This is a genomic window from Neobacillus sp. SRL179, from assembly GCF_984799095.1.
In genome coordinates this window covers 2,368,206-2,425,876 of sequence record NZ_OZ481792.1, presented here as the reverse complement: position 1 = coordinate 2,425,876, position 57,671 = coordinate 2,368,206, and the positions used below count along the sequence as shown (strand labels likewise).

The following is a 57,671-nucleotide window of genomic DNA, read 5'->3' as shown; positions in this document are numbered from 1 at the left end:
TAATATAATTTGCTGTTTCCACCGGTGCATCCTTATAAATCATATGTCCGACATTTTTGACTCTAACGGTTTCCATAGAAGGATTAATAGATTGTAATACTTGGAGTTCATGATCGCGGATCGTGTCGCCATGTTCCGCAGCTAACAGAAGTGTCGGTACGGTCAGCATTTTTACATGCACCTGAAAGGGCTCTTTCAATAATGATTCATATGATTGGACAATGGCTTGGAGGCTGTTATTACGGTACTCCTCTGCTCGTTCAGCCACCTGTTCCTCTGTAAAGGCAGGGAAGTAACTCCGGAATAACTCCATCTCTCCTTGGTCAACAGCCTCTTTTTGTTTGATAAACATCGAGAGTGGATTCGGATAAATCCTTCTCTGTCCAGGTCCATTAATAGGCGGATCAATTAATACCATGCCAGAAATAAGCGCTTGGTAACGGCTGCCAAAGGAAGCCGCAATTCTTGCTCCCATTGAATGCCCTACTAATATGGGAGGCTGCGGATTATCAATTATGGCATTGATTACATTTAATAAATCCTCAGAATAATCCTCTAAGGTGTAACCCTCTTTGGGAGCATCGGACAGTCCCCTTCCTCTCGGATCCATAGATAAGACATAGGCATCATCTGGCATTCTATTTAAGACGTTTATGAATGATAGACTATAACTACTTATTCCAGGTAAGAAAATAATAGGAATTCCATCTTTTTTTCCCTTTGTGATAAGATGTATCTTTGCATTTAAGCCCTCAACATACAGATCATCAAAGGAAGTACGGTTAGTCATTAAACCAGCTCCTTCCAATGAAAGCCTTTTTCGAAACATCTATTTTTTTATGCTTATTTGAGATTTTGCTGTTTTTGCGGAATTGTAAAAATCAAAGGTGAATAGAATCGTCTATTAACTCACTATCAATAAATTGTTTTCATAGACTTGTTTGCAGATATGGATCACAAATCTTTGCATGTGTAGTCCTAAAGTGGCAGCGGATAATTTTGAGGTAATGTACCATGTTGTAATAGGATGGTTTTCTATCAATTTTTTAGAAGAGCACTTGATAATTTTAAGTATTCACAAATGTAGAAGGAAGTTATACTTTAGTAGAGGCTGCTTTTATTTTTGTTATATTTTGGATCACTTCACTTGTCATTAGAACATCCGCATATTTTTGACGGAGGTCAAAAAGACTTTGCTCATGTGATGCTTGGGAACGATCCCCTACAGCATCTTCAACAACAATTGGCCTATATCCTAATTGCAAGGCATCCACAGCGGTTGCCCGAATACAGCCACATGTCGTACAGCCTGCAATAATGACGGTATCAATATTATTAGCGTTGAGACGAGCAATCAGATCGGTACCGAAGAAGGCTGATGCATACTTCTTTACAATAAGGCCATCTCCAGTACGAAAGTCTAAACGAGGATCTACCTGCACTGCATCAGTACTAGATCTTAACGTTTTTAATCCTTCCATTTTATGAAACCAAATACCGGAATCAGCGAGTGAATCATCATCATAAGAAATAGTCGTAAAGAATACCGGGAATTTCAATTCATGCATGTAATTTAATAGTTTATTTGTTTGTTCAATTTGGTCCGTTAAATCGGACCCCATCGGCATGGATGGATTGGTAAATCCCTTAATCATATCCACTACGATTAAACCGGGTTTTTGACCAAAACCTAATAATTTTCCAAATCCTCTTTCTTTAAAAAACGTTTCATCTTCGTTATGTTGTACCACCAGGCTCCCCCTCTTATATCAATCCAGGATTGAATGAATTAAATTTGGAAAAAAATTAAATGTAACTACCATTCATGAAATTTTTATCACTTTACTTGCAAACTATTATTTTCTTCCCTCCACCTTAGATGTACTCGTAACCATATTTCCTGATAATAGTTTTCCAGCATTAGGGACATAGGGATCTAGCTCTAATGTTTTAAGTATTTTGTAGACAGTAGCTACGGATGCCGAAAGTACCGGCTTTCCAATGGTATCTTCCACGATTTGGATCGCCGCTAATGAAGGCATTTGGACACAAGCTGATAAGACAACCGCGTCTGCTTCGCTGGTATCGAGATTTTTCACAATTTCCACCAAACGCAATGGATCTTGGCGGCCAACCTCAAGATTGTCTGGAATTTCCAAACTAATAGAATCGGTAACTTGGATATCACTCGCTTCGATATATTCAATTACTTGATTAGTCAACGGTTTCATATAAGGAGTGATAATGGCGACTTTTTTGGCTCCTAGTGCTTTAATCCCCTCCACTAGGGCCCCCGCACTACTGACAATCGGAGTAGGCGCACCATTTTCTTTTGTTTTATTAAAAAGGCGCTGCTCTGAGTCGTTATGGTACCCAGGACCTTGGCACATAATTGCGACCAGGCAGGCGTAGGCAAGTACATCACATCTCGCGTCTGACAGTTCAACCACGCAGCGATCACTCGCAATATCCATGGATTTTAATTCTTCCTTGGTTACTTTCTGCATCCGCATGCGACTTGAATGAAAGGTAAATGAAAGGTTGGGCTCCACTTGTTGTTTTCTTTGAAGCATGGCAGGAATTTCTGTCTCCATTGTTGTATTTGAACTAGGAACAACAAGGCCAATCCGATAGTTTTTCTTCACTAATTCTACCTCCTTGATCATTACGTAAAGAGTTGTCTAGTTTAGTATTTTAGTACTATTAAATCATTAAATCTCTGCACTAACAGCCCTTCTTGAAAATCTCTTTCAGAGTTGCTAAATGTAAGATTTTCTTACCAAACTTACCAAACTTACCACTCTTTTACTTTAAACTATATTTTTATTAATGTCAATATTCAGATTATTATAAATTAAAAAAACTTAACCTAATTTAATAAAAAAACTCCTGTACAATTTAAGCACGATAATGTGCTTAAAAATGTACAGGAGTAGGTTTTGGGTGTGACCATGTGAAGCGTCTTATTAAATCAGTTGTTCTGATCTGTCGCTAGTAGAGAAAGCAATTTTCTTCTAATCTCATTCCAAGAATCATTTAAATTTAGAGTCCTTATCTCAACCATCATTCGATCATCCCAATGAAAAGTTTCATCAACGGCATCCCCATTAAACGGGTATATTAATATTCCCCGTAAATTTAATTCTTTGGGCTGATGCATGAGATAGGTAAATAACTGATAAAGGTTATGACTATGAAAGGAAGATTTCCCAAAGTTTTCTTGAAAAAGGTTTTTATAAAACTTTGCATCCATGATTATTTTTTGTCGACCATTTTTATGAGTTAAAGACACATCTGTTTTCATGGTAGGCAGATGTGTTTGATTGCCTTCCAGCTGCCAATGCATAATTTCTGAAGAAACTCGATAATCTCTTTGCTCGATTCGGTAAAAATGAAACAAGAATTTTTCAAAAATATAGTTGAGAGAACTCTCATCAATTTCTGCCGAAAACAAGCTCCACTTCCCATGTTTATGGGAAAGTAAAGTGAATTCATACAATAACCGTGAGATATGAATCATCCGTTTATAATGTAAATTATGTCTTCCAAAATATATTTTTAAAAATACGTCCTTCGTAAGCGGTGGTGAATCCACTTCTGGCATAAGCTCCAAATACGAATAGCTGAGTTTCCTTGTCTCCTCTTTAACAAAACGATTAAAACAAATGGTTTTTAACGTACTCTTCATTACTTGGTTCAACAAAATATTGGGTGAATATTGATCCTTCTCACAGACAACTAAAGGCTGCCGCCCCATTATAAACGGCATTGAATCAGTCATCATCAACCGCCCGCCTAACCGACTGGTCGAATCTGTGAAAGTAACATAATCTTTTACAATCCCACGGCGCCTAATCGATTCGACTTCCCTCAAAAACTGTTTGACGATAAAGTCATAGGTAATTAAATCTTCATCGATATCATTAAGACTATTAACCATTTCAGGCATTTCGTTCAAATAACTGAGCAAACAATACAAATTCCGAATGGGAACTTTAAACAAATTGTCCATTCTACATTCCCTCAATCAGTGATTCTACCACTTCAGGTCGGTCAAAAAAGTATTCCTCAAGTAAAGGTCGTATTTCAAATGTCACGATCCCATCAAACCAAACATTTTCATCCATTTCTTCAGGTTTCATAGTGAAGAAGGAGTGGCCAATTTCATAACCTTTTCCTAATTGATAATCACTCGCTATTTCTTTATTCCATTTTTCAACAGCGAGCAAAATCCGATTGATCATTTGGTCGGAAACACCTGATACAGAAATCGTTCTACGCCATTTTTCATTGAACGCTGGTTTAAGTGTAACAAACGCAAAACGGCGGCGGAGTGCTACTTCCAATTGGGCTAATGAACGATCTGCTGTGTTCATTGTACCGATTAAATACACGTTGCTTGGTACGGTGAAAGGTTCTTTCGAATAACCCATGGTCACAAATTCATCACGCTTGTCCCGCTCAATCAGCATAAATAACTCACCAAATATTTTGGATAAATTGCCGCGATTGATTTCATCAATTATGAAGTAATAGTTTTTTTCTGGATTGTTTAAAGCCCGCTGACAAAAATCATAAAAGATGCCAAATTGCAGAGAAAATCCATGCTCATCCGGTCTAAAGCCCATAACAAAATCTTCATAAGCATAATTTTGATGGAATTGAACCATTTCTACACGATCTGGATCCTTTACTCCCATAAGAGAATAAGCAAGTCGCCTCGAAACAAACGTCTTCCCTACTCCTGGAGGACCTTGAAAAATGAGGTTTTTCTTGTATTTTAGCAAATTCATAATGGTATCGTACTCATGTTCATCAATAAATACTTCTTTTAAGAAATCATCCTTCGAGTATTTTTCCAATTCGATAGACTGTTCTGTTAATAATATATCTAGGGCTTCCTTTAAATTAGGTTTTAGTATCCATTTAAAATGATTGGCATCTTCGTATTCACCTTCAAAAATCACATTCCAAAAACCTTCTAATCCGTCATCTCTACTTGGTATAACAGTTTCCGTCGCTCTGATAACTCGTTTTGCAAGTTGTACGACAGGTGCATTAAAGGAAGATGGGTGTTTTCCCAGGGCTGCAGCAAGCTTAGTAGCCGTTGCCTCTCCACCTAACTCATACATTTTGTTTAAGTAAATCATATCACTCTCTTTAAAAACTTCTTTATTATGGAGGAGCTCAATCCATGTTTCAGTAGTGATTTCAGGCTGTATCTGTTCTTCGCTTATGTCTTCTAAATCACCTGCATTTTCCTGTCCTTTAAATGCTCCCAACACTTCCACCATTTTTTGATGAAATTCATCGTAGGAAAAGGACTCGATACTTGAACTGTTGGTTAAAGCCTCTTGTCCCCTTTTTGGATGCTGATCCCCATATAGTAATCCGTAGCGAATTCCTGCTTCATCAATGGACACATAAAATTGAGGTGCGCTTCGATGGCTGTTATATCCTTTTTCATAAACAGCGAGCCAGCACTCTGACCCTCCAAAGCTTTGGTTCCAATTAAAGCCGTTTAACACTTTATCCTCAACAAAATCCATGTCCTTAAACTCATCCATTTCCCGGATAGCTAGATGAATTTTTCGCTGTTCTTCCTGTACCTTTTGCTTTTTATCAGCATAATACAGTTGAAAAAGAATGGTAAAGTTATTCCATGCCTGTAAAATATTTTTATCATATCGAACTTTTACTTGATCCTTAATCTTTTCCATTTCACTAAGACTAACAGAACCAGATTCAATGATTTTCTCTAAAACCATAAACTTAATTAAATTGATTTTTTCGCTATTCCGATATTGTTCCCGAAGTTTGGTTAATTGATCTGAATCCAATTCCGCAATAGCTTTTAGCATAAGTTCTGGCTGACTCATAAATTCGCCGAGTTCAACAGCCATATGATATAAGTACTCAACCGCACTCTCTACCATGATTTGTGGATACTGTGTACTGCAAAAGAAGAAATCCTGCATATCCAGCATCGTTAAATCTGGATTGCTAACTTTAAGATGGTGAAGAGCAATATCACACATTTTGAAAAAGGTTTGATAATTATGGCCGACTGTACCGAGTTTCAATTCAATTCCAAATGATTTTTTCAAATCTGTAAAAACCTCTTGTTTATAAAGAGGATATTTGTTGTAATCAAAAGCTGCCAATAAATAACCGAACAATGGTGCGCCCAGGGATATATTCGCAAGATAGGCCTTGCCCTTTTCCCGGAAAAGCTCAATCCGCTCTTCTAAGGTTTTTGTAGAATAATATAATTGGTTCAAAAGTTCCGCTACTTCGGCAGGCTGTGCTTCTGCATACTTAACCAAATCCCCAGTATTACTCCAATGGACAAAACTTCCAGCAGATGGATTTTCCTTCTGTATCTTTTTTAAGATATCTACAACTGTTAGCTCATTAATCTCCTGTCCCCGTAAAAAATCATTTAACCGAGAAAGAATTTCCTTTTTGTAAGACTCCTCATAGGTTTTAGTTTCTTTAAACAGTATGTATTTTTCAAATGAAATGTCTATATATGTACCTTTTAACATGTGCTTTTGTAATAAGTCGTCTAGCATGTAATTCACCTCTACCTATAATATATCCCTCTATGCTACTGATATCATGGTGCTGGCGAACATCTCTCCCTTTTATTTAAACTCAGATAATTGTTTTTATTGATAATATGAAAAACGGTGATAATAGCCCCTAAAAAAACAATTAAAAATACCTCAAAACAACCCAATATTGTCTTGAAACAACAAACTACTTTTAATAGAGATTAAATATGAAAAGGGATGGGGAAAATAACAATTCGTTGACAATAATCATTGATGAAAAATCATATACTACAAGTAATTTATTTTATTAATTTTCCTATTATTAAGAAGTTAATGTATGGTCGTAATAGGAGTACTTATTCTTAATAAATACTCCTCCAACCTTTTTCACTGATATTCATAACCCTTCACTTATTAAGTTCGTTTTTTGATTTCTCTCATAACTTCAAACCATTTTTTTCTAACAACATCTATGTGCCTTTTCAACCGCTTACTTGCTATCGGTAAAGATTCATATACGGTTAAATGTGCAAATTCAACTGTTATAATATATTCCAATAACTTAACTTCCTCAATTGACCAATTGTTTACTTGCTCAAATTTTATCTGTTTGAATGTATCTCTATAGTGTTTCGGAACATGATTGTACCAATAACTGAGGCATTTATTTGCAGATATTCCGATACTCCTACTGACATCTGCCAATATCGCATTTAATGTATGCCCTTCTCTAGTACCTTCTAAAATAGAGGTAATCAGTATCTGCTCTTTATTTTCGTCCCAATCATTCGAAACTATTTTCTTTTCTAATTGAGGAACTTTCTTTTTTAATGATTCTTTCTGGGTAGTTTCAACATTTTTACTATTAGTTAGAGTATCCTCTTTAGTATTGAGATCCTCACTTTCACCAGGATTCCCCATTAATAAATAGTGTTCAATTGCCCTTTCAATAAGAATTGATTTAGTAATATTATTCATTTCAGAATATTTATTAATTTCATTGGACAATTGATTACTTAAATATACTTTTAAGTCTTTTTTTCCAGGACTGTCTTTTTTTTCAACTTTCCTTTCACTTACAATCTCTTTTAATATAGAATAGTCCTCATCACTAAAATATAAAAGTGAATTAGATTCTTTTATTTCAGCTATTTTAAAAGGACTCTGATCATTATTAAGGTTATTTGACTTTGGTTTCTTTGAATCCTGGGAAGTGATTTTTTTCTTCTGTTTAGACTCTATTAAAACCTTACTACTTTTTAATCCATCTCTCGTTTTCCATTTATTACTGTTTATATCAAATAAATAGCCTAATACCTCTATTTTTCGAGTTAACTCATCTACAAACTGAAGCCTTTTCTTTTTACTTTGTCTATACCTTTTTGATAAATCAAATAATGTAATCCCATTATTTAATTCCATAATTGCTTCTTCAACTAATTTATTTTCTTCTATATCAGTCCATAAACAAAAGAACTTGTCAAATCGATAATTAGCATCCTGAAGTTTCTGATATATATTGTCAATATCAGTTTTAAATGCTTTAGCTATAGAGGCGATTCCAACATTGTTGTTTAATCTCTCAGCAATAAGTTTTACATACATCCCACTTTTATAAGTTGAAGTATTTGGGGACATAACATGTGATTCATTCTCAATTCTTACTGATTCAACAACTGATGTACATATTTTACTTTTACAGTCTAGCTTAGTGGTATTATTTTGCTGAAGTTCAGCTAATAAAACATCTTCTATTTCTTTTATTTTTTTATTGAACTTGTAAACAGTCTCTGTTCGTTGTGATAAAAGAAATAAGCCACGATCTGTAAACAATAAATCCTCAGATAAATATCTCAAATAAGGTAAAGCACGGAATATTTCTAATTTTTCGCCTAAATATTGCTTAGGTAAGATAAAATGAGTATTTTCTTTTAAATCTTTATAATATTTATTAAAAACAAAATTAACATCAATATTTAGTATTTGGGCAACTTGCTTCATTGTAAAAAGATTTCTACCATTTGTAATAAGGACAATTGGCTCGCCAGTGTTTAAATAATAAATTAACTTCTTATTATCAATGGTAGAAATTCCATACGGAGGTATAGTAAACTCTTCAAAAAACCAAATTTCTTTTAACTTTGCCCTTTTAAATTCTGCCTCAATGTTGCTTACAGTTGTATGTTCATTTTTAGCAATTAAATCAATGTCTGTTTTAAGACTATTCAATTGATAAAGATAAGATTGAATTTTCGGGGAAAACTTAGGAGAAGTACTTTCTCCTATATACGTCCATCGCTGCCTAAATTTATGATTTTCTAGCTCCTTAATTATTACAACCTCAGGTATTAAATATCTAAGTGAAATTGTTTTTAAGTTAATTTGTTCACTGAAAATTGATGAAACAATATCTAACAAAATAGAAAAAGATAGCCCTTTACTTTCTTTTAGCCATTTATTTTGATAATTGTCGAACATATATCCATACTTTAATAATTGGCCATTAAGCAACTCATTACTAATCTCTAATTCACCAAGTATATCTTCTATTGCTTCATTATTATTAAGCCTATTAGCAACTTTATCAATATCAATGTTATCCGATTTTATTTCCTCCTTGTTATTAATAAAATTGTTTACAATATCTAAAATATCCATAATTATTCATTCCTCTGTATAGAAACTGAAGTTTTTGGCTATGTTCGTTTTATCTCCAAAATTTAAGATAATGTTCTAGAGCTTTCTCTATAAGGTTGGATTTTGTAATATTATTTTTCTCAGTATAATTTTCTAACTCATTTAATATTTCGTTACTCAAATATATTTTCAAAACCTTTTTCCCATTTATAAGTTCATTTTCTTTCTTCTTCTCTTCTAATATTTCTTTTAGAATCATAATTTCTTCATTCGAAAAATCCAATTCTTTATCTGAATCATTTTGTTCCTTAATTACATCTGGATATTCATATTTTGTAGGATGTACCACTTCTTCTACTATTGCCTCTTTTTCAAAAAGATTGAAACCTAGGAAACTTAATTGTTCTTCCAAATCATTTTTTGTTACATTATAATTGTTAGCAATTACATCAATTGTTAGCTTTTTATCATTTATTTCAGCAGCTATCTTTTTTAGAATAAGATTTCTATCTTCGTTTATCCATGTTTTAAAAAATCCATCATATTTGTATCCTGCAGACTTTAGCATGATCCTCAACTCTTGTGATTTTATGCCCAATTGTTCCTCTACAGTTTTTAAGGATCCACCTTGTCTAAGAATTTTTAAAATATCATCAATTGAAAATGTAGATTGCTTTTCGACTGTTTCACCATGTTCTTCAATGTTAGCTTTTTCTCTTACTTTATTCGTTACCTCAACTTTTACATTATTAACAACATGTGATGACCCATCTTTTAATAACCACATCTTACTTTTTTGGTCAAAATTATATCCACGAGATTCAATTTTCCTTCTTAACCTATCAGCAAAATGCAATCTCTCTTTCTGGTTTTTTTTATATTTAAAAGCAAAGTCATATAATGTTATACCATTGTTTAATTCTGAAATTGCCTCATGAATTAATCTTTCCTCACTACTAATTGTCCATATATTGAAAAAAGAGTCAAACCTATAGCCAGCATCCCTTAAGAGTTTATTTATATAAGTTAATTGGACCCCATATTCCTTTGCAATACTTCCCAGCCCTTGATTCATATTTAGTTTTTTAACAATTAGCTCAGGATTTATTTCTCCAACATTATATATGTGTTTCTTTTCATTTGTAAGCGATCTATCTTCTGGGACTACATTGTTATTAGGAGTATAATTTAAGTCAAAATCTTGTTTTTCAAAGGATAGTATTTTTTCTAATTCTTTAACTTTTTTATGCGCTAGAAGGGTTGTATCAGTATATGATGCAATTAAATTTAGACCACGTTCTGTAAATAAATTCAATTTACAAAGATATCTAAAATGCGGTAAAGCTTTAAATAACTCCAGATTTTCTCCGTAATTTATAAAATGGACATTTTTTCTAAAGTCCTGATAAAATTTATTGTAAACTGTAGTAGCATCAATTTTTAAGATTTCTTTAATTTGTTCTAGTGTGAAGAGCATTTTTCCTTTATCAAGTAGAATTATTGGTGCACCTGTATTAATATCAAAAATACTTTTCATGTTTCCAACGGTCGTAAACCCATAGGGGGGGACATTAAAATTCTCTAAAATCCAAAATTCTCTAAAATTTGCATTCTTAAGTCTTTGCTCAATCTCTAAAACTGAAATCCCTTCACTATCTGCCACTTGGTTTATATCTTTCTGAAGTGTATTTAATTGATATAGAATAAATTTTATTTTATCTGGAAGATTTACCTGTTGCACATTTGGAACCAATGTCCATCGATTCCTAAATTTTCTTTTCACTAATTCGTTAATGATTGTTTTTTCAGGTATTAAATATTGATGGGAAATTGCTTTTATATCTTGTTGCTCTATAAACATAGTAGAAACAATTTCTAATAATATACTATAAGGCACGCCCTTATCTTCTTTGACCCATTCTTTTTGGTACCTATCAAACATATAACCAGAGGATAGGATTTTTTCTTTAAGGAATTCATCACTTAAATTCAATTCACTTGTAATTTTTTCTAGAGGTTCATTATTATTAAGTCTGCTCACAATTTTATCAGTATCAAATGTCTCTGCATTTAACTCTTGTTTGTTCTTGATAAAACTATTAACGATATCTAATATATCCATATTTAATCCCCCATCTTAAACAAATAGAAAAAAGGAGAATTTCCTCTCCTTCTCTTCTATTTAAAAAATCATATCGGCTATACCTTTGAGATTTCTTTCTTTTTCAGATGTATCAGTTTCCATATTCATAATTAACTCAAATATATTATTTAACATATATTTAGGCTGCTCTAGTAACTTCTGTTCTAATATTTCAATACCACCTGCAGCATATTCCTCAAATATTTTAAGTTTCTCGTCAAATGATTCATCATCATCCTGAAGTATATTGACGTCTTGAGTTTCAGCAAGTGCAACCATATTAATCATCGGTTCGTCAGTATCCAAACTAAAATTATCCCAAAGTAATCCTTCTGCGGATCCTGAGAAAGGTTTTCTCTTTTTTTCCATAAATCCAAGAGTACCTGCAATCATAAAAACCTCTTTATAGGAATTAAAAATTCCAAATTCATCTTTATCTGTTAATTTGCGATAAATACTGTCCTGTTCCTTTGGACGTTTTATTCTTCTTCTGATCATTTACCTTACCTCCTGAACAGCCGTAAATTCATACGGTTTATCTTTATTTGTTCTTGGATCATTGTACATTAACTTATATTCTTTCCCTATGAGACTATGCATTTGTGCTTCGACCTCGCCTCGCCACTGAGAAGTAGAAACAATAACGATTAACTGATCGGCAAGTTTGTATATATTCTTACCCACTCTCTCTCTATGATCGGAGTCTAAGGCACCGAACGGAGAGTCCATAACAATGGGGTAAATTCCACCTTCATCAAAATCACTTTTTGTTTCCTTCTTATATTGTTCTCTAGCTATATCAACAATTGCTCCAATAAATGATAAACTAGTAATTTGTCGTTCTCCTTGAGACATTCCAACTAAATTTCCTTTACTGTTAACCACTTGGAGTTCATAGTTATTGGAAAGTTCTATACTATAATCTTTTCGAAGAAATTGACTATAAACTTTATTAATTTTCTCTTGTAGTTCTGTTCTAACCAAGCCTTCTCTAATGGTTAGTATTTGTTTCATTACTTCTTCAAGCGACTCACAAACCTCCACCCTTTTTTGTGTGAGTTTTGCTTTATCTGCTTGATTTTCCATTTTGGATTGCTCTTGTTTCTTATCTTTTAATAGTTTTTCGATATTTTTTTGTTCATTCTCTAAATGTCCTATTTTTCTATCAATATCACTTTTTTGTTGAATTAGCTTTTGACGTTTATTTTCTAAATCACTGATTTCTTCTGAATCTTTCTCAGATAGTTTAAGACCTATTTCTTCAATTTCTTCATTTAGTTTTTTCTGAAGTTGACTTTTACTTACTTCATTATTTTTCAGCTGTTTAAGTTCTTTAAATATAGTTTCCTTCTTCTCACGGATGACACCTAAATCCATTAATGACTCCATTATTTTTTGTTCAACAGGTGTAGAGTTTATAATTTTTTTAATTGATTGCAAATGGTTATAATGGCTTGAATCCTCCCGAATATGAGTGCCACAAATACATGTACCATGGTCAATTATGTTATCAATAAACTTATTTGATATGCCTGTAATGACATCATCACTCTTTTTTTCCTTTAGTATTAATTCAGCTCGTTGGAGGGCAGGAAAGCTAAAAGCTAAATATCCTCGTTTTGTTACGATATCTGTAATTTGTTTTTGGACCTCATTAATTTCCTGTTTAATTACTTTTATTTCTGCATTTTTGGCATCCCTTAATTCTTGAAGTTGCTTTGCTCCTTCAATGGTTTTTAATCGTTCCTCTAATTCTTTAATTTGTTTTTCCGTAATACTAAAATTTTTCTTTTGTAAATCTATATCGGTAACAATCTCACTTTCCTTAGTTTCCAAGTCTTCAATCTCTTCAATTAAATTATTTGTTTTTGAATCGCCAAACTTCTTCATTTCACTTCTAAATTTTTTCCGTGCGCTAGAAGTATGGACGATTCCTCTTTCTAATATCTCTAGTCCCATTATTGATTTGATAGCACTTTTTATATCTTCCGTTCCACTATCCTTAGAAAGGTTGTCAATTCTTTCACCATCAAAAAAGAAATAAGTACGTAAATCAGATGGTAAGGTTCTTTCCACTTCCATTTGTGGGTTATTAACGATCTGAGAAAGTCCGTCTTCCCTATATTCTAATCTTAGTTCCGGGTCATAATAATAGACACCATTTCTGCCTATTTGTGCTTTAATAGTCCTTGTTACAGTATAAGATTTATTATTATGGTTATATTTTAATGAAACAAATGCATCAACGTAATCACCATCTCTAGCAATGCTCAGTGCATGTTCATTTATTATTTTATCTTCATTTGGTAAATTTAATATTCCATATAGGCACCAGCTAAATGCGTTTAACAGAGCTGTTTTACCAGAACCATTCTCACCGTGAATAACTGTGATATTTCTTGTAGGAGAAGTAGAAAAATCAATCTTTTGAGTATTAAAATATTGTCTAAAATTCTTTAAGGTAATTGACTCAATTATCATTATTCCTTAATCCTTTCCTTAATAATGTTGACGATTTCACTTACGATTGTCGTCCCCTGTAGTGTTTTTTTGTGAAGAATGTCCTTTTCTGCTTGTAAAATTTCTTTCAGTATTAATGTATTTATATCTGGTAATTCACTTAAAATAGAATGGATTTTTTCTTTTTCCTTTTCCATTTGTAATCCTCCTTAAAAACTTAATAGATTATAATTCCTTTTCAACTCATTTAGCATCTCGTGAGCAATTGGTCCATTTACAGCTAAATCCGCAAATTCTACTACTCTGACCATTTCCCTTTTAACTAAATTTCTTTCCGTATTAAATAACTCAGGCTCAAGTAATTTGATTTCCTCTAAATTTCTTGGTACGACTATAAAATCATAAATGTATGAGTATCTTTTACCAGGATATTTTCTTAATACTCTACCTCTTCTTTGAATAAATTCTCTGGGATTAGTGCTGCTGGCTAGGATAAATGCTCGTTCCGTTGCTGGAACATCTACACCTTCATCTAGACACTTTATTGCAACCAAAGCTTGTAAATCACCCGATTGAAACCTATCTAATAACATTTTTCTTTGTTCCTTGTCTTCTCTCGAAGTAAAGGTATGAACCCTCATATCCAGCTCATTTCCTAATATCTTTACTACTGCATCAATTTGTTTCTCATCATCAACGCTACTATCACCACAGTAAATAATATTATAATTTGTATCGTTCTTTTCTTTTAAAAGTTCATAAAGCTTGTTTAGCTTATTTCGCGCGGAACTAAGTACTCGAGCTCTTTCAATTAGTAATGATTCAAGGAGATGTTCCTTTTCTTCGTTTTTTTGATTATATAACTTACTTATCTTTCTTGTAATTTCAAAGTATTTATCACTCTCATCTTCGTCCAGGGTAACCATAATTGGATAATAAAAGTATTCTGTTAAAAATTTTCCAATCGCCTTGTCAAGACCAAACTCAAATACTACTTTATTTCCAAAATAATATAATAGTTCATTGCTGCCATCTTCATCATACCAGCGGTTAGGGGTAGCACTTAATGCCAGTCGATAAGGAATGGATTCAATTAAACATTTCCTTTGGTTTTTAGCTCCTAAGTGGTGGGCTTCATCAGCTACAAAAACGGTATCGTAGCTCAATTTATTAAGTAAATTTTGCATAGTACTTGTAGAAAACGTTGCATTAGTCATAATTACGCAAAAATGATTAATTGCTTTTGCATTAAAAGCAGAAATATTATTATTTAATTCTTCTTCCCACAAGCTTCTTGAGTGATAGGCAATAATAGGTGACATATTAAACAGTTTTAAATCCTTTACCCATTGATCAACCAAATGGGTATAGGGGCAAACAATAACCACTGCAAGTCTATTTATTACCTCGAACAATTTCGATACAGCAGTTATTGAAGTAATGGTTTTACCAGTTCCTGTTGCCATTTCAAGCAACCCTTGGCAGTTATTTTTGAACCAGTTTGTGATAGCTTGTTTTTGATAGTCTCTAATTTCCAATGTATCAGGTATCTTAGGGATATTAAATTCTAATGGTTCTTCTTCATTTATTTTTTTATTTGCTTCTGGATCTAACAAACTATAAGTTGGCTTTTTATATGTTAATATCTTTTCTTTGACTGATTCTGGAAAGTCATAAACATGAACTGGGTCTGTCTTGTTTTCCCATAGTGACTGGAAATTTTCAACTTTCTTTTGCACTCTAATTTTGTCGTTACCACTCCATGAACAAAATACATCAATGGATTCGAAATTTGTGTGCAAGCCACCTTCAGTTTCGTTTGAAGAACCTGAGAATGCAATCTGGTTCCGTTCGCTATCTTCCATAATTCCGACTTTTTCATGAAAAATACCTATTGTAGGGTTATTTTTTAAAATAGCTATTTTGATATCTAATTGATTATTTGCTATTAACCAGGCCATATAATTTAAGCGGTCTAGAAATATTGGATCGGTAATATCGTTAATTTCCCTGAGTAAAGTTCTTTCGATAACATTTTCTCTAGCTTCATATCCTTTTATGATTGCCTCTACATCATCATGATTGAGTTTAGGTGACGCGATTAGCTGCATTCTCCCATTACAATTCATCAATTCCATTATCCCTTTTGCAGCTAGCGATAAAGAGTGACTTGAAAAGTAACCAACTGCACGCTTATATGAAACCGCTTGAGAAAGAACAGGGATGTAAAAATCATTTATAACATTTCCGTTTTCATTATCAGAACGGTATTGGTAGGAAATATCTAAATCTTTAAAGCTCACTACCTTACCCCCATTTTACAAATATATTACATTTATTTTAACATAAATCTATAAAATTCTTCTATTTTCGAAGTAATTTCCAATAAGTTTACTTTAATAACAAAAAATGCTCGTAAATATGCTTTAAATTCCCAGCAATGTTACAAGCAAAAAAAATAAATTATTCAATTATATGTGAGTTTATCCACTCTATCCAACTTGTAATGGTTTTAGCTCTTCTATTTAAAGTAGAATCGGATGTAATCTTTAAATTCTCTTCAATCATTATTTCTAGTACTCGTTCTTTATGTATAGATCCTACTTCTGTTGATTCTAAAAAGACCTTTTTAAATATGTTGCATCAGTAGTTTCATTACAAGTCTTTTCGCCTTGTGCTGTTAGGGTAATGATAATTCCTTCCTTAGTGCTCTTTTTTGGGACTTTAGTAAATACCAAAAGAGTTGTTACCTCTGCTTTATTCATATCCCTTCTTTTCAATTCAAATAATACATCAATATTTTTTCAAAGTTATCGGCCTGTGGAAACGAGACTTCTTGATTTTTTTCAATAGTTCCAGTTTCATAAGCCAAATATATAATATCTGATTTTATATACTTAAATCCTATTTTATTTTCCTAAATTCATAGTTCTCCCCACTACATTATCAAAGTATAATTTTCTAATTGTATAATTTGTAATTTGAAAAATGAAAGCAGAACACAGGATTAACATGGATTTAAAAAATTGAATTTCAAATAAATAAAGCAGCCAGTTCCCCACCTAATTAAACTGGCTACTTTATTATTTCACTGTCTATTTAATTGGTGTGCTTTTATATCATAACCTATCTAATCAATTGGAAAGTAAGAATCCCTTGTTCTCTTTGAACCAGAAACTTTTTCCTCTATTTTTATTATGAATTCATCCACAGTTTTAATATTTAAGTCTAAAAAGCTCCTGTAACTTTGCCAATCAGACTTTTCCATTGCATTTTTCACCATATCAAAGAACATTTCGTCAAGAGAAATCAACCAAACCCCAAGATTCTTAAAAGATAACGATGGGTTTTCATCTTCAATAATTAAGAGAGATTCCTTATTTAAATCAGGGATAAAATTGTTCTTTAAGTTTTTCTGCCAAAACACATTTATATCATTACCCAATAATTTTTGTCTAAGTTCTCTTCTCCTATTGTCGTCACCATTACTGTTAATCTTTTCTAATATGTAATGTACACCAAAAACAACATAATAATGCCATAGTTTTAAATAATATTTTTTACCTAGTAATTTGAAGGTACTACTATCACCTTTTTCTTCAACAGTATAAATATTTAGCTTGTTGTTATAAAGTTGTTTATAGGCATCAACAAATTGGTATACTCCATATGAAAACAAGATATCTTCTATGAAATGATTAATTCCACTTTTCAGCTTTACTTTAGTAGCTTTTATATCAAGATATTGATTATTAAACCTTTCCACTTCAGTTTTATCACATTTAAAAATTACATTATAAAAATTTTCATTTTCAAAAATCATTTGCTTCTTGTTTTTAGAATAACTTGGTTTTCCAAGAAGTGCTAAGTATAGTTGACCTGCAAACTCGTTACTTATTCTTCTATAAGAATTTGAACCGGCGTGATATAGTGACACATTATTATTCCTCTTAATCGCTTCAAAAAGACCATCTTTATGCTCATAAAGAACTTTTGTGCTTAATTGAACAAATGCGGTATGTATTGCATTTTGCTCGTTTTTATTTGAGTATGTATCACGATAACTAATCGGATTTTGCAAATTAGTCGCTTTGGTTATATCACTTTTTAATTTGTGATTGGTAGTTTTTACTAATTTAACAGCTACAAAACAATTTAAATTTTCAAATTCCCCTGCATCTCTCAGTGCATCACATGCGTCGTATATTGCCCATGAAGATTGACATCCATTTACAATCTGCGGTGAAACAATCTTTATACTTAGTAGATCATTTGTTTCCGAATCTATTTCTTGAATGAAATCACTACCTGTTATGGTTAATCCGTTATTCATTGCTATTAATTGCTCTGGTGATTGTGATATTGTTTTTTCAATTTCCTTTCCTATTTGAGATTTGGCAGTACCAGTTAACCTAAATCGAAGGTTTTCAGCAAAAATACTATCCTGGTATTTTTTAACTATTTCATAAATTTCTTTTATATTTACATATAAAGTTGCTACTGAGAATGATTCTGCTGTTTTTAGACATGAACCCAATCTAGAAGTTGATAATTGTATTAATTGTGGTTGTTCAAATTCTACTGCACCATTATTATAAATATATCTATTACGTAACTTTTCAAAATCATATACTTCAACACCACTTGATAAAGCATATCGATTCGCTTGCTCGCTTAGCTTTCCAAAAATCACCAATATTGGTCTAACTACTTTTTCTGCTTCATTATTATATTTTTCTGCAAAATCTTTCCTTTTATCATTACCCTCATTAGGAATTGTTTTTAATCTGTTAATAGCATTTAAAACTTCATCTACTTTATCAGCATCGTATGTTTTGGTATCTGGATTATCAGAGTATTTACATTGTATGACAAACTTTACTTCATGATCATCATCACATATGCCAATATCTATTTTATGGTCACCAGAACCTCCGATTAAATATTCATCAACTAGTTTTCCTTCCTCTTCAAGTAAGATTTTTGATCCGAACCAAATCTCAAATTGCCTTCCCTTATCAGTAATTCCTCGGTCGAAGCCAATTGTTTTCATTTCATCTTTGACTTTTGAAATAAACTCTAATCTATCCATATATTCTCCTTTTGTTTTGTACGCATTATTCTTTTTAGATTTTTCAGAAATAATTTAAGTAATGAATGTTTAAATACTACAACTATTCAATATATACAAAGTATTAACCGATTTTGGGTAAATAAAACAGTTACATTAATCTATAGGACATAGACTGTCCAAATATCAACTTTTAAACATTATTGGTTCGCAAAGAAAAATACCAACGGAAGTATGAAAAGCCCTTTATAAAATACTTCAGTTTCAAGTATATACTCTATATGAGGCGAATTAATTTATACAAATTTCAGCATCTTGTAAATTTAAGCAATTTGTGCAGACTTATTCCGACAATTTTCAACAATCAACCCGAAATGCATTAAAAAAGTCATTAAATAAGCGATTAGTATTAATTTTTTGTTATTTAAAATTTTAAAAGGAAGTCAATATTTTTGCATTTTTCCTAGAATAAAACGTGGAGTATGTTTTGACCTTTTTAACAAAAGTATTAGTTTTTTGTCCCATAAATCATCCATTAAATAACTATCATGATAACCTTTTTTTGTATGATTGCTATCATCACTGGTTTATTATAGATAATTCCAATTAAAGGTCCTGTTATTATTCTTAATTTCTCAGTAGCTAGTGTATCACCAAAAAGTAAATTGCCTAAAACACAATATTCTTCATTGCAGCCTTGATGCCCATCCTTTTAATATGACAATGGATTTTTAGAACCTTACCCCGAGCATCATATTAAAGAATTTGGTAAACTACATTTAAAATAATATTCTAAAACCTATATTTTTTTATTTACTAGAATATGTTCCAATATTCCTTTTTCTAACATTTCCAGATTAAAAATATAATCAGTATGATTAAAGGTTTCTCTTAATGGATTTTTAGAAGTTAACCAACCCTTTCCATCAGTGATCCATACAAATTCTGCATTCGGATTGTTGGACTTGGTATAATCATATAAAGACATATATTCTCCAGCAGTAGCTTTTAACTTTGAACCGCCACCACCATAGTAATTAGTTTCTATAAGAATTACTTTATTATTTGTCTTTATAGCAAAGTCAAATCTTCTCTCATTCTTTTCTACTATAATTACTTCATTAAACCTACGTCGTATTTCATTGGTAGTAGCTTGAGTAATATAGGAATATCCATAGAAATCACAGACTCTTTTAACATACAATTCAGTTATATTTTCCATACTTGTTCCAGACCGGTTTTTCCTACCATTTGAATCAAGACCAACTTCGACTCCAATTACAAAATCAACAAGATTCTTTATTCTCTCGTTTTGAATTAACTTGAAAAAACCTGCATTTTCTAGAAAATCAGCTAATCTATTTGCTTCTTCATTTGTAATCTGCATTGTCTTTTTAAATGAATAATTCTCAAAGTTAAAGATATTACCTTCAATCGGATTTAATAGGACCATATTGTTATCCCTTGCAGCTAACAATATCGGGATACAACTTACAATATTAGGATAATCTTTAAGGAGTTGTATAAAAATTTCCTTCGGATTATTTTTTCCAACTATTGTATTAAGAATATTTAATTCCACTTCAATATTATTTACATTTGCAACAACTTTACCCCAGTTAACAAAATAATCCCAACTTTTTATCGTTTCTTTTAACCCGTTTAGCAAATAATTAAAAACTTCATTTTCGGTATTACAATTTAATCTATCCTTATAAAATTTAAGCATTTTCATTAATATATCTCCCCTAGAAAAGTATCAACTCCTCAATTATACATCAAATACTAGATAAAATTCTGAAAATCTTTCCTAGGTTAATTCAAAGTATTGTCGTTATTCGTATCCAAATCTAATAAAACTTTTACTATCTATGGGGTAATTATTTTTTAACTTCAACTAAATAGATAAAGTGATATTCACTTAATTGAGATGCAGATTTATATTTGCTATTTCTTTTAATTAGAATGTATTATTTATTAATTAAAATTTATATTTTCCTCGGAATTTGATAAAATAATACCTATTCCTTATAAGCGGGTGAACAATAGTGAAAAATGAAGAACAAGCAAAGTATTACTTTAACGATTTAAACTTCAAACTCCTTTTGGGGGATAGTCTTGAAATTATGAAAGGCTTACCGAATGAGAGTTTTGATATGATATTTGCTGACCCACCATATTTTCTTTCTAGTGGAGGAATTACTTGCAGTTCAGGAAAAATGGTTTCAGTTAATAAGGGGGAATGGGATAAATCCATCTCATTAACTGATAAGCATGCATTCAATAAACTTTGGTTAAAAGAATGCAAACGTCTTCTAAAAAGCGGAGGAACTATTTGGGTGTCAGGGACTTACCACAATATATATTCTATTGGGATGGCATTGGAAGAGTTGGACTATAAAATTCTCAATAATATTATTTGGGAGAAATCTAACCCATCTCCTAACTTAAGTTGTAGATTTTTTACCCATTCAACCGAAACTTTACTATGGGCAAGAAGAACCATCAAAGAGAAACATAAATTTAATTATGATCTTATGAAGGAAATAAATGGCGGAAAACAGATGAAAGATGTATGGACATTCCCTACCACAAGCCCCTCAGAAAAAAAATTTGGAAAGCATCCTACTCAAAAACCAATGCGCTTATTGGAACGTATTATCTTGGCTTCTACAGATGAAGGGGATTCTATTCTAGACCCATTTAACGGGAGTGGTACAACTGGAATTGCTGCAAATTTGCTGAATAGAGAATATACTGGGATAGAGATTGAGGAAGAATACTTGGAACTGACAATTAAAAGGTATAACGATAATATTCAGATGAGCTTAAGTTTCTAAGGAAAAATGTTGGAATTTACTAAATTCCATTTCATTTAATTATTTTATATTGGTATTATCAAAATAAAAAGGTGGTGATTCTTTTATTTTGATAATACCCCAAAGGCACTTATATTTAAAATTAATCCTCTGCACTTAGGTCTAATACTTTAACACCTTTAACTTCTTTTTGTAATAATTTTCGGTTAACTAATCTACCAACAGTAACGTATGAAGCATTATGCCCAACCGGTGTTGAAGTTTTACATTCATAAAACTTATTAATATTTTCCAAAAACCAGTCTTTTGTCCTCGGCATAGGAAGAATATGTAACTCCCTTTTATCCACAAAATAATAAAAAACATAATCTGCTTCTGTATAGAGAAAACAGCCGGGAGTCTGTTTTTCTTCGTTGCTAATTGTTTCAAGGAAATAGTTCCCGGTATAATGATATCTATCTCCCTTGATTTCAATTTTCGTTATTTTTGTTTCTCCATTTTTATCCCATGTCCAAATTAAATCGATATCCAGTTTTCTATATTCATTGTCATCTTCAACATTTTGAACCATAATAGTTTTTTTGTTTTTTCTTAAATAACTTTCAATATCCAGTGCAGCAATGGTAGCTACTTTTGAAGCTTCATTCATTGTATATTTTTTAATCAAAATAACACTCCTTCATAAGGTAGAATCAGGAATTCAAAGGACCATTTAAAAAATTATTAAAGCCCTATTTTTTTATTGTGGTCTATTATTAAAAATATTACACGTTACATCTTATTATGTATATTTCAAACGTTTTAGCTAGTTTCTACGCCATTATTCCGCCTCCCCCACCTGAATCAGTTTTCCCACTTTCCCATCCAGTTTGTCCATAAATTGAAATAGATTTAGGAGGCTTAAGATTTCTCTTTTCCGTGGGACAAATTTCATTTAATACACAACTAGTACACTTTCTTTTATTTAACAGGCAATACTTTTTACCTATTGATTTATAAATTAGATAATCCATAGATGCTGGAGTAGGAGGACAATGGTTATCAGGAATTTTTCTCCATTCATACCAAACAGCTCGCCAAGCCTCTTGAGTTCTCTTATCAACTAGATCATATTGATATGAGTAAATATCTATATAGCTTGCAAGTAATGGAATGGCAGGTTCCATTAGTCCGGATCTTAGAGCTACTCTGATTGTATTGGCATCGCTGGCAACATTTAGACTCTCAACATTTTTAATTTTGTCCCAAACACCCCAATCAATCATATCCCGGATGAACATATCAGCTTTTTTTCTGCTATACCCTATTTCCTGATCGTCAGCTATCCAGCTTCTAACTTTCTCCACATCATAATCACATAGGGCTAATATATTATAAGCTTGGCCCTCACAATTATTTATTAAAAACTCACTAGCATCTAGCATCCATTTATGCCGCTTATCTCCCTGAGATCCCGTAGCATCTAAATATTTTAGGAAGTTAAAAATATTAAGAGAATCTTTAATAATTGCTTCAGGAGTAAACCATTCTGGATGTTTTTTATATTCTTGAAAAGGGTCTCTACCACTTTTATAAATGTTTATTTTAAAATCTTGTATTGCCGTAAAAAATCTTACATTTGCTATTTCCCTATTACTTAAACCTTCTTGATTTATTGAAGTGGTTAGCTGAATATCAGGGTAAGAATAAGGGGCTGAAAAAATTTTTTCAAATACTGTAGCCAATTTTCTTGTTTGTCTAGGATTAATAGAAATATCAAGAATTTCTGTATGATTATTCTCCCAATATTCATGAAACGGTGAAATAAATTCACCCTTCTTTTGGTAAAAATATTTATTTATATTATCCAATATTATTCTTGAAATATCTTCCTTATTATTTTTTATCTCAACTTGAATATCTAGATCTGTTAATATATCTTCTAAAAACTCCTTTGTGGATTTCAATTCTATAATACCTCCTTTCTGGTAACAAATTATTTTTTTCAAAGAAATGCTGTTAAGATATTTTATTCCCACAAACATTTTTAAAAACATCTAAGGATAAATGATTAGTATATTTTGCAGTATTACCTCATCATAATTTAGTGATTACAACCAAAATTCTCATCTTATACTCAATTTAGGAAATGGCATCTGAACATTTATGGAATTAACTTTTCCAAGTGAAGTACCTCATTGTAGTTCATCCGCAATACATTCACTTAACTTAGATTAATCCTTATATTCTAATTATTCACACAAAGTTACTTTACTAAATCGATAAAGAAATGTGTCACTGGTAAATCTAGTGCTTCAGCTATGTCTAACAAAACTTCTAATGAAAAAGACTTTGTGCAGTTAGGAGCTTCAATCTTACTAATATAACTTTTGCTTACTCCAACTTTTTCAGCTAACTCTTGTTGAGAAAAACCTTTGTTCTTTCTAGCTTTGCTAATTGCTATACCAATTAGTAAATATTTATCCTGATGTTTTACTTCCATTAATCCAACACCTCTCTTACATTATTTTACAGGTATATTCAATAGAAAATGTTTCACTTATAGTGAAACAATGTTATAATTATGGTGGATATACTTAAACAAGTATATACTAAGGAAAGCAAAAAAGTTTGGAGGGCCATTATGATAAATGAATTAGAACTAATTGAGGCAAAACCTTTTTTAAAGTGGGCTGGTGGCAAGACTCAATTATTGAGTGAAATAGTGGCAAATCTACCATTGCAATTATTAGAAGGTCAAATAACAAGATATATAGAACCTTTTATAGGTAGTGGGGCTGTATTATTTTATTTACTTAGTAATGGTTACATAAATGAAGCATACATATGGGATGTTAATCCGGAATTAATTACTGTTTACGAGGTTATTCAGAAAAACGTAGAGCCACTAATAGGAATATTAAAAGAAATGGAAATTGAATACTTAAAATTAGAAAAAGAAGAAAGAAAAACTTACTACTATAATGTTAGAGATGAATTTAATAACTCTTTGGACACTTTTGACTTCACTGAGTTTGGCTATCACAAAGTGGAAAGGGCTTCGAAATTTATTTTTCTAAACAAAACTTGTTTTAATGGATTATTCAGGGTAAATAAAAAAGGACAATTTAATGTTCCAATGGGGGACTATAAAAATCCTACTATATGTAACGATAAAAACCTTTTAGCAGCAAATAAATTACTGCAAAAAGTAATAATAAATAATGGAGATTATAAAGAAAGTATTAATTTTGTTAATAGTTCTACATTTGTATATTTTGATCCACCATATAGACCTTTAAACACAAGTTCAAGTTTTACTTCATATTCAAAATATGACTTCAAGGATGAACATCAAAAAGAATTAGCATACTATTATAGACAACTTAATAGTATTGGCGCAAAACTAATGTTAAGCAATTCTGACCCAACTAATACAAATCCTGACGATACTTTCTTCAATGATTTATATCAAGAATTTAACATAATGAAGGTAACAGCCAGAAGGAATATTAATTCTAAGGGTTCTAGTCGAGGAGTAATAAACGAGCTTTTGATTACAAATTACTAAATTCCCCTTAACTGATAGCACTTTGCTATCAGTTTTTTTATAGTGAAAAACTGAATAAATAGTTTGTTTAGAGAACATTGTTAAAGTGATCAAAAAATCCCTTTCCGACCTTCAAGTAAATATTTATACACTTGTGATTAAATAAAAATTTTCATAATTGCTGAAGGGCATTAACATGACCAAAATATGACCTAGTAAAAACATATCAATATTTCGACGATTTATAAATTTCCAAAGAAAAAATAATATTTTTCAATTTTAACAACAAATAGATTAAAGGTTGAGTTAATATACTAAGTCAATAAAAAAGCTGGCTTACGCCAACTTAATAATTAAAATCCCATTTGTTTACATTCTTCTAGTAACTCATTAGCTCTCCCTTTATAACCATAAGCAATATTTGCTGCCTCTTCAGGGGAACGATTGTTTTTTAACAGATGATAAACTCCATGCATTTTTATTTTCTTTCCCGTAACACTATTTGCTTTATTCTCTTCAGATACCATCATGTAATAAAATAAAGTATAAAATCTTTCTGCGGTGTTCTTAATTTTATTAGGATAAGTTTCGATAATTTGCTTAATCCTGTTAATTACAGCTTTATCTAACACTTTATTTGTATTATTATGAATTTTTAATAAATGATTATATACTATATCTTTGGATGTAAAACTAGCTATTTCATTAAATTTTTTAAACATAGTGCTATCTTTATAACTTGTTTTAAAACTACCATCAGTAGAACAATAGGTTACACGCCAATGGTCAAAATCACCTTGATCATAATAAACATTACTACCATCAGATAATATTGTTATTTCTCTCATCTAAATACTCCTATCTAATCTCTTATTTTGTGTCTAATTTACCTTATAGTTGTTTTATTAGGAATAAGGTATTAGTTCATTTCCATTTTAAGCTATAAGAGAATATTTTCAAGAGGGACAAAAACTAAATTTGATCAAAATAATCATGAAAATAAGGAAGGATACCACGATTGTACATGCTAAAATCCACAGTAAATAGGTATCCATTATTTTTCCCCTTCTTTCTCTTCCCTCTTCGATAAGATTTTCTTTAATTCAGAAATGTCTTCATTTGACAACTTATCATTTTCAATAAAATTTAATACCATTGAATTTAACGTGCCGCCGAAATACTGCTGCAGGAAGGATTTACTCTTTTCCTCCACATACTCGTGGTTTTCGACTAGCGATGTATAGATAAATACTCTGCCGTCTTTTCTCAAAGCCTTTTTCTTGACCAGGCGTGCAAGCAGGGTATGAATGGTATTCGGTTTCCAATCACACAATTTTGACAGTTTCTCCACGTTCTCAGGAGTCTAGATGGGTTCATATTGCCATACAACTTTCATCACTTCATATTCTGCTTCTAAGATTTGAGGAATCTCTTTCATCATGCCCCCCTACTTTTACAATTGTAGTATTTATCATACCACGATGGGCCAAAAGCTATAAGAATGTGCGTGATGATTATTGCAATTTGAAATTAATTTTGCGATGCCTGTCACAACCAGAAGAATCTTGTTTACAAAATTGTTCCATAAGAATATTATTAGATAGTAAAAAGAGCCGTTCCTTCAAAGAATACGGGCTCTTTAGGTTAATTCCTTACAAGCTGTGCTACGAACTCCGCATGGATCTAGTTCGAATTATATAACAGGTATGAGGGAACTTAGCGAGTTATCTAATTTTGTATGTTGGTTGGTGGGAATAAATCAACTATTTTTTATCCATGTTTGGATTTTACTCTCTATCAATGTTGCATCCAAACTTCCGTCTAATCCATCCTCTGTAATTATCAAATTTCCACGAATATCTGAAATTCCTACTCTTTTTCAAGGATCCTGTTGGTTTAATCCCCTAAAATCATATCCACTCTATTTTTCCGACGATTAATTGGTGGTTTTAATTCTTTACCATGTTTAAACTACTCTTTGAAAGAGGTTCTTTATATTGTAGTTATCAATTCAGTATTATCATATATTGGCAATATATAGAAAAATATAGTTATACGCAGGGACTGTTCTCTGATGTTTTACTGTAAATCGCCATAACAGCCCCCATTAATCATTGATCATTATTGGAGGTGGTGCGTTTAAAAACTTTTCGTTCCTAGCATTGTTTGTTACTATTTATACAGAAAACTTAAATTTTAACAATGGAGGAATTACAATTGGCAGATCAAAATAAGAAAACCTTATCTGGACTTAGTTTTAATTTGTGGAAACAAGATGAACATACAATTCATCTCTCCATACAGAATCCCCATAATGGAAAGAATTCTTGATTAACGAGTATTGAACACACGGATAAGCATGAGGGTAAGCAGATGGCAAGAACACATAACAATTTATTTAGAGATTTGAAATCAATACTAGAAGAAAATGATAAATGGTAATCTCACAAAAATAACCGATCATACTTTAGGTATGGCCGGTAGTGTGGAATAGAGGAACTGGTTCTTTGTCCTGATTGCTAGTCTAAATTATTTTGTTATCTTGATAAAGGAATAGGTTCTTCTAGTCGAGAACCCATTACTCACTACATTGTTTTATCAGTTATTACCTAATAACCCCTCTAAAACTATTCTTCAAACTATACAACTTGTCCAACACCTGGTCGTTGGCTATATTCATCAGTGAAAGTTTCATCCTATTAAAGTCATTAAATGTTACAACCTCTGTATGTGCTGCCTTGTTTCTAAGTATAGGGTATTGCTTAATTGGAAATCACTCCATTTTCTCTAGGCAAGATTCGTGATGGATCATGTCCATTTGCAGAAGTGTTTTTATATAGAACTGGACGCCTCTTACTCGTTTTTAGCAAAAATAAACACAAATCCCATTGGGATTCATCTCCAATAAGTTAAAGCAAACTTTATGAAAAAACTAAAACATTGGTTTCAATCAATTCTGTTACTTTCTGATGATTTGCTATATATATATAATTTTGATCATTACGAGCAGTTTTTCTTCTGATTGATTTTTACATCCTAATTATGGATAGCTTTTGCAACATAAATTTCGTTTAACAGATATGAAAGCAGGATTAGCGAATAAATTTCAATTCCCGCTCTTATCTCATTTATAAGACAACATTTTCCTCACTAATTAGTGGTTGAACATTATAATCTGCACAAAGCTCTTTTACCATCTCAATATATATTTTTTTTGCCCGTCGTAAATCCTTCTGCAAGAGGTAATTGTATCCTACTTTAATATATTTATTGTACAAATATATATATATTTCCTTGGAATTTGGCTTAGCATCGATTTCTTCGACAAGTAATGGGGCGATTCGATAATATTCAATAATTAGCTTTTCCCCATCAGCATCCTTTGCCAGTTTATGATCTCGATAGGCCTTATAAGCCATAATTTCCTCACAGTTATCTGGCTTATCAAGCGCCACACATGTAGCGGTTGTTAAAAAACAACCTTTCTTCGAAGAGCCGCTGCTATAGGTTGTGTATGATTGGGATGCATAACTCTGATTTGAAGAGTATTGCTGTTTTGATTGGTTTGACTGAATCCAGCCTTCCACTTTTCGATATTCATTCTCAGCTTGTGAATGTCCCAATTGGCTTGCCTGTTCAAAGAATAATTTTGCCTTAGGTAAATCTTGAGCAAAACCGTTGCCATATTGAAAGATCTTCCCACATAAAAATTGTGCTTCTGCAGTATAGCAGTTTTCTAATAGCGGCTTGGCTTTTTGGAAATGACCATTCCAATAAAAGAGCTTGCCTAGGCGCTCTCGTATTTCTTCATCGTCCTCACCATATTCTAGTAAATATTCATGGAGGAAAATTAAAGATTCAAGTAAAATGGCGGCACGCTCTTTATCTTTTTTTCGGACCTTTAAGTAATTGATATATTCAAGATATGACAACTCTTTAATTGCCCCAATATGTTCATAAGCAGCGGCCATTTTGAGCGCAGAAACTGCTTTTCTATAACCACGATCTTTACCTAAATAAAACATACCAACATAATAATTAGCTTCGGGTATCATTAACTTAGCTAATTTCTCCATATCATGCATATTGTTCTTATCGACATAGTGTATTAACCGTTTTGCCGCATCGACCTGTCCTAAGTTGGCGGCCTGCCAATAATATTTCTGTGCTGTCTGAACATCATTGGAACATTCAAACGCTAGTCCCAGCTCGTAAAGGATGTAAGGATTGTAAGATTCACTGTACATTTCCTGTAAATCGAGTAATGCATCGAAATCCATCCTTAATTGCGGCCAAATTTTCAATTGTATACGGCTAATCTCTGGCTTCAATCCGTCTTTTGCCAAATAATTCATATCTGCTGCAGTTAATTTAGAAACTTTGGTCAACTTAATGTATATTTCAAAAGCTCGGGTATAATCAAAGTTAAATCGCTCTAGTTTAGCCATATAGTTGCGAGCACTGTTTAATTCTCCACTGTCAATTAACGATAAAATCAAGCTTACAAAATGCTTTGCAATATATGGCGTCGTCTTCCGTATTAACTCTGGCGATTTATTCGATTGTGTACAGATAAATGAATCTAGTTCTTCTGCAAGGTCAATAACTTCTTTAATATCTCCTAATAATGCCATATGATTACTTTTTATATCTTTATTATCTTTTCTTAGCTTCGTACGAAGATTACGAAGCAAATCACCTGTGTCATCATCACCAATATTTAAGATATCTTTACTAATATTGTTAATCAAATGGTTTTGCTTTTGAATAATCACTTCAATGGAGGTACAATAGGCCATTAAATCTTCGTAAAGTAATTCCCCAAAAGCCGTATTGTAGCAAGGATTTTCAGTCAATTTAATCCATTCATGGAGCTCACTGTCGAGTGAATGTACGGAAATGATATTTGACATGGTGGTTGCAAATTTTTGAGTTTGTTCCAGTTTGCCCGTTGGTGCAAATAAGTGAATCTCCCTTACCTGCTTGTATTTCAATAAAGCTTCTAATTCTCGCTTCCAAATTTCTTTTTCGTCGATTAGAATGACTGCAATTTCACCAAGGCTCCGTAATAACCTAAATATTTCTTGCTCTTTAAGACTAAAGGGAGGCATATATATAAAAGTAGTATTAACAATATTTTCTGTTGTAGAGAGTTGATAAAGCTGAATTAATCGGCGAATATCAATCCCTTTTTTATACAAATCGGTATTAGCCCCCTTATAATCCTCGAAAGAAAGTGTTTCGATACTGCCTAAAGTATTTAAAGAATGAATGAATTTATCTTGATCGTCAGGATAAATGATCGCCGGCACGTTCGTATTCATCCGCATTAGCTTTGCATCCTCAGGTGAAACTACTTTTTCGAAAAATAGTTTCGCTTCTTTCGCCGAACCATATACGGTCACAACGGTTGTATTCGCGACTTTCGGAAAATGGATAAAAAAATCAATCCTTCTTAAATGCTGCTCAAGCGACAGCATTAAATTGGTCTTTTCCTCGTAAACACTATTATTTAGCTTCCGTGCCATTTTTTTCGTAACATGTTCATACAGCACATCGTATTTTTCACGGATAGCCACTTCTCGAGGTGTGAGTTGTCCTGTTTTTTCTGTTAGTAACTTGGATAGTAAATCAAATGTGTCATTTGGCTGTGACATAATTTGTAACACCTTCTATATCAATTAAATTGTTTCAGCATTTCGTCAATTGATTTATACGTTTTATCTAAACTAAATGTTGCATAGTTACATTCTTTTATATCTTCTAAAATCGATGCATACAACTCAGTCAACGATTGAATCTCAAAAATATCAGATGAATTATAAATGACATCACCAATTCGATTACGTTCGTTTATTAAACTTTGTTGTTTCTTCTTTAATTCCGTTTTTAACGTATGGATTACCGTTGAGATTTGATCATAAATGCTTTCATTTGTCGGCTTCATTTTATCTATTTCATCCAGAAATCGTCTTAAAAAACTCGTTCCAAAGTATTCCCTTGATTCCAAAGCTGAAAAGGCAATAACTTCATATAAAGGAATATTGGTATTTTTTAGTATTCCCTTACTCTCTTCAATAACTATTTCTACATTAGAAATATTCTTTTTATCTGCTTTATTAAATACAATTAAGATAGGCTGAGTTAAATTGAGTGATTCGATAAATTCGATATCATCCTGCTGAATAATTCCATTTTCAATATCGACCAACCAAATGAGACGGTCGACACTGCGTAATTGCGTGAATGCCTTATGTTCATCCGATACATTTTGTTGGATATTGGAATCAGATTTACTGTATCCTGGTGTATCTAGAAGAGCAATATACGTATATTGAAAACTTGGGATTGTCATTACAAGATTATTAATAAATTGCGAGAATCCGAGGTTATATTTATTGTAAAAAGCATGTGTTAAAGCATTGGCTGCTTCCATGGTAATTGGGACATACCGGTCGTATTTTGTATACGCGCTGACGGTTTCTTTTTCCCCTTGGACGAGATAAGTCGCTATGGATGTAGTAGGTGATTGATCCTCAGGTAAAAAATCACTATTTAAAACTGAATTAATAAATTTTGATTTTCCTGCACTGAATTTCCCGCCAATCCCGATGACGCTTTTTTTCTCTAATAGTTTCAATTTATTCTGCTCAAACATTTTATCGCTAAGCTGCACGAGTTGTTGATACAATTCCAACTCGTTGGTTAAGTTGACCTGGCTAATAGATTGTAATAATCTCTTATCTATTAGTGTGTCGAGTTTTTTCAGTTTTTTCATATGATTGACTGCATCTTTATTGACATTCAGTAAAGATGCGATGAGCTGCAAACCTTGTTCAGGGTTTGAAAGATATGAATTTTCAACCTCCATATATTCTTCAAAATCATCATCGTCATCCCAAAGTCCCACAAGTTCTCTCTCCTCTACGTGTACTGGACAATTTGCCTCTTGTATTCCATAATTTGGTCAATTAAATCGTTATATTTATGCAAGCTGTTTTCTTTATCTTTCAACAATGCTTGTACTTTTTTCATATTTTCGCGGATTTGATATTCAATGTTATCCACGAATGTGTTCGCCTGCTTCTTTAATAAATCATCAAGTTCTACTGCTTTAATATTTAAAATGCTTACGATATCCTTACTGATTTTGGCCATAATACGGTCCTGTGTCAGCATCAAACGGCTTATATCCTCATTCTTCACAATGCTTGAGGTAAATATATCCGTTAGCTCTTGGTCATATTTTGTTGCCTCCAGTTCAATTTTTGGTATCGTAATTCGGCCAAGTGCAGTATTAAGTGGCAGCAAAATCTCCTGCTCATTAAATTCTTCATCTACCAAATCAAAGGCACTAGTTACTTCATTAGTAATTTGCTTTTTCATGTTATTAATATCAAACAATTGATCAAATTGAGTATTAATGAGTTGTTTACTGCGGTTAACATATTTACGAATGCCTGAAATCGCTTCTTGTACGTTAGCAGTATTAGTCACTACCGTACGAGTGTAGTGCTCCTTCTTCAATCCTAGAAATCCTGTACGATATGAACCACGTTCTTGATCGGAAGTAGTCGAAACGGAAACCCCAACATGGTTGTCAATTTCACGTTCAATTTCAATTTTAATTGATTCCAACGTCTTTTGAGCCCGCACACTGCCTGAAATAAAGATTTCTTGGATATTGTAGCGGATTTTATTCAATTTTTTTGAAATCGATTCAATTCTTGCTTGCAGTTCATCCAAATCATACGATTGTAAGTCCTGTCGATTTGTACGAGCTTGTATATTAATGGTTTCAAGCTCTTTTAAAAAATAATTTTGTTTATCACGTAGTGTGTTTTTCACCTTCTCGGCTATAATGTCATCTTTCTGCGCTATGATTTGTTTTAATTCTTCCTTTTTTATGCTTTCAATATTAGAAAATTCTTTCAAGAAGCCTGTATCTTTTGAAAACCCCAGGAAGCGTTTCTCAAATGTATTTATTAAATGCTCTTCTTCCTCGGATAATTCCTTTCGGTTTTCAATTTTTGTTGCAATTGCATACATCATCGCGGATACGTATTTGGGTGGCAAGTTCTCACCGATGTTCCGGATAATAGGCACACAATTAGGATTTTTTAAGGCTTCGCTAAAAATACTGTCCGCTTGTCTATTGAAAGTTTGTTGACTTAATTTCAATGCTTTCTTCAATGGCACATTTGATTCTTTATAATCTAAGATCCCTGAATCAAACTTACTGCCTATAAGTACAGCTTTGTTTACTGATTCTCCCGGAAGGATGTTTGATAAAAAATCCAAGTCCTCTCTTGTTAAGAATTGACCTGTGTAGCTTAAGAAAAACACAATGTCACATTTGACAAGGAAATCCATGGTTGTCCGGCCACGTGAGATGATCGGGTCATTCAGACCTGGGGTATCAATAATTTCTGCATTTTTTAATAACTCATTGTTCAATTTGATTTCAGTATGTTTTACGATCGGCGTGAAATGGCCATCTGAACCGACATATTGGTTAAGCTTTCGCATAAAATCTTCTTGATTTTGCCCATTGATTTTAATTATTTTTCCTAAGTTGGAATAAATATTGATTTCATTCCTATCAGCCAATTCAACTAGTTCTTTACAGGATTTAAGTTCCAGCGGAATTTTTTTCTCATTCAAATGGTAGAATTTATCTTTTGGCCTTGGCGTTCGCAATTGACCACATTGTTTAACATGTTCTTCATATAAGTTTTCCATAAATCGATCAGCTTCTTGCGCATTTGCTTCAATTAATAGCCATTCATTTTGTGTATAGAAAACAATTTTTCCTTCAAATTCTTTTCCATACGTTATCTTCGTTAAAGCTGCTGTCATCGGTGTGGGTGCTTTGGGCAGGATTTGCTCTCCATTAAAAATTAGCGCATTTAAAAACGAAGATTTCCCTGCCTTTACTTCACCGACAATCCCGATTCGAATAGCTCGATTTTCTTCTCTAATGGCTTGTAAATTGTCTTTTAAAGTCTTTGCGTTTTTTTGAAAATCAATTATATTGTCGTCACTTACCAAATTACGGGCCGAAGCTAGTGATTCAGCAATCCCTTCAATCAGGCTGATAAATTGTTCATCCTTATTTGGCATATTGTGCACCTCTTAATTCGTCCAATTGTTTTTGAGTTTCATCAATGGCCGAGAGCAGCTGTTCTTGTAATTCTTCATATCGCTTAGTTTCACTCTGCTTCATTTGTTGAGCTGCTTTTAAGGCATCCTCTTCAACCGAAATTAATTCCGCAATTTTGCTTTGCGTTTCTTCTAGTAGTTCTGCTTCAACGTCTTTTAACGAATCAGAAATAGCAGGACGGAGCTTATCCACGATTTGGGGAATGATTTCACCTTCAATTTTCTCCTTAATTTTTTCAGTCTGGCTTACTTGACCACCGATACCAAGCATTTTTAATATATCTGGTAAAAAAATAATAATGAGTTCTAACCAAGGGGCAACGGTTGTAGTCGTAATAGCCAAAATACCCGTTACTACTTTATACATCTTCGATGATTGATTAATAACTTTTTGAATTTTCTCCAATGCTATTACTGTGTCCCTAAGTTTTTCGGCAATATTTACGCCAATATTATCTGAATCAATCGTTATTGAACTGAAATCAAGCTCTCGCAAAAACTCCGTATAGGATTCTTCGGTATAACGTCTTGTTGCCTCTACTAGTACAGGCCGAAGCGTAGTATTTACTTGGCGTGAAAATGCTCTTTCACTCGATGCTGCAGCAGTAGCTAACTGATAGGAGTTACTGAATAAAGCTGTTTCTACTTCTGCGATAATATTTGGGAAAACATAATTTTGCATCTTCTGTGTTAGCTTTTTCTGTTCTTTTTGTAAAGTTGTTTCAAGCTCTTTCTTTAATCGGATATGCCCATCGATTTGCTTTTGCAAATCTGAAACATCAAATTTCTTCGAGGAAAACAGTTTCTTTAAACTTAGTAATAGATACTCATACAGTTCTTCTAAGAAGGGACTTATTGTTACTTTGTAGATATGCTGGACATCAAAGCTTTGGATAATCCGATCCATTTTTGTTATTGTCTCCGGATTGAATTTATCTACAGCTTCCACAACTAAAGCTTCTTGAAATTCCCACTCAGCAGTCTCCTTAATATTGGTGACAATCTCTTGCAGGGCTGATTTCGTTTTCTTATCCGCTTTTGATACAACAATGGCTAAGTTATGATCGTATTGTCGGACTTCATGGATAAAATCAATACCCGTTGACTTTATTTCACCTTCCTCACAGTCCACTACCATGACATACGCATTTCCTTGCCCAATGTATTGCATAATGGCTTTATTATGTTCTTCTAAAGTTGAATTAAAACCAGGCATATCTACGAAAGTATAATCCGCATATTTTCGTAAAAAGGCATTGTTTAACGTGTAACGAAAATGCAATACATCCTTAGGTAATAAATTTTGAATATCAGTAAATTCCATTTCACGTGTTGTGCCGTTGGTGAGAATTGCCTCATATTTATTAAAAGGTCCATAATGAAGCTCTGTTGCGACTGCCGTTTCAGGCGATTGGTTTTCAATTAATAAATCCTCTGATATTAAAGTATTTAATAGTGCACTTTTACCTGCGCTAAAACCTCCAATCATTAATATCCTCATTGAAAATTCTTCTGACTTTTTTTGTATTTGTTGCAATTTTTCTTGAACTTCACCTTTAATGCCGTAATCATTGCTTAGTTTTTGTATTTGTTTAATATGATTTTCTACAAAAGTTTTGTTAATCATTAAAGTCGCTCCTTATCTCTTATATATTTGTCGGATAGTAGTTATGATTCAAAAGTAATTGATTTACGATATTCTGTTCTTCTCACGATATTTACATCTCCTCAAAATGATGGTCATATTTAATCTACAAACATAGTATAATATTACTACTAGAAAAATGAAATTTTTGTCGAAATTTGTATAAAATGGTGTTAAAACTGAAGGTTCCCCAGGAATGTAATACTTTTTTGACATAAGATTTGCGTTTCCAACTTTAATTTTATTCTCTTAAAAAACCGTAACTGAAATTGTACGCCTATCATTCTCACTCAAAACTGTCTTTTGATAACGTATCAATGTTTACCCATATTTTAGCCTGATATATACTTCAATAGATTCAGTCTCGTATGAAGGTTTCAAAAATTCATAATATTATTAATACCATTTCCTAGAAAAGAACAACAGAATTGGATAAAAAATAGAGATAATACGGTATTTGAGGCATCACAAAAATATAAAGGCGGTACGGAGGAACATTTTGAATATATGACTGTGCTAGCAAAACTTACAGAAGAAAAATGGTTTGAATTAGTTGAAAACTATGAAATAATTTTTTTGTTACTGATAAGTAATTAATTCTCTATTTAATTTGGTTCCTGATCCCCAGTAGGTTAACGGTTTATCTAGCTGGGGGTCAGGACCTCTAACCCTAAAGAACCAGTGGTTGGTTTCAACCGAAACTCTTTACATAACATTTTTTGTAGTTATACTCAATAATTATTAATCAAAAATGGTGATAACTTTTAAACTATCTCATCCGGTTTTGTAAACTAATTTATAAATTTAATATTTATCAACCGTAGCCCCTAGCACCGATGCACGAATAAAATCAAGCTGCTGAAATCGTTTCAGTTCCTCTGCTGTCCCGGTAACAACTGCCCCATTTAAACGGATTTTGCCGTTCGAAGCCTTGGTATTTTCGTTAATTCCTTTTAAAGTCTCTTTTACTGAACTTGTATGGTTGCCTTCTTTAAGCAATAGTTCTAAAGTGCCTATAAACCCTTGCCCGTTTTCGTCAGAATAAGGCTGTTCTGGTAAGACCGCAAACCCAAAGGCGCCTCCTCCTCCCTTTGTCTTCAGACTGTCATCGTCTAGTGTACGTTCCATCCTATCTAACTGAGCCGTTGTTGTTGTGTCGACCCAAAGCCAATTGACATTATTCAGTCCAAGCTTCTCTCCTGCTTCAGAGAGGGTCAACGGCTCTTTAAATGATAGAGCCACCTCGATTAACTTGTTCTGATCCAAGCTCGTTGCAATATCGAGCTCGTGCGGTAAGTAATCGTATGACAAACCGGGATAATAAAAATCTATTTTTCTTTCATTATTAAAATCATTATAACGAACGACCCTTTTGGCTTCTTTATTTAAACTATTGACCTCCGTGGTTCCACTGCCTCTTTCAAGCAGCTTTATTCTTCCGAAAACAGGAACCTTTTCGGTCTTCTTATCCCAAAGTATCGAGCGATCCCCAATCGTTTTTCGGTAGGTTGATTCTGCAGTAATACTAAAAAGGTTATAGTTAAATGAGATTCCGCCAGGAGAAATATTGGCTCCGTGAAAATTATCGTAGAACATATCCGTGTTCTCGATTCTTTTCGTTAGAATATATTGACTACCCATAAAAAGAATCGTCAATAATAATGTGGTGGTAATAACGGTAATAATGACGTACTTAATCGTTTGTTTCCTTTTTGATTTTTTAACAGCCTTTTGTAAAGAAGGACTGCTGACAAAGTCAATATCCCCAGTGGGGTTAACTTAGCTATCAATTGTTTTCGGCTACTTTCCCATATCAGCCTTTTTTTCAATTTGAAAATATTAGATGATAAAAATAATTTCTAATTCATTACTAAAGCCCGCATTGAAAACAGAAAATATAAGATTGTTCATTTCCTATATGGTAGGTCTTATTTTGCATTCGATTATTATGAAGAAAAAACGAACACCCATAAGATGTCCGTTGAGTATTATTTTTGTTCAGTTGCCAATCCCCATTGCAATAGAAAATACTATTCCAACTGTTAATTTGATTAATTATTAGAACAAGGTCAACATACTGTTTCTCATCATAGTGTTCACTCACTCGTTGATAAAGCTCATCTGTAACACGTTTTGTTGGGATTAATGTAACATGCTCTGTTAACTCCAAAGCTACTTTTTCTGCTTCTGTGTAGAATTCACACTCTTTCCATGCACTGACACAATATATTCGTTGTTCGGTTTCCCCCATTTTCCGAGCATCTGCTGTATCCATGTTCAAACAATAGGCACAGCCGTTAATTTGAGAAGCACGAATTTTAATAAGTTACGAAGTTTTCGTTCAATTGCTGTCGTTCTTGTGTACTTCTCCATATCCATCATAATTTTCATACCATCATCTGCAATTTATTGGTACTTGATAGAATTACTTCTCACCTCCCTTCTGCCCCCCGCCGGTTCTGGGAACCCTTTTCCAGTATTTTTTACACTTAAGCGGACTACTTGATCAACTTCAAGCTGAAAAATGTCCATTAGATAACCTCCAATGGACAAAATCAATTTATTTTACCGAAACAGACTCGAAAGACCATTTAGGAAGTGATTTACGAACTGGTTTATCCTCCCGATATCCAAGTGCATATTCACCTTGCATAATCGTGTGAATTTCTCGGGTTCCTTCATAAATAACCGGAGCCTTTGAATTCCTTAAGAATCGCTCAACTGGATATTCATCAGAATAACCATAAGCCCCATGGATTTGGACAGCATCATTGGCCGCATCGAAGGCAGCATTACAAGATATCCATTTGGCTAGCGAAGTTTCCCTTGTATTTCGTTTGCCCTCATTTTTTAAGGTACCTGCTTTGTATACTAAAAGGCGAGAGATTTCCAAATTGGCACTCATTTTTGCGATCATTTGCTGCACTAGCTGATGTCTGCCAATTTCTTTCCCAAATGTCTTTCTTTCCTGGCAGTATTTTAAGCTGGCTTCTAAACTGGCATTGATTAACCCACAAGCCCCAGCAGCTACGGTAAAACGCCCGTTATCTAGAGCAGACATGGCAATTTTAAAGCCCTCTCCTTCCTCACCGAGTAAATTAGCAACAGGAACCCTTACCTCAGTTAGGAAGACCTCACCAGTATTTCCTGCCCTGATCCCCAGCTTTCCCTTAATCGCTTTTGAAGTAACTCCGGGAAAGTCACGTTCAACGATAAAGGCTGAAATCCCTCTTGAACCAAGGCTTGAATCTGTCTTTGCAAAAATTAGAAAATGATCTGCTACATCGCAAAGAGAAATCCATGTTTTTGACCCATTTAGAATGTAGGAATTTCCATCTCGGACCGCAGTTGTGTTCAGTGCTCCTACATCGGATCCGGCATTAGGCTCTGTTAATCCAAATGCCCCAATTTTTTCACCCTTAGCTTGCGGAACTAAATACTTTTGTTTTTGTTCTTCATTTCCCCATTGCAGCAATGTCATACTATTTAAGCCTGTGTGTACAGAAACAGCTGTACGATAAGCGGTATCTCCACGCTCCAATTCCTCACAAACAATGGCTAACGTATTATAATCCATTCCTACTCCGCCGTATTCTTCAGGAATACAGACACCCATTAACTGTAAATCTGCTAATCTTTTTAAAATCCTTGGTTCAAAATGCTGATTTCGATCCCATTCCTGTATATAAGGTATAATCTCTTTATCTACAAACTTCCGTACCATTTTCTGTACATTTTGTTGTTCTTCGGTTAAGTTAAAATTCATCATCAACATTTCCTCCCCATTTTTCATATGATTAACCTATCATGTTGTGTCCGCCGTTAATTAAAATCACTTGTCCCGTTTTCTCTACTAAAATATTTTTATTTTACATAAACTACTTTATATATTGGGCATGGAGCTGGGACGCGATAATATTTTTCTGAATTTCTGATGTCCCTTCGTAAATCCTGGTAATCCGTGCATCACGGTAAAAGCGTTCAATTGGGTAATCAGCAATATATCCGAGGCCTCCATGAATTTGCACCGCCTTGTCTGCTACGCGATTGTAAATTTCAGAACCTAGCAATTTCACCATTGCCGCTTCCTTGATTACTTTCATGTTTTGGTCAACCATCCAGGCAACTCGGTAAGTCATTGCCCGCAGCGACTCTGTATCCATTGCCATTTCAGCTAAATAATGCTGAATAATTTGCTGTTCAAAAATAGGTTTCCCAAATTGAATTCTCGTATGGGCATAATCCAGTGACATTTCAAGTAATTTGTCACAGGATCCAAGATTCCTTGCCGCAAGGCCCGCACGTCCATTTGCGAGGATTTTCAAGGCATTCACATACCCCTGTCCTTCTTCTCCTAACACATTTTTAACTGGAACCTCACAGTCCTCAAAGAATATTTCAGCAGAATGTGATCCATGAAGTCCCATCTTCTTCTCTTTTTTTCCTATTTTAAATCCTGGAAAGTCCTTCTCAACAATGAACGAGGTAATTCCCTTCGCACCTTTGGATGGATCGGTTACAGCCATAACGGTAAAAACATCAGCTAGAAACGCATTCGTAATGTAATGCTTACTGCCATTGAGGATATATGTATCTCCTTTTTTTACGGCGGTTGTTTTTAGATTAGTAGCATGAGACCCCGCACTTGGCTCTGTTAACGCAAAGGCTCCAATACGATTTCCTCTTGCCATATCCGGTAAATACTTGCGTTTTTGTTCTTCATTCCCCATTTCGACTATCCCTACTGAACCAATCCCCGTATGACCGCCAATAACCGTGGTATAACCATTATGGGTCCTGCCCAATTCTTCATAGGCTGCACATTTTCCAACCATTCCAATGCCTAAACCGTCATACTCTTCTGGAATACTCAGTCCGAATAGTCCCATTTCTTTGGACATTTCTAGGATTTTCCCCGGGATTTCATCTGTTTCTTCAATTTCCATCGCGTTTGGTTCTACTTCATTGTCAACAAATTCTCGTATTCCCTGCTTTAGAGTTAGAATGTCGTCTGATAACCTAAAATCCATTTGTTTACCATCCCTTCATAATACCGATAGAAATAAAAATAGTACTCCAGTATAGAGAAAATCTCCCCTATACTGGCATTCAATCTAAATCATTGTTAATCCGCCGCTCACCGACAGGGTTTGACCTGTTACGTAGCCGGCATCATCCGATACGAAGTAAGCTACAGCACCGGCTATATCTTCCGGCTGTGCTAAGCGACGGAAGGGAATTGCTTTTTCTAATGCCCCCGCAAGCCCTTCATTGTACGAACCAATTTCTTGAAATAATGGCGTGTCACTTGGTCCTGGTGCAACACAATTAATGTTGATTTTATGGCGGGCCATTTCACGTGCCAGGGTTTTGGTCAGAGCAACAACTCCTCCCTTTGCAGCGGAATAAACTGCCTCCCCGCTTGACCCCACTCTTGCAGCATCAGAAGCGATATTTACTACCTTCCCGTAACCGTTTTCAATCATTACCGGCAAAATCTCCTTACAAGTATGGATCTGCCCCATTAAGTTGATATCAATAATCTTCTTCCATGTTTCTGGCTCACTTTTTAAAAATGGCTCTACCTTATCCCACCCGGCATTATTTACGAGCACATCGATCCTTTGGTAAACATGAACAGCCTCTCGCACCGCAGTTTTCACGCTTACTAAATCCGTTACATCACAATAGACAGCCATTGCTTCACCTTGGTTTTCCTTAATAATCGAGACGGTTTCTTCTGCACCTCCTCTATTGATATCGGCAACAATGATTCTCATAGACCGGGAAGCTAGTAATTTCGCAATTTCTCTGCCAATTCCACTTCCGGCTCCTGTTATAAACGCTACACGTTGGACCATTCACAATCCCTCCTATATCTTCTATATTTATTTGGCGGCACTTTCCTCTACAAAATTTACTAATAAAAGCGATCCGTTATACTCTATCCGCTAACTTCTCATTGATCATCGACCGTAAGCGGAATTTTTGAATTTTACCGCTTGGCGTTCTTGGGAAATCCTCAATCACTTCTAAGTGCTCCGGCCAATATTGCTTTGCCACTCCTTTATCAGCTAAAAAAGTTTGCAATGCTTCCATCGTAAGAGGTTCCTTTCCCTGCTTCAAACTAATAAATGCACAGGCTTTCTCTTGAAGTCGGACATCCGGCATCGCTACAATTTGAACAATCGATACGTCGGGATGTTCGTATAATATATTTTCTACGTAGGCAACAGGGATGTTTTCGCCGCCACGGATGATAATATCTTTGTTACGACCAGTTATTCGGATATATCCGTCTACATCCATAACCGCCCTGTCCCCGGTAATAAACCAATCTCCGTCAAACTCTGACTTTGTTAACTCCAATCGTTTTAGATAACCAACAAACAACGCCGGACCCCTAACTAGTAAATCGCCTTCACTATTTGGCGGCAGCTGACTCCCATTTGCATCAACTACCTTTACTTCCATCTTAGGGAATGGAGTGCCATCCGTATTGGTTAGCTTTTCCTCCGTATCATTCGCAAGTGTTAGCGTTACAAGGCCATTTTCCGATTGACCCCAGCCTGATAGAATCCTGCAAGGCAATTTTTGGGCAGCCTGCTTTACAAGTGTTCTAGGTATTGGTGCCCCGATGGCAATAAAGTATTTTAAGGAGCTTAAATCATAGTTTTCGATATCCTCGACTTGTATGGTATCTTGTAAAAATGGCGTCGCAGCTGTCGTAAAGGTTATTTTCTCTTTTTCAATCAATTCGATAAATTCTTTTGGGTTCCAAATATCTTGGTAGACGGCGGTTCCTCCATAAATAAAGGGTAAGCGGACGCCATAAAGAAAACCGGTCTGATGTGCAAAAGTAGATGCCATGAAAATCACATCTTCAGACGTTAACTTCAAGTGGTCGAGCCAAAGTTCTGAGGTAAAGGTGACGGTATTATGGGTATGCATAACACCTTTTGGTTCGCCTGTGGTTCCGGAAGTAAAAATAATTTCTGTAAGTTTATTGGGATCAATGCTGATTTTGTCTAATTCACTTGGGTCTCTTCGTTCTTCCCATGGTACATCAATGAGGGACGAAAAAGATTTCATTCCTGCCGGTACATGTTTCCCAATAACGTATATATGCTCCATACAAGGCCATTCTGGAAGAAGTCTTTCAATCATTTCCGGATAGTTGAAGCCTCGGAAAACATCAGGCACTACAATCATCTTGGATTCGGCAAGTTTGACCATAAAGCCAATTTCCCTGTCACGGTAAATAGGGATCAATGGATTACTGATGGCCCCAATTCTTGTAACTGCAAAATGAAGAATGATAAATTCATTCCAGTTAGGCAATTGAAAAGAGATAACGTCGCCTTTTTTTAACCCGTTTTCTAGCAAGCCAAGAGCCACACGATCCACTAATTTACCGAGTTCCTTATAGGTATAGCGGCTTTTTTTATCAATAATGGCCGTTTTATCAGGGTTCTGTTCAATCGCTTTCTGCAAATAGTGTAAAATGGTTTTACCTGACCAATCGGATTTGTATTTTTCACAAATTTCTTCTGTTAAAATCGTCTCGAAACTCATCAGCTTGATTCCCCCTTAAATATAGGTAAACACTTAATTACTGCCTGAATTTCTTAAAATCAACCGGTCTTTTTTCCACAAAGGCGTTTCTTCCTTCTGCTGACTCATCTGTTTTGTAAAACATCCCGAGACTCGCCATTGCAATTTGTGAAATACCTTCAATATTTGCGGAATCAGCATTGAAGGAGTATTTCAACATTTTGATGGCAGTTGGGCTTTTTTCTACTATTTTTGCGGCCCATTCGTCGGCAGCTGCCATCAATTCACTTTGCGGTACAATCTTATTGACGAGTCCCATTTCCTTTGCTTCTTGTGCCGTGTATTTTTCGCATAAATACCAAATTTCCCTTGCCTTCTTTTCTCCAACTATCCTAGCCAAATAGGCTGAACCCAAACCGGCATCGTAACTGCCTACCTTTGGACCGCTTTGGCCGAAAATAGCGGTTTCAGAAGCAATCGTTAAATCACAGAGGACATGTAGTACATGACCGCCGCCTATCGCAAAGCCATTTACGGCAGCTATGACAGGCTTGGGCATCGCACGGATGGTTCGATGGAGATTTTCTATTTCTAAACCGATCCCGCCACCAAGACCACCAGAACTATCATAGCCGTTGTCTCCTTTATTCTTTTGGTCACCGCCAGTACAAAATGCCTTCTCGCCTGCGCCAGTTAAAATGACGGCACCAATTCGGTTATCATCCCAAGCGTCACGGAATGACCAGATTAATTCTTGGACTGTTAGCGCTCGAAATGCATTATAAACTTCAGGTCGGTTAATGATAATTTTGGCAATTCCATCTCTTTTTTCGTAAATTACATCTTGTAATTCCATCTCTTTTTCCCTCCATTTTTCCATAATTTTGTCTCCTAGCTTAATACGGACGAAATTCTTTACCGATTAATTCTCTTGCGATGACAATTTGATTTGCTTGAGCCGTGCCATCCCCAATTTCCAAACCAATGACGTCTCGTAATCTTTGTTCAAGCGGCATTTCTTTCGTATAGGCATAATGGCCATTGAGGAGCATGCATTCGTGAATCGCTTCCTGGCTGTATTTTGGTCCAAGCCACTTAACAGTGGATGCTTCTTTCGAATGCTTTTTACCTTGATCACGGAGCCAAAGACCACGATAGGCCTGCCATTTGATTAATTCTAATTGTGTGTAATGGGTAACAATTGGAAAGGTTACACCTTGAAACGTTGCTAAGGGTTTTCCAAATGCATGCCTTGTTTTAACATGTTCAATTGTTTCATCGATGCTTTGGAAGGCCGCCCCCACACATTGAAGACCAATTAACAGCCGGCTTAAGTCAAATCCATTCATCACCTGGAAAAAGCCGTTATTTTCTAATCCAATTAAATTCTCTTCAGGGACCTCTACCTCCGTTAAATATATGGAGCCTCTCCCAATCGGGATATTTCCCATGTCGTCATAGCCTTTACATTCCACTCCTGGAAGGTCGGAAGGCACTACGAATGCGCTTATGCCCTTACTGCCAGAATTCGGATCCGTTTTAGCAAAAACAATAAAGGCATCCCCAAACGTCGCTGCACTGATTCCAGACTTTTCTCCATTTAGTATATAGCGGTCTCCTTTATGTACAGCCGTTGAGCGGATTCCCGCAGCATCGGTTCCTGCCAATGGCTCAGTAATGGCGACACCAACGATTTTTTCTCCACTTGCAATTTGTGGCAGCCATGTTTTTTTTAATTGCTCTGTTGCATGAGTAGTAATGATTTCCGAGGCCAATGCATTAAGCATGACCGCATAAGTCAAATTGAAATCACCCCGGCCAATTTCTTCTGCTGCAATCCCGGCAGTGAGACACTCAGCCCCGCTTCCTCCATACTCTTCAGGAATCCTTAGACCATTAACTCCTAGCTCCCCAAGCTTTTTCCATAAATGTCTTGGATGCTTCTGTTCACGGTCCCATTTGGTATAGTGCGGTAGTAGTTCATTCATAGAAAAATGACTCAGCATGTCTCGAAAATACTCTTGTTCTTCGCTAAATGAAAAATTTAACAAGATAACCCACTCCTTTAACTTTTATATTTGCAAATTTTGTGCCAACTTTTGATTGCCCTTTATTCAGGCTTTTTCCTTTCGAATTTTTGCAATTCTACTATTTTTCGCAGATCTGTGACACAACCATGCGAATCGTATTATCCTTTAAACTCTATGAACGCAAAAAACACACGAAATCGTGTGTTTTTCCAGATTTTATTTCAATTTATATTTAGCCATTTTCCTATAAAGGCTTGCTAAATGGATGTTTAAGATTTGCGCAGCCTTTGTTCGGTCACCATTTGATTCTTTTAAAGCTCGCTGAATAGCAGCTATTTCAGCCCTTTTGACTGCCTCTTCCAAGCTTACGGCAACCGTGCCCTCTTCTTCATCGATTTTCTGTACAGCAACATCAAAAGCTGAAAAATGAAATGAATTTTCAATGGTTAGTGTGTCACCCTCTACCAAATTCATCCCACGCTCAATACACGCTCTTAGTTCTCGAACATTCCCAGGCCAATCATAGGACACAAGCCATTCCTTCAGTTCCGGAGTCATATATTTCACATTTTGTCCTATTTTATCATTTAAATAATTAATAAAATGATAGGCCAAGGGCAATATATCTTCTTTTCTTTGCCGCAGCGAAGGAATTTTTAATTCAAACACGTACAAGCGGTAAAATAAATCCTGCCTGAACTTTCCCTCCTGAACAAGTGTTTTTAAATCCTGATTCGTTGCCGCAATGATGCGGATATCAACATTTTTACTCCCTGTTCCCCCAAGCCGTTCCACTTCTCTTTCCTGTAATACTCGGAGAAGTTTACCCTGTGCTTGGTAGGGAAGTTCGGATATTTCATCTAAAAAAAGGGTCCCATTTTGTGCCAATTCTATTTTACCGGGCTTTCCTTCTTTTTTCGCCCCGCTGAAAGCCCCTGCTTCATATCCAAACACCTCAGATTCAAATAGCTCATGGGGTATAGCAGCACAGTTCACGGCAACAAATGAATGATTCTTTCTTGAACTAAGTCCATGAATCGCTTGGGCAAATAGTTCTTTTCCCGTTCCACTTTCCCCTGTAAGCAGCACAGTGGAATTACTCGTGCCGATTCTTGCTGCCAATTCTTTAATTTGAGTCATCAATTGGCTTTCTCCGATAATATCCTCAAAACTATATCGAATGCGATTGTTAGATTTATTTTTTAACATTGGCTTTTTCCCACCTATGAACTGTGACTCGGTAAAATAAGGATCACAACCTGTCCTTTGACCACTTCATTTCCAAATTGGTTAAAACAACTAACCTTTTGAGTTACCCAGTTTCGGTCAGGGTTAATATCAATAATTTCAAGTTCTGCAGTAATTTCATCACCTATATGGACTGGTTGATAAAAAACTACTTCTTTTTGTAGTAATACACATGCAGTTCCAGGCAATTTTTGGCTAATAACCTGCGTAATTAGACCTTCCGTAAGTAAACCAGGAACAAGCGGTTTGGAGGAAATACCCTTCCAATCATTCTCAACTTCTTGATATATAGGACTAAAATCTCCCGTTAATTCGTTACACAATTTGACATCATTTTCATTAAATGTTCGTTTTAGTCTAGCGATTTGTCCGATAAACAATTTTTCAATAATTACACTCATGGTATACTCTCCCACAGTATGAATATTTTGAATATTTGGTCTTAATTATACTATACTTTTTGGAATGTTTAAATGCAAGTGAACCTCTTTCCAATTAATACAATTAAAATCGGAGTGCCATTTTAATGGCTTGCGTTCTCCATCCACTCAACCAATTTCTTAAATTGACCATTTATGCGAAAAGCTTCTGCCTCTTGTTTCATTTGTTGATTTCGTTTAAAACTAGAAGTCTTTCTATCCTTTATTTCAGTTGAATGCTCCTTCAGTTTATAGGCTATTGTTAATGTATCTTCATATATCTTCTTCATATCCCATTGCTCGGAATCTTTTTTTCTCGATATTAACCTTGAGCCAGAACCACCTTTGTACTCTACTTCCCACGTATAATTTAAGTTCAATTCACAGAACATGTAATCTATGATACAGGCAAGAGTTTTTCGATCTACTAAAACATTCCTCACTTTTTCCTGAAATCATTTTCTTAGACCTGCCATATTCTAAATTCATATCCTATCCAAGCATGGACAATTAACACCTTCAATTTTATGACAATACGTTTCGTCAGTAACACCAGAAGACTTAAGAGATTAGGAGAAAGAGAATGAATATATCATTTTTTCAGGATAGTTATTAATTTGACAGATACCTAATTGTTGTTGTTATAATATAGATAATTCAATAAGGTTATCAAGAGTGAACGAGAGTCCTGGCTCAAGGAATTCACAGCAACCTGCCAATTGGTAAGGTGCTCCAACCAGCAAAGCAATGCTTTGAATGATAATGATCGGCTTAGGCTCTTTGTTGCGTTCATATGCAATAAAGAGCTTTTTTCGTTGCCTTCGTTTTAGTAACCTATTGATTTAATAAATAGGAGGACAAAAGATGAATACTTCAGGATTTATAAGAGGAATGATGTCAAAAAATATGGAGGGAGAAAAATTTTTCCTTTATGTTGCTACTTGCATTGAAAAAGAACTACAGGAATGGGATCCAGATTTTAAAGTAATGGTAATGAAGCTCAAGAACTATGAATTGTTTGTTACAGGTAACCAAGAATCACTCCAAGTTACTATTACAGAAAAAGAGATAAAAACACTTCAACAAAGAGGTCCGTATGCTCTAGATAGAAAAATTTGGAGGGAGCTAGAACAACAAGGCCTTCAGATAATACGAGGTTCTGGAAATTATTTAGGACATGTATTTATGGTAAAGTAAGATATCTAGGAAATTTAAGAGCTGCCCCCAAGCACAGTAATGCACTTGTGGTTAGGTCCTTTAATTCAGAAAGTTGACATTATATATGTGAGTGAACGCTTGGGGTACGGCAAAATTGAAACGACATATTAGTACTATTCTCACGGGATAAAGGAGCTGCGGGAGGAAGAATAGAAACTAGCGATTGATTCCTCGAGAATATATAGCTCAGTTTAAATAAAGATTGTTGTGGTTTGTTTATGATATATGAAAGGTGTCGTTGCGCGAATACCAGCATCAATTATCGGGAGTAATGTAGTGGCTAATTAAATACGTGTTAGAAAAACAAAACTGTAACTCACACTACTTACCAGCAGGGTGAGTTGTTTTTTGTTTAATGAGTATAGCTTATGGATGTTTAGTTGAATTAGAATAATACTCTAGTGTTAAAATTAAACTTCCCAACTACTTATAATCTCAGACACCTTACTTCCTTTTACAAAAAATACTGCAATGTCTATAGAATCAAGAAAAGGTTTAATTTTGTTTATTAATTCTCGATGATCTCTATTATCTGGAATTGCAAACGCTGTTTTATATATGTACTCATCTAACTTGGGCATAGAGAGTGTTTCAGCTGTGGCAAATAGGAGTTCCGATATATGAACTTTTATTTGACTTCTATCAAATGGTTTACCGTATCTTTTTGAAGAAGAATCGGAACTAGTTTCCCCTATGGCCTCGATAAAAAGTCTTATGTCATTGTTAGAGTTTGTTTTCTTTGCGATTACATCCTTTCCTGAATGCTTAATTTCTTTCTTTCGATTTATGATCATATAACCCCTTTCTACTAAATCTTGGCAAACGGCATCAATGACATCTAATTCAAACAACAAGGAAAACACAACCTTTCTCTTTTCATTTCTACATATGTGAGTCTTGATTAAATTATATTATTCTAGAAAATCAAAGGCATAGCCTTTTACATTCCCTTTATAATTGGCTTTTAATAAAATAAACTTATTTCTACACCTTACAACTACAAGCCTTGTAAACGATGTGGAAAGCAATTCCGGCCCACCTCTAGGGTTAATAGATAATGTAGTGATCTATGTAAGGTTTCTGCTAGGAGACATTCCTATAGAATAACAAATATAAAACGTTGAATAAGCCACTTAAATAACAACATTTTGAGTGCTGAAACCAGGCCATTACAGGGGTAAAATTCGCGAAAGGGGTTTAAGTAGTTTGGCAGCGGCCCCACCTAAAAACAGTTGTTTTCCCCTGTCTAAGTTCGCCAGCCCCCTGTAGATTAGCCCCTATTCTCTAATTCTTCGTTTCTTTGTCTTAATTCATCATTAGCTGATTTTATTTCTGTATTTAGGTAGTTTATTTGTGCCGTCAATTCTGATAGCTCATTCAAGTAATCCTCAAGTTTATTATGAATTTCCTCAGTAGTATAACTCCCATAATATCCTCCACTACTGTAACTACTGTCATTACTGTCCAAAAGAAGTTTAGACCCTATACCTAGCCCTACACCTATTAACCCTTTAAATAGATCTTTTCCAGACATAGCCCTTTCCCCCCCATTTCTATAAACTTTAAATTCTTCCTTTATTATCATGATAGTTTTTATTGTAGTCAATAAATGTTTGAAAGTTTAGAAATCTGTTGTAAAAATTTATAAAAGCAACTCCAATATTTCAATTTGAATAATCAAGAGGTACCCTTACCGGCTATACAGTTGGAAATATATTTGTTAGAAAATTTTATAACTTCGAATTCCAATATTCCACAAAAGCTCTGTAACCCTTCTCAGTTATAAAATATGGAATCAACTGCTCTCCCCTTAGCTTATAAGAATAAATGGAGGGTTTACCCAACCGAAATGCTTTTTCCATTCTGTGATTGCCATCTATGATAGAAAATATTCCAGGACGGATTTCAGCTTGGACTATAATACTATCTATATTAACAGTAGGTAAATGGTCTTCATTTAAAGATGAATGAAGTCCATGCCACTTAAACCATTCATTAATATTTATGTATTCTTTAGCAACAACTAGTTTCCCACAATGAATGTCTTCCAAAATTCTAGATATATTAAAATGAAATACTCCATTTCGAAATATTTCATCGTTTTCTTTAACAGGGCAGGATTCATATAATTTCTTTACATGCATCATTCTTGATTGACTCATCAATTCTCTCTCCTTCCAACTATCAAAAACTCCTACAAATGATGAATCGATGATATTACTTCAAGATACTGTCTGCGTTTCTTTGAAATTTCTGCATATTCATCGTATATCAATTCTTCATAATCAAAACTTTGGTTGCTTTCCATTGTATCGTAGTATTTTTTGTTTAAAACCTCCATTACGACTTCACTCTTTTGTAGTTTTTCTGACACAAGGAATTTTTGCTCCTTATCTCCCCAATACACATAAATTTCGGAGCTAAGGTCATCTCCTCCTCCAATAATATACCGGGAAAGTTGATATTCAAATAAAAAGTAACTTTCATGCTCCATATAAACAATCATACATTTTCTAACAGCTTTAGATAGACGGTGAAAATTCCGATCATAATCGGAATTTGACTCAGTACTTACTAATATACCTGCTTTTTTACATTCTTTACACAGATGTTCACGGTGACCTCTACCGCTAAATTTTTCATTAGGCAGAAAATCCCCACATCCTTTGCAGAAATGGCCTTGTTTCTTACTTCTCACTCATAAAACTCCCCATTAATAGTTATTCAACCCTTACCTAATTAATATTTTATCACCTTCGTAAAACCAATACGCTATTAAGCATTACTAATTTCGCTTGTGTAAAATTTGTGTAAAATGATTTAAAAACCTACCTTAGTCAGCCGTTTTCCCACAAAAAAAAAAACACTCATAAACGTTGATTTAACAACATTTATGAGTGTTTCACCGTTTCTTAATTTAACTCAATTTTACCTAAAGATACCGGTGGTCGGGGTCGAACCGACACACATTAAAAAATACATTCTCATTACATATGGATCAACTAATTTACCCAATTAATATTTATCAACCGTAGCACCCAACACCGATGCACGAATGAAATCAAGCTGCTGAAATCGTTTCAGCTCCTCTGGTGTACCGGTCACAACGGCACCGTTTAAACGGAGCTTCCCGTTCGAAGCCTTGGTATTTTCCTTAATTCCTTTTAAAGCCTCTTTTACGGAACTAGTATGGTTTCCTTCTTTTAGCAGCATTTCTAAAGTGCCAATAAACCCTTGCCCATCTTCGTCAAAATAAGGCTGTTCTGGTAACACCGCAAAGCCAAAAGCGCCTCCTCCTCCCTTCGTCTTCAGACTGTCATCGTCAAGTGTCTTTTCCATCCTATCTAACTGAGTGGTTGTTGTGGTGTCGACCCACAGCCAATTGACATTATTCTGTCCAAGCTTCTCGGCTGCTTGTGATAGGGTCAATGGCTCTTTAAATGATAAAGCCACCTCGACTAAAGTGTTCTTATCCAAGCTCGTTGCGATATCGAGCTCGTGCGGTAGGTAGTCGTATGACAAACCAGGATAATAAAAATCTATTTTTCTTTCATTATTAAAATCATTATACCGAACGTACCTTTTCGCTTCTTTATTTAAACTATTGACCTCCGTGGTTCCACTACCTCTTTCCAGAAGCTTTATTCTTCCGAATACAGGAACCTTTTCGGTCTTCTTATCCCAAAGTATCGAGCGATCCCCAATTGTTTTTCGGTAGGTTGATTCTGCAGTAATACTAAAAAGGTTATAGTTAAATGAGGTGCCTCCGGGAGAAATATTGGCTCCGTGAATACTTTCGTAGAACATATCCGTGTTCTCGATTCTTTTCGTTAGAATATATTGACTGCCCATAAAAAGAATCGTCAATAATAATGTGGTGGTAATAACGGTAATAATGATGTACTTAATCGTTTGTTTCCTTTTTGATTTTTTGACAGCCTTTTGTAAAGAAGGGCTGCTGACAAAGTCAATATCCTGTTCATTTTTTGAATCGTGATTTTCACTCATGGATGGCCTCCTTATAAATCTTCTCAAATTTTTTCCTCGCCCTAAATAGATTCGTCTTGATTGAACTGACACTGATCTCTAAGAGCGTAGAAATTTCTTCATATGTAAGTCCTGAATGATACTTTAACAGCAACAGCTCCTGAAATAGCGGTTTTAACTTTGAGATTGCTCTACCTATTTCACTATTGCGTTCCTTGTGTAGAAAAATAACTTCAGGCTGTTCTTTTTTATCTGTCTTTAGAAGCCCTTCGTCTAGGTTTAAGTCGTACCTTCCTCGCTTCCTGCATTGATCATAATAGGAATTTAACGCCACTCGTATTAGCCAACTACGAATTTTTGCAATTTTGATAGTATCGTAGTACAGCAAATATTTATAAGCAGCTTCCTGAACGGCATCCTCCGCATCTGCCTTTGAAATACTTAACTTTCGTAAGTACCTGTACACTATATTCAGTTCTGCATTGAGTTCATTTTGCTTATTTATTTCAACCATTATCGTCCTCCCCGCTCATAAGACGTATAGCATGAGAAAAAGTTTACAATCATTATAAAAAAAATTTGCAAGGTTTCCCAGGGTCAAAATTACATAGGCATCCTGTTCCACACTTCCCGATTCTCGAATATCGGACATTATTGTAGTGCCGGTCGCCCTAGAATTATTTTCTTCAGAGTTTGTTACACAAAAAGAGCATCAAGTTTTTTCGCTCATTGAAGAAGTATTAGTTACTATTCGAGGATTTTCCAGAATCTTAAATATAGTTCAGCTAGGCAGTAAAGCATTACTGAACCGGGATCATACCCCAGCTCCTAAAAATCCATAAAATGAGGTACAGAACTTTTAAGTTCTGTACCTCATTCAATACTTTTTAATTAGAATTGTTCGGGTAATGACAAGTACAAGGTCAGGTAAAAAAATGGCTTCTTCATCTAAAAAAATCTAGGTCTGCGCTATCTTTTTAACTCCTCCTTCCGCAGCATCCTCCTAACGACCTTCCCTACTGCACTCTTTGGTAAGCTATCAATAAACTCGATATATTTTGGCTTTTTATAGGATGCTAGATGATGCTTGCAATATTCTATAAGCTCTTCTTCACTCGCAGTGTGTCCCTCTTTCAATACTACAAAGGCTTTCACACTTTCAACCCATGTCTCATCTGGTACTCCAACGACCGCAACCTCCATCACAGCAGGATACTTGTATAGAACTTCTTCCACTTCACGAGGATAAATATTAAATCCTCCGCTAATGATCATATCCGATTTACGGTCTACTAAATACAAGTAACCTTCTTGGTCGATGTAGCCCATATCTCGTGTATAGACCCATTTTCCTTTAACTGTTTCAGCTGTCAATACTTCCTCCTTCCAATAGCCTGACATTGATTGGTTAGAGGAGACAACAATCTCGCCAATTTCACCTTGTGGAACCTCGTTGCCATCTTCGTCAACAATTTTCACTTCTGTTGTAATGGTTGGTCTGCCACAAGATAACAGCCGATCATAATAAGCAGGATTTTCTAGACCTAAAATATGGTCTTCAACCGGTAAAATGGATAGTATAAGAGGAACTTCTGTCTGCCCAAAATATTGAATAAATTTTGGCCCCCATAATTCAAGCCCTCTCTTTAATGCTACTCGAGGCATCGGTGAAGCGCCATATATTAGACTACGAACAGAATCAAAGGATTGCTTTTCCACATCTGGTGTTGATAGGAGCATGACAATCATCGTTGGAACCAGGTTAAGTGTAGTTGGTTTTATTGTTTCAACTGCTTGTAGAAATTCTTGAGGATGAAAGGTTGGTAATATGGCATTGGCAGCGCCTCTAATCCAATGTGGTAAGACAAGTATGCCAGAAGCGTGTGTTAAGGGAGCGGCGTGCATCATGATATCCCCTTTATTGATCGTGAGTGTAGACAAGATATTCGTTGCCATAGCTGCCCAGGATCCCTGGGTATGAATGGCTGCTTTTAATTTTCCAGTGGTACCAGATGTATATTGAAGGGTAGCATAATCATCTTCCACTAAAGGAACAATAGGGTCCTCATCGGTAACCGCTTTCATTTTCTCGTAAATTGGAATCATCCAATCATACTTGGCAAAACCGTCCACTTGACAAAACAGAGTTCCGATTGGAAGTCTTACCTTCAGTCTCTCCACCCTGTCTGAAAATTCCTCCGTAAATAAAATAGCTTTTGAATCTGTCTCCACGATCATATGATAATGTTCTTCTTCTGAAAGCCTTGTATTTAAAGGGACACGAACCAATCCTGACTTTAACATAGCAAAGTCAATTTCCACACTATGAATGGAATTAGCTAATAAAAAGGAAATCCGATCACCTTTTTCCAAACCCAAATTAAAAAGAACATTAGCCAATCGGTTGGAATTTATATGAACCTCTTCAAATGTAAGTTTCTGATCTTTATAAATAACAGCTGTTTCTTTCGCATAATACTTGGCCCCTCGCCTAATCAACTCCGCAGCAATCATCCGATTACCCCTTTCGATTTATGAAATTGTTTAATCCCTGCCTTGTTTCTTCACTTTTTGTATGAGGCATTCCTAATTGGCATTCGATCCGAAGTGCTTCTTCAAGGGGAAGTCCCCAACCCCTTACTGCCGCCTGCTTATCTGACTTTAATGAGCCTTGAGGATAAGAAGACATTTGGTGTGCAAGCTCTAGCGCACGATCTAATAGATTACTAGGATCAGCTAGTTCTGTCACTAACCCCCAATCCAACGCGGTGTTAGCGTCAATTTTTCTACCTGTTAATATCAGATCCATTCCACGGCCCCAGCCCACAATTCTTGGGATTCGCTGCGTACCACCGTCGACCAACGGAACATTCCAGCGCCTTTCTAAACAGCCAAACTCAGCGTTTGTTGCCGCAATGCGAATATCGCACCAAGCAGCCATTTCTAAGCCGCCAGCAAAACAAAAGCCATTGACAGCAGCTATCGTAGGTTTAAAGATATCTGTCATTCTTGTAAATCCTAAATAGCCTTTGCCATCATAAGCGAAACTGGCATCATATTGTTCTTGGGGCCCTAATGAATCAATTGCCTTTAAATCAGCACCTGAACTAAATGATGGACCGCTTCCTGTTAAAATAGCCACTTTTGCTTGATCATCATCACGAAACTGACACCAGGCTTCATAAAGTAATTGAGCGGTTTCGCCATCAATACAATTATGTTTTTCCGGTCTGTTTATCGTAATAATCATTACCCCATCTTGTTGATCCACCAATACCTTGTTACTCATCTGATTGCCCCTTTCCATTAAGTGCGTTATATCTTGATTCGGCATCTTCTATGGCGTTCAATAAATCACTTTCTAACAACTCTAACTCTTTCTGTCGTTCTCTCACCTCCCTTAAATGGTGATAAGCAAGCTTAATACCTTCTTCGTATTGTTTGATTTGCGTGGTGTCAAGATCATATAAGCTGATCAGCTTGGCAGCATCCTGCAAGGAAAATCCCAGGTGCTTTCCTCTTAGTATCATTTTTATTCTCGCTCGATCTCTTTTTGTGTAAATTCGGTGATTCCCCGCCGTTCGTCTCGGATGAATCAATCCCAATTCCTCATAATAACGAATCGAACGTTGGCTAATGCCAAATTCCTCAACAAGATCGGATATTAAATATTCAATATTTTCAGTTTTTCCAATAGACATTTTTCGCTCCTCCTTGAGTAGTAGTTTATCTTATACCTACCATCAACGTCAATTATTTTACGTAGGTGGTAGGTATTTAAAAAAAGACCATTAAATTATCAAATTATGGTGAGCCGCTTCTCTAATTACAGAAAAAAGGGCCTGACCTATGATACTTAAATACATTAACACGGCGGGGGTCAGGCACCAAATGCCGAAGTAACCCCATTTTTAAAAAGGGTTTCCACTATTTAAATAGAATTATTAATTAATGAAAAAAAGTGGAGGTGACAACTGAAATGAACCACGATTATCACTTTTCGCACCGGCTGAAGGTTCGGTACTCGGAAATTGACGGACAGAAGATTGTTTTTAATGCCCATTACCTAACCTATATTGATGTTGCAGTGACGGAATATTTTCAAGAGGGATTAAGATTGAATATGGAGGGCGGAGACTTTGATTTTGTTTTAGCAAAATCGACCTTGGAGTATAAGAAATCGGCGCACTTGAATGACTGGCTAACCATTTGGTGCAAAATGTCCAAGGTTGGCAACACCAGTATGACAATGAATTGCATGATTACAAGAGATGGAGAAGATGACCCCATCCTTTTAGCGGAAATCATTTATGTCAGTTACGATCCAGAAACGAAGTCCGCCCGCCCCGTTCCCGAATTTGTCCGCGCCAAAATTGAGGCATTAGAAAACAGTAACCAGTAAAAGAACGAAATTCCACCGGCAGTTTGCCAGTGGAATTTTGTTTACTTCAAAGCGGTAAATTGCCACCTTGGCAGCTCCAGCGATAAGCGCATTGTTACAGGAGACATTCTGTGTTTCACGGCTTGATAGTTCATTTCTCGCTGGTCTTAACCTCACCGTCCTAAACTTCTAGTCCTGCTATTCCGATACCTCCAGGTCCAGCATGTGTAGAGATCATTGCGCCAGCTTGAATCCATTTTACATTTTTGAATCCTGCTTCTTTTGCCATTTCATCCATCCCCTGCTTGATCTTTTCATCAAGTCCGAGAGAGTATAGAAGATAAAGCTGCTCTCTATCAATCTCGTATTGATTTAAATAATCTTGCATGAGTTTCTCTGAAATGATATCCATTTTCCCACGATATTTTTTGGTTGAAACAAGATTTCCATCAATTAGTTCAATTCGCGGCTTTATTTTTAGCAAAGCCCCGCCGAGGTAAGCTAGATTACTAACACGCCCGCCTGCTCTTAAAAATTCTAAACTCCCTGGAACGAAAGCCAGTCTTGATTTAGGAACCTTTGCTTCAATCTGCTCTACTAATTTGGCAGGGTCAATTGAAGGTTCATTTTCTAATACCGTAACCGCATACATGACAATCGCCGTTAATCCACCTGTTACGTTCAAAGCGTCAATTAGAAAAATATCTTCCAATTCTTCTGATGCGATGATTGCATTTTGAAAGGAAGAAGATGCCTTTGACGTATATCCAATATGTATGATGATACAATCTGGGAAATCATTTTTTATCTT

At 34.7% G+C, this 57,671-nt stretch carries 50 protein-coding genes, 1 pseudogene and 1 riboswitch (2 of these 52 cut by a window edge); of the genes and pseudogenes, 5 read left to right on the top strand and 46 right to left on the bottom strand.

Features of this window, described 5'->3' with window-relative positions:
• The 14 genes from AC4E8C_RS11975 to AC4E8C_RS11910 form a co-directional block, all read right to left on the bottom strand.
• On the bottom strand, nt 1-790 hold the 5' portion of the coding sequence (locus AC4E8C_RS11975; protein ID WP_490212319.1) for an alpha/beta fold hydrolase. 53 nt of this gene lie to the left of the window's left edge; only the first 790 of its 843 coding nucleotides appear in the window; it begins with the start codon at nt 788-790; its stop codon lies off the left edge, out of view.
• A gap of 304 nt (nt 791-1,094) precedes the next feature.
• Nucleotides 1,095-1,751: an isochorismatase family protein gene (locus tag AC4E8C_RS11970; RefSeq protein WP_490212318.1), complete on the bottom strand. Its 657-nt coding sequence runs from the start codon at nt 1,749-1,751 to the stop codon at nt 1,095-1,097.
• Between the two features lie 105 nt (nt 1,752-1,856).
• Entirely contained in the window at nt 1,857-2,645 is a 789-nt protein-coding gene (locus AC4E8C_RS11965) for a maleate cis-trans isomerase family protein (protein WP_490212317.1), read from the bottom strand.
• Nucleotides 2,646-2,971: 326 nt separating this feature from the next.
• The gene (locus AC4E8C_RS11960) at nt 2,972-4,012 is read right to left on the bottom strand and encodes an McrC family protein (protein ID WP_490212316.1); all 1,041 of its coding nucleotides are present in this window, start codon (nt 4,010-4,012) and stop codon (nt 2,972-2,974) included.
• A 1-nt stretch (nt 4,013) separates the two neighbouring features.
• Nucleotides 4,014-6,575, bottom strand: coding sequence for an AAA family ATPase (locus AC4E8C_RS11955; RefSeq protein ID WP_490212315.1), 2,562 nt, complete (start codon nt 6,573-6,575; stop codon nt 4,014-4,016).
• A gap of 396 nt (nt 6,576-6,971) precedes the next feature.
• Nucleotides 6,972-9,215, bottom strand: a complete 2,244-nt coding sequence (locus AC4E8C_RS11950) for a hypothetical protein (protein WP_490212314.1) — start codon at nt 9,213-9,215, stop codon at nt 6,972-6,974.
• Nucleotides 9,216-9,264: 49 nt separating this feature from the next.
• Complete coding sequence (locus tag AC4E8C_RS11945; RefSeq protein ID WP_490212313.1) at nt 9,265-11,316, bottom strand: hypothetical protein; 2,052 nt, start codon at nt 11,314-11,316, stop codon at nt 9,265-9,267.
• 60 nt (nt 11,317-11,376) lie between these two features.
• Nucleotides 11,377-11,835 carry a DNA phosphorothioation-associated protein 4 gene (locus tag AC4E8C_RS11940; protein WP_490212312.1) on the bottom strand — a complete coding sequence of 153 codons (459 nt, stop codon included), beginning with the start codon at nt 11,833-11,835 and terminating at the stop codon, nt 11,377-11,379.
• Nucleotides 11,836-13,818 carry an AAA family ATPase gene (locus AC4E8C_RS11935; RefSeq protein WP_490212311.1) on the bottom strand — a complete coding sequence of 661 codons (1,983 nt, stop codon included), beginning with the start codon at nt 13,816-13,818 and terminating at the stop codon, nt 11,836-11,838. It lies immediately after the preceding gene.
• The gene (locus AC4E8C_RS11930) at nt 13,818-13,994 is read right to left on the bottom strand and encodes a hypothetical protein (RefSeq protein WP_490212310.1); all 177 of its coding nucleotides are present in this window, start codon (nt 13,992-13,994) and stop codon (nt 13,818-13,820) included. Before AC4E8C_RS11930 ends, AC4E8C_RS11935 begins: the two co-directional genes overlap by 1 nt.
• Before the next feature lie 12 nt (nt 13,995-14,006).
• On the bottom strand, nt 14,007-16,100 hold the full coding sequence (locus AC4E8C_RS11925) for a DEAD/DEAH box helicase family protein (RefSeq protein WP_490212309.1): 2,094 nt from the start codon (nt 16,098-16,100) through the stop codon (nt 14,007-14,009).
• A 160-nt stretch (nt 16,101-16,260) separates the two neighbouring features.
• A complete protein-coding gene (locus tag AC4E8C_RS11920; RefSeq protein WP_490212538.1) occupies nt 16,261-16,434 on the bottom strand; it encodes a DUF7226 domain-containing protein in 174 nt (57 codons plus the stop codon).
• A gap of 493 nt (nt 16,435-16,927) precedes the next feature.
• Nucleotides 16,928-18,889: an AIPR family protein gene (locus AC4E8C_RS11915; protein WP_490212308.1), complete on the bottom strand. Its 1,962-nt coding sequence runs from the start codon at nt 18,887-18,889 to the stop codon at nt 16,928-16,930.
• A gap of 778 nt (nt 18,890-19,667) precedes the next feature.
• Nucleotides 19,668-20,603, bottom strand: coding sequence for a type II restriction endonuclease (locus tag AC4E8C_RS11910; protein ID WP_490212307.1), 936 nt, complete (start codon nt 20,601-20,603; stop codon nt 19,668-19,670).
• 313 nt (nt 20,604-20,916) lie between these two features.
• Here AC4E8C_RS11910 and AC4E8C_RS11905 point away from each other — a divergent pair, with 313 nt between their 5' ends.
• Nucleotides 20,917-21,708, top strand: a complete 792-nt coding sequence (locus AC4E8C_RS11905; protein ID WP_490212306.1) for a DNA-methyltransferase — start codon at nt 20,917-20,919, stop codon at nt 21,706-21,708.
• A 121-nt stretch (nt 21,709-21,829) separates the two neighbouring features.
• Here AC4E8C_RS11905 and AC4E8C_RS11900 read toward each other — a convergent pair whose 3' ends face one another.
• The 3 genes from AC4E8C_RS11900 to AC4E8C_RS11890 all read right to left on the bottom strand — a co-directional run bounded on the left by AC4E8C_RS11900 (nt 21,830) and on the right by AC4E8C_RS11890 (nt 24,169).
• Complete coding sequence (locus AC4E8C_RS11900; RefSeq protein WP_490212305.1) at nt 21,830-22,354, bottom strand: hypothetical protein; 525 nt, start codon at nt 22,352-22,354, stop codon at nt 21,830-21,832.
• A 145-nt stretch (nt 22,355-22,499) separates the two neighbouring features.
• Nucleotides 22,500-23,633 (bottom strand): hypothetical protein, encoded by a 1,134-nt coding sequence (locus AC4E8C_RS11895; RefSeq protein ID WP_490212304.1) that lies wholly within the window; start codon nt 23,631-23,633, stop codon nt 22,500-22,502.
• Nucleotides 23,634-23,932: 299 nt separating this feature from the next.
• Nucleotides 23,933-24,169, bottom strand: coding sequence for a helix-turn-helix domain-containing protein (locus tag AC4E8C_RS11890; protein ID WP_490212303.1), 237 nt, complete (start codon nt 24,167-24,169; stop codon nt 23,933-23,935).
• Nucleotides 24,170-24,310: 141 nt separating this feature from the next.
• Between AC4E8C_RS11890 and AC4E8C_RS11885 the strand changes: the two genes are divergently transcribed.
• Nucleotides 24,311-25,237, top strand: a complete 927-nt coding sequence (locus tag AC4E8C_RS11885) for a DNA adenine methylase (protein WP_490212302.1) — start codon at nt 24,311-24,313, stop codon at nt 25,235-25,237.
• Between the two features lie 332 nt (nt 25,238-25,569).
• Here AC4E8C_RS11885 and AC4E8C_RS11880 read toward each other — a convergent pair whose 3' ends face one another.
• From AC4E8C_RS11880 to AC4E8C_RS11855, 6 genes are all read right to left on the bottom strand, one after another.
• Nucleotides 25,570-26,064, bottom strand: a complete 495-nt coding sequence (locus AC4E8C_RS11880) for a DUF7004 family protein (RefSeq protein ID WP_490212301.1) — start codon at nt 26,062-26,064, stop codon at nt 25,570-25,572.
• A gap of 206 nt (nt 26,065-26,270) precedes the next feature.
• Nucleotides 26,271-26,567, bottom strand: a complete 297-nt coding sequence (locus tag AC4E8C_RS11875) for a BlaI/MecI/CopY family transcriptional regulator (protein ID WP_490212300.1) — start codon at nt 26,565-26,567, stop codon at nt 26,271-26,273.
• 1,777 nt (nt 26,568-28,344) lie between these two features.
• The gene (locus tag AC4E8C_RS11870) at nt 28,345-30,873 is read right to left on the bottom strand and encodes a CFI-box-CTERM domain-containing protein (RefSeq protein WP_490212299.1); all 2,529 of its coding nucleotides are present in this window, start codon (nt 30,871-30,873) and stop codon (nt 28,345-28,347) included.
• A gap of 20 nt (nt 30,874-30,893) precedes the next feature.
• Nucleotides 30,894-32,126, bottom strand: coding sequence for a dynamin family protein (locus AC4E8C_RS11865; protein WP_490212298.1), 1,233 nt, complete (start codon nt 32,124-32,126; stop codon nt 30,894-30,896).
• Between the two features lie 14 nt (nt 32,127-32,140).
• Nucleotides 32,141-34,339, bottom strand: a complete 2,199-nt coding sequence (locus tag AC4E8C_RS11860; protein ID WP_490212297.1) for a dynamin family protein — start codon at nt 34,337-34,339, stop codon at nt 32,141-32,143.
• Complete coding sequence (locus AC4E8C_RS11855; RefSeq protein ID WP_490212296.1) at nt 34,329-36,005, bottom strand: dynamin family protein; 1,677 nt, start codon at nt 36,003-36,005, stop codon at nt 34,329-34,331. The genes AC4E8C_RS11860 and AC4E8C_RS11855 overlap by 11 nt, the downstream gene beginning before the upstream one ends.
• 405 nt (nt 36,006-36,410) lie before the next feature.
• Here AC4E8C_RS11855 and AC4E8C_RS11850 point away from each other — a divergent pair, with 405 nt between their 5' ends.
• Complete coding sequence (locus AC4E8C_RS11850; protein ID WP_490212537.1) at nt 36,411-36,620, top strand: lysozyme inhibitor LprI family protein; 210 nt, start codon at nt 36,411-36,413, stop codon at nt 36,618-36,620.
• Between the two features lie 207 nt (nt 36,621-36,827).
• Here AC4E8C_RS11850 and AC4E8C_RS11845 read toward each other — a convergent pair whose 3' ends face one another.
• The 12 genes and pseudogenes from AC4E8C_RS11845 to AC4E8C_RS11790 all read right to left on the bottom strand — a co-directional run bounded on the left by AC4E8C_RS11845 (nt 36,828) and on the right by AC4E8C_RS11790 (nt 47,717).
• Complete coding sequence (locus tag AC4E8C_RS11845; protein ID WP_490212536.1) at nt 36,828-37,784, bottom strand: anti sigma factor C-terminal domain-containing protein; 957 nt, start codon at nt 37,782-37,784, stop codon at nt 36,828-36,830.
• 232 nt (nt 37,785-38,016) lie between these two features.
• Nucleotides 38,017-38,414: pseudogene (locus AC4E8C_RS11840) on the bottom strand (carboxymuconolactone decarboxylase family protein); the annotation flags it as partial.
• 15 nt (nt 38,415-38,429) lie between these two features.
• Nucleotides 38,430-38,555 (bottom strand): hypothetical protein, encoded by a 126-nt coding sequence (locus AC4E8C_RS11835; RefSeq protein ID WP_490212295.1) that lies wholly within the window; start codon nt 38,553-38,555, stop codon nt 38,430-38,432.
• A 28-nt stretch (nt 38,556-38,583) separates the two neighbouring features.
• Nucleotides 38,584-39,789 (bottom strand): acyl-CoA dehydrogenase family protein, encoded by a 1,206-nt coding sequence (locus AC4E8C_RS11830; protein ID WP_490212535.1) that lies wholly within the window; start codon nt 39,787-39,789, stop codon nt 38,584-38,586.
• A gap of 112 nt (nt 39,790-39,901) precedes the next feature.
• On the bottom strand, nt 39,902-41,053 hold the full coding sequence (locus AC4E8C_RS11825) for an acyl-CoA dehydrogenase family protein (protein ID WP_490212294.1): 1,152 nt from the start codon (nt 41,051-41,053) through the stop codon (nt 39,902-39,904).
• An 84-nt stretch (nt 41,054-41,137) separates the two neighbouring features.
• Nucleotides 41,138-41,884 (bottom strand): SDR family NAD(P)-dependent oxidoreductase, encoded by a 747-nt coding sequence (locus tag AC4E8C_RS11820; RefSeq protein WP_490212293.1) that lies wholly within the window; start codon nt 41,882-41,884, stop codon nt 41,138-41,140.
• Nucleotides 41,885-41,960: 76 nt separating this feature from the next.
• Complete coding sequence (locus tag AC4E8C_RS11815) at nt 41,961-43,598, bottom strand: AMP-binding protein (protein ID WP_490212292.1); 1,638 nt, start codon at nt 43,596-43,598, stop codon at nt 41,961-41,963.
• A 37-nt stretch (nt 43,599-43,635) separates the two neighbouring features.
• Entirely contained in the window at nt 43,636-44,433 is a 798-nt protein-coding gene (gene menB, locus AC4E8C_RS11810; RefSeq protein ID WP_490212534.1) for a 1,4-dihydroxy-2-naphthoyl-CoA synthase, read from the bottom strand.
• Nucleotides 44,434-44,473: 40 nt separating this feature from the next.
• A complete protein-coding gene (locus AC4E8C_RS11805) occupies nt 44,474-45,628 on the bottom strand; it encodes an acyl-CoA dehydrogenase family protein (protein WP_490212291.1) in 1,155 nt (384 codons plus the stop codon).
• 195 nt (nt 45,629-45,823) lie between these two features.
• Complete coding sequence (locus tag AC4E8C_RS11800; protein WP_490212290.1) at nt 45,824-46,816, bottom strand: sigma-54 interaction domain-containing protein; 993 nt, start codon at nt 46,814-46,816, stop codon at nt 45,824-45,826.
• Nucleotides 46,817-46,830: 14 nt separating this feature from the next.
• Nucleotides 46,831-47,256 carry a MaoC/PaaZ C-terminal domain-containing protein gene (locus tag AC4E8C_RS11795; RefSeq protein WP_490212289.1) on the bottom strand — a complete coding sequence of 142 codons (426 nt, stop codon included), beginning with the start codon at nt 47,254-47,256 and terminating at the stop codon, nt 46,831-46,833.
• 122 nt (nt 47,257-47,378) lie between these two features.
• Nucleotides 47,379-47,717, bottom strand: coding sequence for a hypothetical protein (locus AC4E8C_RS11790; RefSeq protein ID WP_490212288.1), 339 nt, complete (start codon nt 47,715-47,717; stop codon nt 47,379-47,381).
• 220 nt (nt 47,718-47,937) lie between these two features.
• A riboswitch (SAM riboswitch) is annotated at nt 47,938-48,040 on the top strand.
• A 98-nt stretch (nt 48,041-48,138) separates the two neighbouring features.
• Between AC4E8C_RS11790 and AC4E8C_RS11785 the strand changes: the two genes are divergently transcribed.
• On the top strand, nt 48,139-48,471 hold the full coding sequence (locus AC4E8C_RS11785; protein WP_490212287.1) for a hypothetical protein: 333 nt from the start codon (nt 48,139-48,141) through the stop codon (nt 48,469-48,471).
• A gap of 431 nt (nt 48,472-48,902) precedes the next feature.
• Here AC4E8C_RS11785 and AC4E8C_RS11780 read toward each other — a convergent pair whose 3' ends face one another.
• The 9 genes from AC4E8C_RS11780 to AC4E8C_RS11740 all read right to left on the bottom strand — a co-directional run bounded on the left by AC4E8C_RS11780 (nt 48,903) and on the right by AC4E8C_RS11740 (nt 56,180).
• On the bottom strand, nt 48,903-49,346 hold the full coding sequence (locus tag AC4E8C_RS11780; RefSeq protein ID WP_490212286.1) for a hypothetical protein: 444 nt from the start codon (nt 49,344-49,346) through the stop codon (nt 48,903-48,905).
• 416 nt (nt 49,347-49,762) lie between these two features.
• Nucleotides 49,763-50,026: a hypothetical protein gene (locus AC4E8C_RS11775; RefSeq protein ID WP_490212285.1), complete on the bottom strand. Its 264-nt coding sequence runs from the start codon at nt 50,024-50,026 to the stop codon at nt 49,763-49,765.
• A gap of 196 nt (nt 50,027-50,222) precedes the next feature.
• A complete protein-coding gene (locus AC4E8C_RS11770; RefSeq protein WP_490212284.1) occupies nt 50,223-50,654 on the bottom strand; it encodes a hypothetical protein in 432 nt (143 codons plus the stop codon).
• Nucleotides 50,655-50,686: 32 nt separating this feature from the next.
• Nucleotides 50,687-51,190, bottom strand: coding sequence for a hypothetical protein (locus AC4E8C_RS11765; RefSeq protein ID WP_490212283.1), 504 nt, complete (start codon nt 51,188-51,190; stop codon nt 50,687-50,689).
• 317 nt (nt 51,191-51,507) lie between these two features.
• Entirely contained in the window at nt 51,508-52,500 is a 993-nt protein-coding gene (locus AC4E8C_RS11760; RefSeq protein WP_490212282.1) for an anti sigma factor C-terminal domain-containing protein, read from the bottom strand.
• On the bottom strand, nt 52,493-52,993 hold the full coding sequence (locus tag AC4E8C_RS11755; protein ID WP_490212281.1) for an RNA polymerase sigma factor: 501 nt from the start codon (nt 52,991-52,993) through the stop codon (nt 52,493-52,495). Before AC4E8C_RS11755 ends, AC4E8C_RS11760 begins: the two co-directional genes overlap by 8 nt.
• Nucleotides 52,994-53,448: 455 nt before the next feature.
• On the bottom strand, nt 53,449-54,993 hold the full coding sequence (locus AC4E8C_RS11750) for a class I adenylate-forming enzyme family protein (RefSeq protein WP_490212280.1): 1,545 nt from the start codon (nt 54,991-54,993) through the stop codon (nt 53,449-53,451).
• Between the two features lie 4 nt (nt 54,994-54,997).
• Complete coding sequence (locus AC4E8C_RS11745; RefSeq protein ID WP_490212279.1) at nt 54,998-55,768, bottom strand: enoyl-CoA hydratase/isomerase family protein; 771 nt, start codon at nt 55,766-55,768, stop codon at nt 54,998-55,000.
• On the bottom strand, nt 55,761-56,180 hold the full coding sequence (locus tag AC4E8C_RS11740; protein WP_490212278.1) for a MerR family transcriptional regulator: 420 nt from the start codon (nt 56,178-56,180) through the stop codon (nt 55,761-55,763). The genes AC4E8C_RS11745 and AC4E8C_RS11740 overlap by 8 nt, the downstream gene beginning before the upstream one ends.
• Nucleotides 56,181-56,458: 278 nt before the next feature.
• Between AC4E8C_RS11740 and AC4E8C_RS11735 the strand changes: the two genes are divergently transcribed.
• Nucleotides 56,459-56,881, top strand: coding sequence for an acyl-CoA thioesterase (locus AC4E8C_RS11735; protein WP_490212277.1), 423 nt, complete (start codon nt 56,459-56,461; stop codon nt 56,879-56,881).
• Here the strand turns inward: AC4E8C_RS11735 and AC4E8C_RS11730 are convergent.
• Nucleotides 56,861-57,037 carry a hypothetical protein gene (locus AC4E8C_RS11730; protein ID WP_490212276.1) on the bottom strand — a complete coding sequence of 59 codons (177 nt, stop codon included), beginning with the start codon at nt 57,035-57,037 and terminating at the stop codon, nt 56,861-56,863. The genes AC4E8C_RS11735 and AC4E8C_RS11730 overlap by 21 nt on opposite strands.
• A 4-nt stretch (nt 57,038-57,041) precedes the next feature.
• A protein-coding gene (locus AC4E8C_RS11725; RefSeq protein ID WP_490212275.1) for a DegV family protein crosses the window boundary here: on the bottom strand, nt 57,042-57,671 show its 3' portion. 222 nt of this gene lie beyond the right edge of the window; only the last 630 of its 852 coding nucleotides appear in the window; the start codon falls outside the window, past its right edge; its stop codon occupies nt 57,042-57,044.

Excerpts from the sequence above, each read along its gene's own strand:
- AC4E8C_RS11960 (WP_490212316.1), bottom strand. The coding sequence starts at position 4,012 with ATGGACAATTTGTTTAAAGTTCCCATTCGGAATTTGTATTGTTTGCTC.
- AC4E8C_RS11955 (WP_490212315.1), bottom strand. The coding sequence starts at position 6,575 with ATGCTAGACGACTTATTACAAAAGCACATGTTAAAAGGTACATATATA.
- AC4E8C_RS11950 (WP_490212314.1), bottom strand. The coding sequence starts at position 9,215 with ATGGATATTTTAGATATTGTAAACAATTTTATTAATAACAAGGAGGAA.
- AC4E8C_RS11945 (WP_490212313.1), bottom strand. The coding sequence starts at position 11,316 with ATGGATATATTAGATATCGTTAATAGTTTTATCAAGAACAAACAAGAG.
- AC4E8C_RS11940 (WP_490212312.1), bottom strand. The coding sequence starts at position 11,835 with ATGATCAGAAGAAGAATAAAACGTCCAAAGGAACAGGACAGTATTTAT.
- AC4E8C_RS11935 (WP_490212311.1), bottom strand. The coding sequence starts at position 13,818 with ATGATAATTGAGTCAATTACCTTAAAGAATTTTAGACAATATTTTAAT.
- AC4E8C_RS11930 (WP_490212310.1), bottom strand. The coding sequence starts at position 13,994 with ATGGAAAAGGAAAAAGAAAAAATCCATTCTATTTTAAGTGAATTACCA.
- AC4E8C_RS11915 (WP_490212308.1), bottom strand. The coding sequence starts at position 18,889 with ATGGATAGATTAGAGTTTATTTCAAAAGTCAAAGATGAAATGAAAACA.
- AC4E8C_RS11910 (WP_490212307.1), bottom strand. The coding sequence starts at position 20,603 with ATGAAAATGCTTAAATTTTATAAGGATAGATTAAATTGTAATACCGAA.
- AC4E8C_RS11890 (WP_490212303.1), bottom strand. The coding sequence starts at position 24,169 with ATGGAAGTAAAACATCAGGATAAATATTTACTAATTGGTATAGCAATT.
- AC4E8C_RS11885 (WP_490212302.1), top strand. The coding sequence starts at position 24,311 with ATGATAAATGAATTAGAACTAATTGAGGCAAAACCTTTTTTAAAGTGG.
- AC4E8C_RS11880 (WP_490212301.1), bottom strand. The coding sequence starts at position 26,064 with ATGAGAGAAATAACAATATTATCTGATGGTAGTAATGTTTATTATGAT.
- AC4E8C_RS11870 (WP_490212299.1), bottom strand. The coding sequence starts at position 30,873 with ATGTCACAGCCAAATGACACATTTGATTTACTATCCAAGTTACTAACA.
- AC4E8C_RS11860 (WP_490212297.1), bottom strand. The coding sequence starts at position 34,339 with ATGCCAAATAAGGATGAACAATTTATCAGCCTGATTGAAGGGATTGCT.
- AC4E8C_RS11855 (WP_490212296.1), bottom strand. The coding sequence starts at position 36,005 with ATGATTAACAAAACTTTTGTAGAAAATCATATTAAACAAATACAAAAA.
- AC4E8C_RS11835 (WP_490212295.1), bottom strand. The coding sequence starts at position 38,555 with ATGGACATTTTTCAGCTTGAAGTTGATCAAGTAGTCCGCTTAAGTGTA.
- AC4E8C_RS11830 (WP_490212535.1), bottom strand. The coding sequence starts at position 39,789 with ATGAATTTTAACTTAACCGAAGAACAACAAAATGTACAGAAAATGGTA.
- AC4E8C_RS11825 (WP_490212294.1), bottom strand. The coding sequence starts at position 41,053 with ATGGATTTTAGGTTATCAGACGACATTCTAACTCTAAAGCAGGGAATA.
- AC4E8C_RS11820 (WP_490212293.1), bottom strand. The coding sequence starts at position 41,884 with ATGGTCCAACGTGTAGCGTTTATAACAGGAGCCGGAAGTGGAATTGGC.
- AC4E8C_RS11815 (WP_490212292.1), bottom strand. The coding sequence starts at position 43,598 with ATGAGTTTCGAGACGATTTTAACAGAAGAAATTTGTGAAAAATACAAA.
- menB (WP_490212534.1), bottom strand. The coding sequence starts at position 44,433 with ATGGAATTACAAGATGTAATTTACGAAAAAAGAGATGGAATTGCCAAA.
- AC4E8C_RS11800 (WP_490212290.1), bottom strand. The coding sequence starts at position 46,816 with ATGTTAAAAAATAAATCTAACAATCGCATTCGATATAGTTTTGAGGAT.
- AC4E8C_RS11795 (WP_490212289.1), bottom strand. The coding sequence starts at position 47,256 with ATGAGTGTAATTATTGAAAAATTGTTTATCGGACAAATCGCTAGACTA.
- AC4E8C_RS11785 (WP_490212287.1), top strand. The coding sequence starts at position 48,139 with ATGAATACTTCAGGATTTATAAGAGGAATGATGTCAAAAAATATGGAG.
- AC4E8C_RS11775 (WP_490212285.1), bottom strand. The coding sequence starts at position 50,026 with ATGTCTGGAAAAGATCTATTTAAAGGGTTAATAGGTGTAGGGCTAGGT.
- AC4E8C_RS11770 (WP_490212284.1), bottom strand. The coding sequence starts at position 50,654 with ATGAGTCAATCAAGAATGATGCATGTAAAGAAATTATATGAATCCTGC.
- AC4E8C_RS11760 (WP_490212282.1), bottom strand. The coding sequence starts at position 52,500 with ATGAGTGAAAATCACGATTCAAAAAATGAACAGGATATTGACTTTGTC.
- AC4E8C_RS11755 (WP_490212281.1), bottom strand. The coding sequence starts at position 52,993 with ATGGTTGAAATAAATAAGCAAAATGAACTCAATGCAGAACTGAATATA.
- AC4E8C_RS11750 (WP_490212280.1), bottom strand. The coding sequence starts at position 54,993 with ATGATTGCTGCGGAGTTGATTAGGCGAGGGGCCAAGTATTATGCGAAA.
- AC4E8C_RS11745 (WP_490212279.1), bottom strand. The coding sequence starts at position 55,768 with ATGAGTAACAAGGTATTGGTGGATCAACAAGATGGGGTAATGATTATT.
- AC4E8C_RS11740 (WP_490212278.1), bottom strand. The coding sequence starts at position 56,180 with ATGTCTATTGGAAAAACTGAAAATATTGAATATTTAATATCCGATCTT.
- AC4E8C_RS11735 (WP_490212277.1), top strand. The coding sequence starts at position 56,459 with ATGAACCACGATTATCACTTTTCGCACCGGCTGAAGGTTCGGTACTCG.